Annotated in this window: 58 protein-coding genes (2 of these 58 running past the window's edge); 20 read left to right on the plus strand and 38 right to left on the minus strand. The window is 35.8% G+C overall.

Features of this window, described 5'->3' with window-relative positions; all coding sequences use genetic code 11:
* Window positions 1-1,756: the 5' portion of a mucoidy inhibitor MuiA family protein gene (locus ACSHWW_RS05555; RefSeq protein WP_435681430.1), read on the minus strand. Its footprint begins 122 nt before the window's first position; the window shows 1,756 of its 1,878 coding nt (coding positions 1-1,756); it begins with the start codon at window positions 1,754-1,756; its stop codon lies off the left edge, out of view.
* Window positions 1,757-1,816: 60 nt separating this feature from the next.
* Between ACSHWW_RS05555 and ACSHWW_RS05560 the strand changes: the two genes are divergently transcribed.
* On the plus strand, window positions 1,817-2,338 hold the full coding sequence (locus tag ACSHWW_RS05560) for an adenine phosphoribosyltransferase (protein WP_435681431.1): 522 nt from the start codon (window positions 1,817-1,819) through the stop codon (window positions 2,336-2,338).
* Window positions 2,339-2,950: 612 nt separating this feature from the next.
* On the opposite strand, the gene bshB1 is transcribed toward ACSHWW_RS05560, so the two are convergent.
* Both bshB1 and ACSHWW_RS05570 read right to left on the minus strand, forming a co-directional pair.
* Entirely contained in the window at window positions 2,951-3,676 is a 726-nt protein-coding gene (gene bshB1, locus ACSHWW_RS05565) for a bacillithiol biosynthesis deacetylase BshB1 (protein WP_435681432.1), read from the minus strand.
* Window positions 3,676-4,839, minus strand: a complete 1,164-nt coding sequence (locus tag ACSHWW_RS05570; protein WP_435681433.1) for a trans-sulfuration enzyme family protein — start codon at window positions 4,837-4,839, stop codon at window positions 3,676-3,678. The genes bshB1 and ACSHWW_RS05570 overlap by 1 nt, the downstream gene beginning before the upstream one ends.
* Before the next feature lie 114 nt (window positions 4,840-4,953).
* Here ACSHWW_RS05570 and hutI point away from each other — a divergent pair, with 114 nt between their 5' ends.
* Genes hutI through ACSHWW_RS05585 form a run of 3 tightly spaced genes read left to right on the plus strand, consistent with a single transcriptional unit; the run spans window position 4,954 to window position 7,593 of the window.
* Window positions 4,954-6,195 carry an imidazolonepropionase gene (gene hutI / locus ACSHWW_RS05575; RefSeq protein WP_435681434.1) on the plus strand — a complete coding sequence of 414 codons (1,242 nt, stop codon included), beginning with the start codon at window positions 4,954-4,956 and terminating at the stop codon, window positions 6,193-6,195.
* Window positions 6,196-6,198: 3 nt separating this feature from the next.
* Window positions 6,199-6,579 (plus strand): VOC family protein, encoded by a 381-nt coding sequence (locus ACSHWW_RS05580; RefSeq protein WP_435681435.1) that lies wholly within the window; start codon window positions 6,199-6,201, stop codon window positions 6,577-6,579.
* A 6-nt stretch (window positions 6,580-6,585) separates the two neighbouring features.
* Window positions 6,586-7,593: a formimidoylglutamase gene (locus ACSHWW_RS05585; protein WP_435681436.1), complete on the plus strand. Its 1,008-nt coding sequence runs from the start codon at window positions 6,586-6,588 to the stop codon at window positions 7,591-7,593.
* On the opposite strand, the gene ACSHWW_RS05590 is transcribed toward ACSHWW_RS05585, so the two are convergent.
* The gene (locus ACSHWW_RS05590; protein WP_435681437.1) at window positions 7,590-8,249 is read right to left on the minus strand and encodes a hypothetical protein; all 660 of its coding nucleotides are present in this window, start codon (window positions 8,247-8,249) and stop codon (window positions 7,590-7,592) included. The genes ACSHWW_RS05585 and ACSHWW_RS05590 overlap by 4 nt on opposite strands.
* Before the next feature lie 95 nt (window positions 8,250-8,344).
* On the opposite strand from ACSHWW_RS05590, the gene ACSHWW_RS05595 reads away from it, so the two are divergent.
* The gene (locus ACSHWW_RS05595; protein ID WP_435681438.1) at window positions 8,345-9,130 is read left to right on the plus strand and encodes an MBL fold metallo-hydrolase; all 786 of its coding nucleotides are present in this window, start codon (window positions 8,345-8,347) and stop codon (window positions 9,128-9,130) included.
* 74 nt (window positions 9,131-9,204) lie between these two features.
* Here the strand turns inward: ACSHWW_RS05595 and ACSHWW_RS05600 are convergent, their stop codons facing one another.
* The 10 genes from ACSHWW_RS05600 to ACSHWW_RS05645 form a co-directional block, all read right to left on the minus strand.
* Entirely contained in the window at window positions 9,205-10,719 is a 1,515-nt protein-coding gene (locus tag ACSHWW_RS05600; protein WP_435681439.1) for a hypothetical protein, read from the minus strand.
* Between the two features lies 1 nt (window position 10,720).
* The gene (locus ACSHWW_RS05605; protein ID WP_435681440.1) at window positions 10,721-11,290 is read right to left on the minus strand and encodes a hypothetical protein; all 570 of its coding nucleotides are present in this window, start codon (window positions 11,288-11,290) and stop codon (window positions 10,721-10,723) included.
* Window positions 11,291-11,401: 111 nt separating this feature from the next.
* Window positions 11,402-11,803 carry a DUF2306 domain-containing protein gene (locus ACSHWW_RS05610; RefSeq protein ID WP_435681441.1) on the minus strand — a complete coding sequence of 134 codons (402 nt, stop codon included), beginning with the start codon at window positions 11,801-11,803 and terminating at the stop codon, window positions 11,402-11,404.
* 91 nt (window positions 11,804-11,894) lie between these two features.
* Window positions 11,895-12,380 (minus strand): hypothetical protein, encoded by a 486-nt coding sequence (locus tag ACSHWW_RS05615; RefSeq protein WP_435681442.1) that lies wholly within the window; start codon window positions 12,378-12,380, stop codon window positions 11,895-11,897.
* 178 nt (window positions 12,381-12,558) lie between these two features.
* Window positions 12,559-14,778: an NADP-dependent isocitrate dehydrogenase gene (locus ACSHWW_RS05620; protein ID WP_435681443.1), complete on the minus strand. Its 2,220-nt coding sequence runs from the start codon at window positions 14,776-14,778 to the stop codon at window positions 12,559-12,561.
* Window positions 14,779-15,008: 230 nt separating this feature from the next.
* Window positions 15,009-15,362, minus strand: a complete 354-nt coding sequence (gene rplS / locus ACSHWW_RS05625; protein ID WP_435681444.1) for a 50S ribosomal protein L19 — start codon at window positions 15,360-15,362, stop codon at window positions 15,009-15,011.
* Window positions 15,363-15,498: 136 nt separating this feature from the next.
* On the minus strand, window positions 15,499-15,858 hold the full coding sequence (locus tag ACSHWW_RS05630) for a T9SS type A sorting domain-containing protein (protein WP_435681445.1): 360 nt from the start codon (window positions 15,856-15,858) through the stop codon (window positions 15,499-15,501).
* 50 nt (window positions 15,859-15,908) lie between these two features.
* Entirely contained in the window at window positions 15,909-16,589 is a 681-nt protein-coding gene (gene trmD / locus ACSHWW_RS05635) for a tRNA (guanosine(37)-N1)-methyltransferase TrmD (RefSeq protein ID WP_435681446.1), read from the minus strand.
* A 58-nt stretch (window positions 16,590-16,647) separates the two neighbouring features.
* Window positions 16,648-16,776 carry a hypothetical protein gene (locus ACSHWW_RS05640; protein WP_435681447.1) on the minus strand — a complete coding sequence of 43 codons (129 nt, stop codon included), beginning with the start codon at window positions 16,774-16,776 and terminating at the stop codon, window positions 16,648-16,650.
* Between the two features lies 1 nt (window position 16,777).
* Window positions 16,778-17,092, minus strand: coding sequence for a YbjQ family protein (locus tag ACSHWW_RS05645; protein ID WP_435681448.1), 315 nt, complete (start codon window positions 17,090-17,092; stop codon window positions 16,778-16,780).
* A 42-nt stretch (window positions 17,093-17,134) separates the two neighbouring features.
* Between ACSHWW_RS05645 and ACSHWW_RS05650 the strand changes: the two genes are divergently transcribed.
* Window positions 17,135-18,124, plus strand: coding sequence for a DUF6588 family protein (locus ACSHWW_RS05650; protein WP_435681449.1), 990 nt, complete (start codon window positions 17,135-17,137; stop codon window positions 18,122-18,124).
* 152 nt (window positions 18,125-18,276) lie between these two features.
* Window positions 18,277-18,945 carry a hypothetical protein gene (locus ACSHWW_RS05655; RefSeq protein ID WP_435681450.1) on the plus strand — a complete coding sequence of 223 codons (669 nt, stop codon included), beginning with the start codon at window positions 18,277-18,279 and terminating at the stop codon, window positions 18,943-18,945.
* A gap of 340 nt (window positions 18,946-19,285) precedes the next feature.
* Here the strand turns inward: ACSHWW_RS05655 and rplT are convergent, their stop codons facing one another.
* The 4 genes from rplT to thrS all read right to left on the minus strand — a co-directional run bounded on the left by rplT (window position 19,286) and on the right by thrS (window position 22,550).
* Window positions 19,286-19,630, minus strand: a complete 345-nt coding sequence (gene rplT, locus ACSHWW_RS05660; protein ID WP_435681451.1) for a 50S ribosomal protein L20 — start codon at window positions 19,628-19,630, stop codon at window positions 19,286-19,288.
* A gap of 103 nt (window positions 19,631-19,733) precedes the next feature.
* Window positions 19,734-19,931 carry a 50S ribosomal protein L35 gene (rpmI, locus tag ACSHWW_RS05665; RefSeq protein WP_036585360.1) on the minus strand — a complete coding sequence of 66 codons (198 nt, stop codon included), beginning with the start codon at window positions 19,929-19,931 and terminating at the stop codon, window positions 19,734-19,736.
* 101 nt (window positions 19,932-20,032) lie between these two features.
* Window positions 20,033-20,545 (minus strand): translation initiation factor IF-3, encoded by a 513-nt coding sequence (infC, locus tag ACSHWW_RS05670; protein ID WP_435681579.1) that lies wholly within the window; start codon window positions 20,543-20,545, stop codon window positions 20,033-20,035.
* A gap of 58 nt (window positions 20,546-20,603) precedes the next feature.
* Window positions 20,604-22,550, minus strand: a complete 1,947-nt coding sequence (gene thrS, locus ACSHWW_RS05675) for a threonine--tRNA ligase (RefSeq protein WP_435681452.1) — start codon at window positions 22,548-22,550, stop codon at window positions 20,604-20,606.
* Between the two features lie 163 nt (window positions 22,551-22,713).
* Between thrS and ACSHWW_RS05680 the strand changes: the two genes are divergently transcribed.
* From ACSHWW_RS05680 to ACSHWW_RS05705, 6 genes are all read left to right on the plus strand, one after another.
* The gene (locus ACSHWW_RS05680) at window positions 22,714-24,597 is read left to right on the plus strand and encodes a hypothetical protein (protein WP_435681453.1); all 1,884 of its coding nucleotides are present in this window, start codon (window positions 22,714-22,716) and stop codon (window positions 24,595-24,597) included.
* A gap of 63 nt (window positions 24,598-24,660) precedes the next feature.
* Window positions 24,661-26,340 (plus strand): hypothetical protein, encoded by a 1,680-nt coding sequence (locus tag ACSHWW_RS05685; protein WP_435681454.1) that lies wholly within the window; start codon window positions 24,661-24,663, stop codon window positions 26,338-26,340.
* A gap of 167 nt (window positions 26,341-26,507) precedes the next feature.
* Window positions 26,508-26,867, plus strand: a complete 360-nt coding sequence (locus ACSHWW_RS05690; RefSeq protein WP_435681455.1) for a BlaI/MecI/CopY family transcriptional regulator — start codon at window positions 26,508-26,510, stop codon at window positions 26,865-26,867.
* Between the two features lies 1 nt (window position 26,868).
* The gene (locus ACSHWW_RS05695) at window positions 26,869-30,264 is read left to right on the plus strand and encodes a M56 family metallopeptidase (RefSeq protein ID WP_435681456.1); all 3,396 of its coding nucleotides are present in this window, start codon (window positions 26,869-26,871) and stop codon (window positions 30,262-30,264) included.
* 102 nt (window positions 30,265-30,366) lie between these two features.
* Complete coding sequence (locus tag ACSHWW_RS05700) at window positions 30,367-30,519, plus strand: SsrA-binding protein (protein ID WP_435681457.1); 153 nt, start codon at window positions 30,367-30,369, stop codon at window positions 30,517-30,519.
* A complete protein-coding gene (locus ACSHWW_RS05705) occupies window positions 30,519-31,319 on the plus strand; it encodes an ABC transporter substrate-binding protein (protein WP_435681458.1) in 801 nt (266 codons plus the stop codon). The genes ACSHWW_RS05700 and ACSHWW_RS05705 overlap by 1 nt, the downstream gene beginning before the upstream one ends.
* Here ACSHWW_RS05705 and ACSHWW_RS05710 read toward each other — a convergent pair.
* Together ACSHWW_RS05710 and ACSHWW_RS05715 are read right to left on the minus strand one after the other, a co-directional pair.
* Window positions 31,316-31,483: a hypothetical protein gene (locus ACSHWW_RS05710; RefSeq protein ID WP_435681459.1), complete on the minus strand. Its 168-nt coding sequence runs from the start codon at window positions 31,481-31,483 to the stop codon at window positions 31,316-31,318. The two genes, ACSHWW_RS05705 and ACSHWW_RS05710, sit on opposite strands and share 4 nt — an antisense overlap.
* 231 nt (window positions 31,484-31,714) lie before the next feature.
* Window positions 31,715-32,422 (minus strand): DUF4197 domain-containing protein, encoded by a 708-nt coding sequence (locus tag ACSHWW_RS05715; RefSeq protein ID WP_435681460.1) that lies wholly within the window; start codon window positions 32,420-32,422, stop codon window positions 31,715-31,717.
* Between the two features lie 107 nt (window positions 32,423-32,529).
* On the opposite strand from ACSHWW_RS05715, the gene ACSHWW_RS05720 reads away from it, so the two are divergent.
* A complete protein-coding gene (locus ACSHWW_RS05720) occupies window positions 32,530-33,075 on the plus strand; it encodes a hypothetical protein (protein WP_435681461.1) in 546 nt (181 codons plus the stop codon).
* Window positions 33,076-33,171: 96 nt separating this feature from the next.
* Here ACSHWW_RS05720 and ACSHWW_RS05725 read toward each other — a convergent pair whose 3' ends face one another.
* From ACSHWW_RS05725 to ACSHWW_RS05760, 8 genes are all read right to left on the minus strand, one after another.
* A complete protein-coding gene (locus ACSHWW_RS05725; protein ID WP_435681462.1) occupies window positions 33,172-34,056 on the minus strand; it encodes a DUF6268 family outer membrane beta-barrel protein in 885 nt (294 codons plus the stop codon).
* Between the two features lie 163 nt (window positions 34,057-34,219).
* A complete protein-coding gene (locus tag ACSHWW_RS05730; protein ID WP_435681463.1) occupies window positions 34,220-34,468 on the minus strand; it encodes a DUF6952 family protein in 249 nt (82 codons plus the stop codon).
* Window positions 34,449-34,760 carry a thioredoxin family protein gene (locus ACSHWW_RS05735; RefSeq protein ID WP_435681464.1) on the minus strand — a complete coding sequence of 104 codons (312 nt, stop codon included), beginning with the start codon at window positions 34,758-34,760 and terminating at the stop codon, window positions 34,449-34,451. The genes ACSHWW_RS05730 and ACSHWW_RS05735 overlap by 20 nt, the downstream gene beginning before the upstream one ends.
* Before the next feature lie 80 nt (window positions 34,761-34,840).
* Window positions 34,841-35,476, minus strand: coding sequence for a peroxiredoxin (locus ACSHWW_RS05740; protein ID WP_435681465.1), 636 nt, complete (start codon window positions 35,474-35,476; stop codon window positions 34,841-34,843).
* A gap of 151 nt (window positions 35,477-35,627) precedes the next feature.
* Window positions 35,628-36,542 (minus strand): patatin-like phospholipase family protein, encoded by a 915-nt coding sequence (locus ACSHWW_RS05745; RefSeq protein ID WP_435681466.1) that lies wholly within the window; start codon window positions 36,540-36,542, stop codon window positions 35,628-35,630.
* Window positions 36,543-36,557: 15 nt separating this feature from the next.
* Window positions 36,558-37,421 carry an MBL fold metallo-hydrolase gene (locus ACSHWW_RS05750; protein ID WP_435681467.1) on the minus strand — a complete coding sequence of 288 codons (864 nt, stop codon included), beginning with the start codon at window positions 37,419-37,421 and terminating at the stop codon, window positions 36,558-36,560.
* A gap of 398 nt (window positions 37,422-37,819) precedes the next feature.
* On the minus strand, window positions 37,820-39,346 hold the full coding sequence (gene nhaC, locus ACSHWW_RS05755) for a Na+/H+ antiporter NhaC (protein ID WP_435681468.1): 1,527 nt from the start codon (window positions 39,344-39,346) through the stop codon (window positions 37,820-37,822).
* Between the two features lie 59 nt (window positions 39,347-39,405).
* Window positions 39,406-39,954, minus strand: a complete 549-nt coding sequence (locus ACSHWW_RS05760) for a cupin domain-containing protein (protein WP_435681469.1) — start codon at window positions 39,952-39,954, stop codon at window positions 39,406-39,408.
* Between the two features lie 268 nt (window positions 39,955-40,222).
* Between ACSHWW_RS05760 and trxB the strand changes: the two genes are divergently transcribed.
* The gene (gene trxB, locus ACSHWW_RS05765; protein WP_435681470.1) at window positions 40,223-41,209 is read left to right on the plus strand and encodes a thioredoxin-disulfide reductase; all 987 of its coding nucleotides are present in this window, start codon (window positions 40,223-40,225) and stop codon (window positions 41,207-41,209) included.
* Between the two features lie 159 nt (window positions 41,210-41,368).
* Here trxB and ACSHWW_RS05770 read toward each other — a convergent pair whose 3' ends face one another.
* The 4 genes from ACSHWW_RS05770 to ACSHWW_RS05785 form a co-directional block, all read right to left on the minus strand.
* The gene (locus tag ACSHWW_RS05770) at window positions 41,369-42,187 is read right to left on the minus strand and encodes a GIN domain-containing protein (RefSeq protein ID WP_435681471.1); all 819 of its coding nucleotides are present in this window, start codon (window positions 42,185-42,187) and stop codon (window positions 41,369-41,371) included.
* Between the two features lie 351 nt (window positions 42,188-42,538).
* Window positions 42,539-44,290 carry a PspC domain-containing protein gene (locus tag ACSHWW_RS05775; protein WP_435681472.1) on the minus strand — a complete coding sequence of 584 codons (1,752 nt, stop codon included), beginning with the start codon at window positions 44,288-44,290 and terminating at the stop codon, window positions 42,539-42,541.
* Window positions 44,287-44,628 carry a PadR family transcriptional regulator gene (locus tag ACSHWW_RS05780; protein ID WP_435681473.1) on the minus strand — a complete coding sequence of 114 codons (342 nt, stop codon included), beginning with the start codon at window positions 44,626-44,628 and terminating at the stop codon, window positions 44,287-44,289. The genes ACSHWW_RS05775 and ACSHWW_RS05780 overlap by 4 nt, the downstream gene beginning before the upstream one ends.
* Window positions 44,625-45,128, minus strand: coding sequence for a DUF4870 domain-containing protein (locus tag ACSHWW_RS05785; protein ID WP_435681474.1), 504 nt, complete (start codon window positions 45,126-45,128; stop codon window positions 44,625-44,627). The genes ACSHWW_RS05780 and ACSHWW_RS05785 overlap by 4 nt, the downstream gene beginning before the upstream one ends.
* Before the next feature lie 157 nt (window positions 45,129-45,285).
* Here ACSHWW_RS05785 and ACSHWW_RS05790 point away from each other — a divergent pair, with 157 nt between their 5' ends.
* Window positions 45,286-45,738, plus strand: a complete 453-nt coding sequence (locus ACSHWW_RS05790; RefSeq protein WP_435681475.1) for a DUF4442 domain-containing protein — start codon at window positions 45,286-45,288, stop codon at window positions 45,736-45,738.
* A gap of 90 nt (window positions 45,739-45,828) precedes the next feature.
* On the opposite strand, the gene ACSHWW_RS05795 is transcribed toward ACSHWW_RS05790, so the two are convergent.
* Complete coding sequence (locus ACSHWW_RS05795; RefSeq protein WP_435681476.1) at window positions 45,829-48,300, minus strand: DUF7619 domain-containing protein; 2,472 nt, start codon at window positions 48,298-48,300, stop codon at window positions 45,829-45,831.
* A gap of 20 nt (window positions 48,301-48,320) precedes the next feature.
* Window positions 48,321-50,879: a DUF7619 domain-containing protein gene (locus tag ACSHWW_RS05800; RefSeq protein ID WP_435681477.1), complete on the minus strand. Its 2,559-nt coding sequence runs from the start codon at window positions 50,877-50,879 to the stop codon at window positions 48,321-48,323.
* Window positions 50,880-51,008: 129 nt separating this feature from the next.
* Here ACSHWW_RS05800 and ACSHWW_RS05805 point away from each other — a divergent pair, with 129 nt between their 5' ends.
* From ACSHWW_RS05805 to ACSHWW_RS05815, 3 genes are read left to right on the plus strand one after another with little or no spacing between them, the layout of a single operon-like run.
* Window positions 51,009-52,052 (plus strand): o-succinylbenzoate synthase, encoded by a 1,044-nt coding sequence (locus tag ACSHWW_RS05805; protein WP_435681478.1) that lies wholly within the window; start codon window positions 51,009-51,011, stop codon window positions 52,050-52,052.
* Between the two features lie 2 nt (window positions 52,053-52,054).
* Window positions 52,055-53,002 carry a lysostaphin resistance A-like protein gene (locus tag ACSHWW_RS05810; protein WP_435681479.1) on the plus strand — a complete coding sequence of 316 codons (948 nt, stop codon included), beginning with the start codon at window positions 52,055-52,057 and terminating at the stop codon, window positions 53,000-53,002.
* Window positions 53,003-53,005: 3 nt separating this feature from the next.
* Window positions 53,006-54,055: an AMP-binding protein gene (locus ACSHWW_RS05815; RefSeq protein ID WP_435681480.1), complete on the plus strand. Its 1,050-nt coding sequence runs from the start codon at window positions 53,006-53,008 to the stop codon at window positions 54,053-54,055.
* Window positions 54,056-54,060: 5 nt separating this feature from the next.
* On the opposite strand, the gene ACSHWW_RS05820 is transcribed toward ACSHWW_RS05815, so the two are convergent.
* The 3 genes from ACSHWW_RS05820 to dnaA form a co-directional block, all read right to left on the minus strand.
* Window positions 54,061-54,678, minus strand: a complete 618-nt coding sequence (locus ACSHWW_RS05820) for a tetratricopeptide repeat protein (protein WP_435681481.1) — start codon at window positions 54,676-54,678, stop codon at window positions 54,061-54,063.
* A 109-nt stretch (window positions 54,679-54,787) separates the two neighbouring features.
* Window positions 54,788-55,255: a low molecular weight protein-tyrosine-phosphatase gene (locus ACSHWW_RS05825; protein WP_435681482.1), complete on the minus strand. Its 468-nt coding sequence runs from the start codon at window positions 55,253-55,255 to the stop codon at window positions 54,788-54,790.
* A 9-nt stretch (window positions 55,256-55,264) separates the two neighbouring features.
* Window positions 55,265-56,692 carry a chromosomal replication initiator protein DnaA gene (dnaA, locus tag ACSHWW_RS05830; RefSeq protein ID WP_435681483.1) on the minus strand — a complete coding sequence of 476 codons (1,428 nt, stop codon included), beginning with the start codon at window positions 56,690-56,692 and terminating at the stop codon, window positions 55,265-55,267.
* 205 nt (window positions 56,693-56,897) lie between these two features.
* On the opposite strand from dnaA, the gene ACSHWW_RS05835 reads away from it, so the two are divergent.
* Complete coding sequence (locus tag ACSHWW_RS05835; protein WP_435681484.1) at window positions 56,898-57,305, plus strand: acyl-CoA thioesterase; 408 nt, start codon at window positions 56,898-56,900, stop codon at window positions 57,303-57,305.
* A 41-nt stretch (window positions 57,306-57,346) separates the two neighbouring features.
* Here the strand turns inward: ACSHWW_RS05835 and ACSHWW_RS05840 are convergent, their stop codons facing one another.
* Window positions 57,347-57,671, minus strand: the 3' portion of a protein-coding gene (locus ACSHWW_RS05840) for an IMPACT family protein (RefSeq protein ID WP_435681485.1). 281 nt of this gene lie beyond the right edge of the window; the window shows 325 of its 606 coding nt (coding positions 282-606); its start codon lies beyond the right edge, outside the window — the gene reads right to left on this strand; its stop codon occupies window positions 57,347-57,349.

Consider the following 57,671-nt stretch of genomic DNA (forward strand, 5'->3'; position numbering starts at 1 on the left):
GAGCAGTGCCAGTTTCTACATCATCAACCTTGATCTCACTGTTTCCACTGATAGGTACACGGTCCTGAAGCTTGATTTTTATTGTTTTACTACGATTGTTTTTTAAAGTGATTTCATAATTTTTATAAATGATACGCGTGCCGCCTAAGAATGATTTTGCTTTAAAATCTTTGATGTCTTCTCGTTTTACGCTTATTTGTGGATCCACACCTAGACCTACGATGAGTTCTTCTTTAGTAGTATCAGTATCAAAATAAATCTTTCCTATAAAAGCATCTTCAAAATACACATTGGCTTCGCCAGGAATCAAATTCAAAGATTCCCAATTTGATAGTGAAGCGGTGAGAAATACATTCTCATTAATTACTGGTGCGGTATAATAAGAGTAAGATGCACTCACGTCATTATTTGAAATCTCAATATCTGTAGATTCACCAGTGCTCGGAATAGAGTAGAGTTGGGTCAGTTCATAAGTACGTGAAGCTATGTTTTCTTTCACATTATCAACTACCGGCGGAATGTAATCATCCACTTCTTCCTTTTCATCTGCTTCATAATCAAAACCACTGTTAACTTTACGGCTAGCATTAGCATATCCTGAGACAACTACGGCATCTAACTGATCGTAACTTTCTTCTAATTTTAAATTCATCGTAGAGGCATAAATAGGAATTTCTTTGTTTGTGTAACCCATAAAATTTACTACTACAGTATCACCATTTCCCACTACTAAACTATAGTTTCCATCAAAATCAGTTGTAGTGCCTATAGTTGTACCTTTAACCATTACTGTTGCTCCGAGAACAGGCTCGCCAGTCGCATCAGTCACTTTACCAGAAACTGTTTTCACCAGCGGATTATATCTTTTATTACTACGTCCGGTAGCCTGCGCTCTGTAATTATTACGTACAAAACCCAAGCGCTTCGCCTCCAGTTTTGGCATTTGATTATCTACTTGTGGATCGCCTGTTGAGATTTTTAATTTGACATCTTTCCAGTCCGTTCCTGTTGCCTGATATGCTTGAGCCTTAAAAGCAAGGTTAATACTATCGTCAGTTCCCTTAGCTGTGATATCATAAATAGGAACCCATCCAGCACTCAACACATTATAGCTAAAGTTGATTTTAAAACGTCGCGCACTAGGTGCAATAACCTTTAAAGTAATCGTTCCTCGACGCTCATTTGCTTCAGGATTTATTTTTTCTTTTTCTATTTGTAGTTTAGAGAGTTGTTCACTGGCTTTATTAATCAGCACCACATTTGCGTTGCGTTCATTAATAATAGCAGCAAATCTACTTCTATAATAGGAGCCAAATTCCTTTACCTGTGCCAGACTCAATCCTGTATCCTTACTATTCAGACTTCGGTTGCTTTCTAGTAGCAATCTTTCTTGATCCAGACCACTATTGGTAGCATTCAGTTCGGCAATTTGATTTTTAACCAGCTCAATTTCGGTTTCAAGTTTATTGATTCCGTCGCTGATTTCTTTTTTCTCTAGAGTTGTCGCAGCATAATTTAAACCGTTCAGTCGCAACCCATCTAAGTCGGTAATATTTATACTCGCCTCATCAATATCAGGTGATAAATCATTTAACTTAATCTCGTTCACACCTTTAGATAGTTGAACAGTCGCGGTTCTATCGATTCTGGCACCTTGAAGGTAAAGGGTAACTTCATTAATGGTGGACGGCGTTTTAGTTTCTTGACCACTTACCATAAAACAGCAAAGCAGCATCACTATAAAAAGAACTCTCATAAGAAAATGTTTGAATCAAATTTAAAGATAAAATCAAAAGGAACTTCTTACTTTTAGAAAATGAATAATGAATTTATAGCTTCGTGCATACACGATATCCCAGATTTTCCTAAAAAAGGCATTGTTTTCAAGGATATTTCTCCTTTGTTAGCTTCCGCGAAAGCGAGATCCATCACCACTGAATTACTCGTGAGAAACTTCAGAGATCAAAGTATAGACGTGGTCGTGGGCATTGAGTCTAGAGGATTCTTATTCGGCATGCTACTGGCCGATGCGTTGAACGCAAAATTTGTAATGCTACGCAAACCAGGGAAATTACCAGGCAATATCGTAACTCAAGAATACGAGTTAGAATACGGAACAGATACTTTAGAAATTCAAGAACATGCCATATCAGCTGGAGATAATGTGTTGATTCACGACGATGTATTAGCCACCGGAGGAACAGCCGCCGCTGCAGCAGACCTTATTCAAAAGATAGGAGGGAAAATCGCAGGATTTAACTTCGTTATCGAATTAGATTTTTTAAACGGTCGAGAGAATCTTTCAGGATTTCAAATTGATTCTGTGTTGCATTATTAGATGAGGTATGAGGTGTAAGGCATGTGTTTTGGGGAATGAGGTAAAAACGACATTTTGGGTTGAGTTTAGCCGATCTGTTTTCAAAATAAGGTGAATACCATAAACAATTAAAAATACCGACTTCAGTCGGTATAAGCGAAACATGACGCCGAAGGCAACTTGTTGAATTCACAGCGGCAGACTTCAGTCTGCCGGCACCAATGATTTTTTATGCGCAATTAATTTTCCCGATCAATCGGTAATTAATAATCAATTTTTCAAAAATTGAAAAAATAATCGGCAATAAAAAAAGTCCCAGATTTCTCTAGGACTTTTAAGGGTGGAAGACGGGATTTACCGCTCTGCAGCGGCATAAACTTCTCGTCCCTTGTTTTAATTTTTTGAAATTACTGCAATAAAAAAAGGCCTTAGAAAAACTAAGACCTTTTAGGGTGGAAGACGGGACTCGAACCCGCGACTTCCGGCACCACAAACCAGCGCTCTAACCAGCTGAGCTACAACCACCATATCAATGTGAGTTTTATTTAAGTGGATCTCAAGAATTCAACCACTGCGCCGTTAAGCGGTTGCAAATTTAACGCATTTCTTAATATTCAAAACACTTTTTAAAATTTATTTTAAATCAAAAATACTGTCCACTCCAGAATATCGTTCTGCCTTGAATCCTTCGGCATACTCAGTGCCTAGATAACGGCCTAAGTTTGCAGCTCTATACTTAATAGATTCAAAGAAATTCTTATTACTTATAGGAGTCTCAGGTTCACCAGATTTAGGGTCGTAAAATTGTGAGCTATAAGCTGCTACACTTTCAATTTTAGTATCCATAAAGTCTGTAATATCTACTATAAAATCTGGTTCCATGTCTTGCCATTGTATATAATGATACACATGTTTAGGTCTCCATGCTTCTTGCTTTTTACCGTCAACCTCTGTCTCAATCATGCGCAAACCAGACAGGAAACAACTCTTACTAGCTAACTCAGATCCCATTCCATGGTCTGGATGGCGATCATAAAGCGCATTACATAGCACAATCTCAGGTTTATATTTTCTAATTATTTTAATAATTTCTAGTTGATGAGCTTCATCATTCACAAAAAAACCATCGCGGAAACCTAGATTTTCTCTTACTGAAACTCCTAATATTTTTGCAGCTGCAGCCGCTTCTGTGTCACGTATCTCAGGTGTTCCTCTTGTTCCTAGTTCGCCACGAGTTAGGTCTAGAATCCCAGTAATTTTACCGTTTGCTGCTTCTTTTGCAAGAACTCCAGAACAGCTCAATTCTACATCATCTGGATGTGCGCCTATGGCAAGTATGTCAAGTTTTAAATCATTCATCATTTTGCAATTTTACGGCTTTTCTCAATGGCTTGCTCAATATCGTTAGCTAGAATTTTTACTTCTTCTATACCTACTGAGAATCGCAATAAGCGGTCTGAGATTCCTTGTTCTTTACGTTGCTCTGGCGTTAATAAGGAGTGCGACGTTTGAGTAGGAGCGAGAATAGTGCTTTCTACTCCAGCTAGACTCAATGCTACTTTAACTACTTTTAATTCTTCAAGAAAGCGATGATGATCTACAGATTTTTTAAACTCAAATGACATCATTCCACCATAGCCGCGCATTTGTGATTTAGCAATTTTGTGGTTAGGATGTGATTTAAGACCTGGATAATTTACTCGTTTAATGGCGGGATGATCCTCAAAATAGCGAGCGAGTTTTTTAGCATTTTTAGTTTGCTGTTTCACGCGCAACCCGAGAGTTTTTATACTACGTTCCAGTAACCAAACGGTTTGATCACTTAAACTTCCACCATAGTTTTTGGCGGTTTTCCATATTTGATTCATGTGCTTTTGAGAACAACTTACTGTTCCTGCACAAATATCGCTATGACCACCTAAATACTTGGTAGCACTATGAAGTATGATGTCGATACCATAGTCAGCAGGATTCTGGTTAATAGGTGATGCAAATGTATTATCGATGACGCTTGTTAAGGAGTTCGCTTTCGCGAAAGCGGATACCACAGTCATATCTACTACTTCCAGCAACGGATTGCTAGGAGTCTCTATATAGACCATCTTAGTATTTACCTTGCGATGTTTCTCAAGTGACGCTGCATTAATATGTTCAATAAACGAAAATTCTATTCCTAAGTTAGTGAACTCTGCATCTACAAAATGTGATGTGCCTCCATATATAGCGCGTTGTAAAATCACGTGGTCACCAGTCTTTAAAAAAGCCATAAAAACAGCACTTATCGCTGCCATACCGCTACCGAAAATAAGTCCAGCTTCACAATTCTCAAGTGCTGCAATCTTCTCACCGAGTGCGACCTGATTAGGTGTATTAAAATAACGTGGATATAGATTTGTGCCTTCTCCACGGTAATCATAAGCGGTGGACATGTAGAGTGGAGCAGTGGCGCCGCCATATTTCTCATCTTCTAGATTTCCAGCGTGAACGCACAACGTATTTAAAGGTCGTTTTTTTGAACTCATAATAGTTTTTTAAAGCAGTCTAAGTTACCCAATTATTGTGTTAAGAAAATCTGAACTTTTAATACTATTGTCCAAAGGTTTTACAGAGCCTTTTAAAAATATTATCTTCACCTTATGTCTATACTATTTACTCATATTAAAGAATTGGTTCAAGTGCGTGAGCATACTAATGAACCATTACGCGGTGCTGCAATGGATGAATTGCCATCTATAAAAAATGCTTATTTATTTGTGGAACATGGTCGCATAGTCGATTATGGTTCTATGGAAGATTTCCATCCACATCCAGCCGAAGAGGTCTACAACTGTGAAGATCAAATCATCGTACCAGGTTATGTGGATTCACATACACACTTAGTATTTGCAGCGACGCGCGAGAAAGAATTTGAAGATCGCATCCATGGTCTTACTTATGAAGAAATTGCTGCTCGTGGTGGAGGAATCCTCAATAGTGCTGCAAAGCTTGCTACCATGAGTGAAGATGATCTTTTTAATCAAGCTCAAAAACGATTGAAGTTGTTGATTTCTCTAGGTACGACTTCCATAGAAGTTAAAAGCGGTTACGGTCTAAGCGTAGAGAGTGAATTGAAAATTTTACGAGTTGTTAAAAGACTTAAAGAAGAAAATTACATTCCTATTAAAGCAACATTTTTAGGAGCACATGCCATTCCTGCAAACTATAAAAATGATAGAGATGGATATCTCAAGTTAATTATAGATGAGATGCTTCCCGTAATAGGAAAAGAACACTTAGCTGATTATATAGATGTGTTTTGTGAGAAAAACTATTTTACAGTAGATGAAATGTTACGAGTAATTGAAGCTGGAAGCGCTTATGGTTTAAAAGCCAAAGTTCATGTGAACCAGTTCAATGCCATAGGAGCAATAGACGCTGCCGTAAAAGCTGGAGCAGTAAGTGTGGATCACCTAGAAGTTATGACCACTGAAGATTATGACGCATTAAGTGGTGCTAAAACAGTCGCAACGGCGTTACCAAGCTGTTCGTTTTTTTTAGGACTGGATTATGCACCGGTAAATGAAATGATTGATAAAAACATAGCCGTTGCCCTAGCGACAGATTATAATCCAGGAAGTACACCATCTGGAAATATGAATTTCGTGTTTTCGCTGGCTTGTATTAAAATGAAAATGACACCACAACGAGCATTTAACGCTATGACAGTAAATGCTGCTCATGCAATGGGATTACAGGATGAAGTAGGAAGTATTACTAAAGGTAAAAGAGCCAACCTTTTATTCTTTAAAGATATAGATTCGATTGCCGCGGTTCCTTATCACTTTGGTCATTCTATAATAGATAGAGTGCTGGTAAATGGGATTGATATTAAGAAATAACAAATGAATTTAAATCAAGTTACGGTTCCGTCTTTAGATGTATCACGATCTATACTGTTCTATGAAAAACTTGGATTAGAATTAATCGTTGAAGCATTACCCAATTATGCAAGGTTTGAATGTCCTGACGGTGGTTCTTCATTTTCTATTCATCTGGTTGAAAAATTACCCCAAGGAGATGGAGTTTACGTTTATTTTGAATGTGAAGATTTAGATATTAAAGTATCAGATCTTGTTTCAAAAGGAATCCTATTTGATCAATTACCTAAGGATGAAAACTGGCTATGGCGAGAAGCAAGATTAAAGGATCTAGACGGAAACCAAATAATTCTTTTTTATGGAGGCGATAATAGGTTAAATCCGCCGTGGCGTGTTAAAAAATAAATAATTATGAATTACTTCAACTTCTTAAACCGTCATCAAATCATAGCTTATTCAGGGCAACGCTATTCTATAGAAGATGCAACTGGTGTCCAAGAAGAAGATACTGCGGTAACTTTTTCTCAAAAAGTATTGAGTTGTTCTAGTATTGAGGAACTCAACAATTGCAATGCAGACTATGTTCTCATAGGGATTCCTGAGGATATAGGTGTGCGAGCTAACTTTGGTAGAGCTGGTGCCGCTGGCGCATGGGAAGCGTTTCTAGGAGCTTTTCTCAATTTACAGCATCATGAGAATAACGATGCGAGTCGTTTTTGCGTATTAGGAAATGTAGTCGTAGAAGACTTGATGAAGGATTGTGAACACCTACAATCATCTAATCATGAAGATAGAATCAAACTTAGTGCAGCAGTAGAAGAAATTGATGATCGAGTTACACAAGTTATTCAGCAAGTTATAGGGTCAGGAAAACTGCCAGTTATCATCGGTGGTGGACATAATAATTGCTATCCGATATTAAGAGCGTTTAATGGTGTAGCAGCTATTAATATAGATGCGCATACTGATCTTAGAGTTGCAAAAGGAAGACACAGTGGTAATGGTTTTTCTCACGCACTAGAACATGGTTATTTGCGTAATTACTTCATGATAGGATTACAGGAAAACTACCTGAGTGAACCTATGATAGAATTATTACATGATGATTTAAGATTAGCTTACACGACTTATAAATTTGATTACCTCAATATCTCTGAAGAAGTTCAACTTGCAATTGATCATATAGATTCTACAAATTATGGGCTAGAAATCGATATGGATGTGGTCGCAAACTTTCCATCGAGCGCGCAATCTCCTATAGGATTCTCTATGGAACGCTTGCGTAAAACGGTTAAAGAAATTCTAGAAGTAAGTGATGAGATGCCGCGCTACATTCATATTTGTGAAGCAGCTCCAGTTTATGGTTATCCTAATCAGGTAGGGAAAGCGCTAGCAAATCTGGTAAATGATTTGCCTTAGTTAACTCCTATGAAGTAAACCTGAGAAAAAACATAGAATAAAAAGAAAACGACGCTTACTATAAAGAGTGTGAGTCCTTGTCTACGGTCTTTTGCGCTATAATTAAATATTTGTTTGCCGTCAGGTAGTGTCTTTTTTGAAGTCCACAACATATATCCTATGATCATTCCTATGAATCCGCCTAGTAGTGCAAATATATAGCCTGCATAGATAAAGGCTTTTTGAGATTTTTCAGGTTGTGAAAGTTCATCCAGTCGAGTTTTGCGTAGTGCACTGATCATTTCCTCATCAATACTTTTACCGCGTTCCTTTAGAATTCTCTTTGCGAGTAAGTAATCATATGCACTCCATTCGTCTTTTTTAATAAGGATTCCATATAACTCTTCATCGCTAAATGAAAATAAATAATGATCTGAAGCAGCAGACATGACGCTATCTTCTATGTCTTGCTCCATAATAGAAGTTGCTTTCTCAAACTGTTCAGGAGCTATTCTTAATTCTATTTGATGTTTCACCGTATCGTTTGTAAAGGTCACGTCTACTGGCGGTACATTATCATCCATAATAACTTTAATCCCATGTTTCTCTAAAAGGTTTTTAGTTTCTAGAGCCATTTCAAGATTGGAATATTTTTTAAAAATAGAAGAGTAACTCATAGGAAATGATTGTTTGCTAAAATTAGAACTTTTATATCTTTTATAACAAGATAAAAAAACGCTTTCGCGAAATTTGAAGCGAAATAAAATCAATCATGAAAAAACTTATCCTATCCTTAAGTCTTATTGCTTTATTAGTAAGCTGTAAAAACGAAAATTCTAATTCAGAAAATCAAACTGATGTTGCAAAAGCAGTTGAAAATGAGGTTTATGAGCCCCAAATTGAAATCATGCCTATTTCTCACGCCACATTTGTAATGGTATGGGATGAAAAAGTATTTTATATAGATCCTGTAGGTGGAGCAAAAGCATTTGAAGAAATGCCTCAAGAAGACGTGATTCTAGTTACTGACATTCATGGTGATCATATGAGCGCCGAAACCTTGCTAGCAATAAGAAATGAAGGAACAATTTTAATAGTTCCCGAAGCTGTAAACGAGAAAATTAAAGAAACGGTTGACGCTGCTGAGGTGATTCATAACGATCAGTCTACCAGTTTTGACGGATTTAAAGTAACAGCGATTCCTATGTATAACCTAACTGAAGAACGATTAAAATTCCACGAAAAAGGCCGAGGTAATGGTTATGTGATTGAGAAAAATGGTTACAAAGTGTATATCTCTGGTGATACTGAGGATATCCCAGAAATGAGAGATCTACAAGGAATCGACAAGGCATTTGTTTGTATGAACTTGCCATACACTATGACAGTAGATAGCGCTGCCGATGCTGTTCTAGAATTTGCGCCTAAAGAAATTTATCCATATCACTACAGAGGAACTGATGGAATGCTAGATGTTTCAAAGTTCAAGGAATTAGTGAATGATGGCAATAAAGATATTGTCGTCACTCAACTGGATTGGTATCCAGCGGAAGACTAATTTTTCTAGATGTAAATCAATAAAAAAAGGCTCAAGAATTATCTTGAGCCTTTTTTTATGAATGTAAGTGCATCTTAGAATTGCATGAAACCATACTTGTATTCTACACCACTTTTTGCACGGAGCAAGTATTTTCCATCGCTTATTTCATGAATGGATGAAGTGTCAAGATCAAAAGCTTCGTCCTTTTGAACGCCTATTCCGGCAGCCATTAAAGCCTCGTTTTTGATTAATGTTCCGCTAGGATCTATAATGTCATGAATAGGGAAACGTTTCAATAACGGAACTCTCACAGCGCCTTTGCGTAAATCACGAGTTTCATTATATAGTAAATGAAGTTTACCATCTCTCACAAATGAAAGTACAGAAAGATAAGCTCCGTTATCATTGCGAGTATTAGGCTCATTAGTATCTATGAAGTTTAAAAACTCCATGCTACCGTTGAAGGTCATTATTTTTGCAATACCAAAACCATTGTTCAAATAGGTATAGTCATATTCAAATGAACCAGCACCAGCTTGTCCAGATTTTGATTTACGATCTACTTGTGCACGATCCATCACTAACCAGTAATAATCATCTAGCACATGAATGTCTTTAATGGATAAATTAGATACTGATTTATCAAAGTCATTACGCTGGTTATACACTAGTTTTCCATCTGCATCATATTTAAGAGCAAGTATTCCAGTTGCAGTAACACCAGAGTTACGTCCCGAGAAGTCCATGCTTACAGAGAAAAATTTAGAATTATCACTCGTTAAAATTCCTGTGAACAGAAAGTTGTCTTCTTGAAAACTACCTTGGAACTGAGCGATTTGATAATTATCATCTTGCTTTAGTTCTTCTAGATTAATACTATCAGTATCTGGATTCCAGTTGTAGATATTCTTAGTAGGTTTCTGCTTTTTAAGATCTATACTTTTTACGATATATACCTGTCCAGAGTCACTTACATAAATCTCATTATGACGTGATCTTTTATCTGCAAATGGAAAAGTGAAAGACTTAGTCTTTACTACTTCTTTTTTATCATTAAGAAGATATAAATCTATGGTTTCAGACTTTTTCTTTACCCATGGCTGTTCTACGAGAACGGCATAAAATGATCCACTATCACTACGAGCTATTTCAAACTCACCAGATTTAGTCATGCTCAGTGCCTTAACCAAAGCAATCTCATTATAATCACCTAACTCACCACCATCAATATCGGTAGCTTGCCAGCTCAGAATGTTCTTCTTTGTTTTCTTGTCATAGTAAGATGAGAATAAAGTATAATCGGTTCCGTTTTCTTGGAACATCGCCTCATAATCTCTACGCTGCCCAAAAACTTTTACAGGTTCTACTTCAATAGAAATAGACCCCATTTTCTCAAGATCATTTGGGTTTAAGAAATCAACATCTAGTTGAGTATTGAATTTCTTAGAGTCATAAAACTCTGTGAGTTTATAGACTTTATCATCTACTACATAAGATAATGTAGCGTCTTGCTCGTCTGTAATTCTATAAGGATAACCCCATGTAAAACTTTGAGCTGCACTAGATAAACTAGTAAGTACGATGAGTGCAATTAGTATCTTTTTCATATTAATCCTCACATTGCTCGTTATACTCACGTACTATCGCTTCAAGAGAAAGTAAACGATATCCTTTTTCCTTATTCTTTACTTTGTTGTAAAGTTCTTTATTGTCTTTTACCATTTTAGACATGTGTTTTGCAAAACTCATCACAAAGCGCTGTGTGCTTTCTGCTTCACCATTTACTCTTAGAACGATTTCACTGCTCCAGGACTGATCATCGCTATCATATTTGCGCCATTCTAATTGTTCCATGCAACCATCTTGAGCTACCTGCAAAAATTTAGTGTCCTTAAATAGTACCGATTTAAACTGGCAAGCTCTGTATTCAGTGTCTGCTACTTTGTAACCGTAAATATCTTTAGGCTTGTACTTAGATTTCTTTCCATTTTTTTCTTTCTTGAAAAGAACTTTTTCATAACGTTGTGATTCAGATAAATACTGGATGTAACCACGTACTTTTTCTCCGTCTTTTTCGACTATGTAACCTTCGTAGTATTGACCTATACGATAGGTAGGTTCTTGAGCTTGTGCAATTCCTGTAGCCATAAATGCTACAACTAGTAATAAATATTTCATGTTTTTGTATTTGATTCAGCACAGGTATTCAATGATAGTGCCATAGATGCAAATGTATGTTTTTAATTGATATTTAATGAGATACGCTTTCGCGAAAGCGTATAAAACCAACTAACCAAAGAAAACACCATGCAAATAGCGACCTGGCATTAAAGTAAATCCACCAGCAATCATAATAGCTCCTGTGTAGAGTAAAATCATTTTAATTTTATGTTTTCTCACTTGACCTTTTTTAATAGCAATGAGTGCTGTAGGTATGGAGTACAAGGTTAAAAAGCTGAATAAATGAATCCAGCCAAAATGATTCAGAAATTGTGGACCTACTAGTGCTGGTAGGAACAGCGACGCAATTGCGGTGATCATCATTAAAATCATATAGATTTTACCTAACACTTTATGGAGCGCATTTCCTTTCCTGAAAAATAGTAAGTAAGCACCCAAAAATATGCAAGGAACCACTGTCCCTAAATGCAAATACATTAAAAAAGTGTAAGAAGTACTGTAAAGTGCCATGTTCTATATTTTCAATAAAGATAGCGTGGTTTACAGAAATCGCATTTTTCATAACACCCAATTGTATAAAATCGAAGCTGAATTGGGCTTTTTAAATACCAATCTCATATCCAAAGCCATAAGCTGAGTAAAAATCAGATGAAAACTTCGTGAAAATCATTAAAGAATGTGTGTTTCTAACTCCAAACCAAGATAATCTCAGTATGCCTTGAATACCAAATTTCGTGTAGTTAAAATCTTCGGCTGGCAAGGCTGGAGAAATATTGCTTTCTCCTGTGAAACGGTCACTATTTCCACTAATAATTGAGAGAAATGGACCTACGCCCAGTTGGATATCAACTTTTTCCTTGTTTCCTAAATTATAATTGAGTGAGCTTTGAGCGGTATATTCATTTAACCTACTATTCCTTGTGTCAGTAAATCCAGTGCGTTCAAATCCTCTAGCATAGGCTAATCCAAAGCGATAGGACCAGAAAGATTTATCATTTAATTCTTGCTCATAGTTGAATTGTAAACTCAATGATTGTGTGGTGTATTCCTGTTGTTCTATACCACCGTAGGTAAGTGCAAATCTCATGTTATCATCTGAATGATAAACACTTTTTTGAGCTGCAGCGAAAAAGCAAACTAAACTTAAGAGAAAAAACAGATAGCGCATAAGTGGATATTTACAGATATATAATGATACATATTAAATCAAAAATCTCCCAAATCAATAAACATTTGAGAGATTTTTGAATTATAAAAAAATGAAATTATCCTATAATTCCATTAAGCGTTTCGCTAGGACGCATTGCTTTTTCTGCTTTTGCAGGATCTGCCATGTAATATCCTCCTATGTCCATAGGCTTTCCTTGAACGGCAATTAGTTCTTGGGTGATTTTCTCTTCATTGTCTGCAAGTGCTTGAGCTAGTGGACTGAATTCTTTAGCTAGGTCTGCATCTTTAGATTGACCAGCCAGTTCTTGAGCCCAGTATAAAGCTAAGTAAAAGTGAGAACCACGATTATCTAATTCATTCACTTTACGAGAAGGAGATTTTCTGTTTAATAATGATTTTTCTGTGGCAGTATCAAGAGCATCTGCAATGATTTGTGCTTTTGAATTATCATATTTTACAGCAAAATGTTCTAATGAAACTGCAAGAGCAAGAAATTCTCCTAGTGAATCCCAACGCAAATGATTTTCTTGTTCAAATTGTTGCACGTGCTTAGGTGCAGATCCACCAGCTCCAGTTTCAAATAATCCACCTCCATTCATTAAAGGAACGATAGATAGCATCTTTGCACTAGTTCCTACTTCTAGAATAGGGAAGAGGTCCGTATTATAATCACGTAATACATTTCCTGTTACTGAGATGGTATCTTTTCCATCTTTCATGCGTCGCAAGGTGCGTTCAGTTGCTTCAATAGGAGATGCAATAGTGATATCTAATCCAGTCGTATCGTGATCTTTTAGATACAAGTTTACTTTTTCAATAATCTGTGCATCGTGAGCACGGTTTTTATCTAACCAGAAGATTGCTGGCATCTTACTTGCTCGTGCGCGTGTTACGGCAAGCTTCACCCAATCTTGGATAGGTGCGTCCTTAGTTTGACAAGCTCTCCATATATCTCCAGCCTCAACAGTGTGTTCTAGATATACAGTACCATCTGCATCCACAACTTGTATGGTTCCACCATATCCTATTTCAAACGTCTTATCGTGAGAACCGTATTCTTCTGCTTTTTGAGCCATAAGTCCTACATTAGGAACTGTTCCCATAGTCTTAGGATCAAAAGCTCCATTCTTTTTACAGAACTCAATAGTTGCATCATAAATTCCAGCATAAGAACTATCTGGAATGACAGCTTTAGTATCTTGAGATTCACCATCGCTATTCCACATTTGACCAGAGTTTCTAATCATCGCTGGCATAGAAGCATCGATAATAACATCACTAGGAACGTGAAGATTTGTAATTCCGTGGTCGCTATTTACCATGGCTAGTGATGGTCTGTACTCCATACACTTACGGATTTCATCTTTAATCTCTTCTCTTTCTAATTCTGGTAGGTCGTGTAGTTTACTTAACAAGTCACCAAAACCGTTATTTACATCCACACCTAATTTATTAAATGTCGAGCTGTATTTTTCAAATACCGGCTGGAAGAAAACCTCTACCGCATGACCAAAAATGATTGGGTCAGAAACCTTCATCATCGTTGCTTTCATATGTAAAGAAAACAATACGTCTTTCTCAAGAGCATCATCAATTTGCTCTTCTAGAAATTCTAGTAAAGCTGTTTTGCTCATGTAAGTGGCATCTAGTATTTCTCCTTTTAATAAAGAAAGTCCTTCTTTAAGAACATGTGTTCTATCTGCCTTATCGATAAGTTGAATAGTTACTGTGGTGTCTTTAGTAGCTGTGAAGCTTTTCTCGTTATGAGCAAAATCTCCTGCAGTCATAGTAGAAACATGAGATTTTGAATCTTTACTCCATGCACCCATACTATGCGGATTATTACGCGCATACATTTTTACTGGCTTAGGAGCTCTACGATCAGAATTTCCTTCTCTAAGTACTGGATTTACAGCACTTCCTTTTACAGAGTCATAGCGCTTTTTATAATCTTTCTCTTCATCAGTTTGAGGATCTTCTGGGTAGTTAGGTAGGTTGTAACCTTTAGCTTGTAACTCTTCTATTACATCATTCAATTGTGGAACAGAGGCACTGATGTTAGGTAATTTGATAACATTTGCTTCAGGCTTTTTTACTAAATCGCCTAATTCTTTTAATGCGTTTTCTACTTGCTGGTCTGCATTCAAACGGTCAGCAAAAACGGCTAGTACTCTAGCAGCAAGTGAGATGTCCTTAGTTTCTATGTTAATTCCTGCCGCAGCAATGAATTTTTTTACAATAGGTAAAAAAGAAGCTGTCGCTAGTGCTGGTGCCTCATCAGTTTTAGTGTAAATAATAGTAGGTGTCTTGGACATTTATATAGAGTTTGAATTATTAATTTATAGCTCAAAAATTAGATTTTGAGATCTCTCGCAAATATAATATTTACAACTCTTATTTGAAACCTAATTATCATAAGCTTAGGACTTAAAAGTTAGTATTATCATCATTTAAAAATGCAATAGCTTACTCGCGCATTTAATTTGAGGCATAAAAAAAAGCTGCCCGATGTGGACAGCTTTTCAATATAGTTAGAAGTTGTAGATTATTTTCTACGCGCTTCTTTGATACGGGCTTTCTTACCAGTAAGACCACGGAAGTAATAAATACGCTTTCTACGTACAGCTCCTGCTTTGTTCAATTCAATTTTTTGAATTGCTGGAAGATTGATAGGGAAGATACGCTCTACACCTATGTTACCACTCATTTTTCTAATTGTAAACGTTTTTGTAGCACCTGTTCCTCTCACTTGGATTACAACACCACGGAAAAACTGTGTACGGCTTTTTTCACCTTCTTTAATTTCATAGAACACAGTGATTGTATCACCAGCACTAAATTTAGGGAAATCTTTCTTTTGAATGAATTCGTCTTGAACGAACTTTACTAAATGTTCCATTATAAATAGGAATTAATATGTTTATGTAATAGTCAACGTGCACGATGATCGTCAGAGGTTAATTTTTACGAGCTGCAAAAATACAAACTTCTTTGATTGCACCAAATGTTTTACCTAAAAAATAAAAGACTTAAAACTATTGAATAATTAGCTTCTTAACGGAGCTGTGTGCATCGCTCTGGATGCGTAAGAAATATATCCCTGCAGCAATTTTTGAGATATCAAAATCGATTACAGGTTTATTAACTGATGTCTTTGCACTATAAACTTGTTCTCCTAAGGAGTTGATTATAGTAATCGAGACATTCTTAGTATCGGTTTTATTTACTCTTAATTTAAGAGTACCGTCATTAACTGGATTAGTAAGCAAGGTGAATTCTTCATCTAATTCAATGACATTAGAAATAGGGGTAACGATAGATTCATTACTAGCTGCTGCAAGAATTGCAGGGCTTGTAAAGAACATTAAAAACGCTAAAAGTAAAAGTTGTTTCATAATTTCACTATCGTTAAGTAAAGCTACAACAAAAAGGAGTAACTTAAACGTTAAATATCGCTTAAAAGATCAGGTCGTCGTTCTAGAGTGCGTTTTAATGCTTGATCCTCACGCCATTGATCTATGGCAGGTAAATTACCGCTCAATAGAATCTCAGGAACTTTGAGTCCTTTATAGTCTGCCGGTCTCGTGTAAACTGGTGGAGCAAGCAAACCATCTTGAAAACTATCTGTTAATGCACTAGTCTCATCACTAATCACGCCAGGAATTAATCTTATGATAGAATCACATAAAACAGCTGCGCCTAACTCGCCACCACTTAACACATAATCGCCTATAGAAATTTCTCTGGTAATATGTAAATCGCGCAATCGTTGATCCACACCTTTATAATGACCGCATATGATCATCAGGTTTTCTTTGAGTGAGATGTGATTTGCTATTCCTTGATTAAGAGTTTCACCATCAGGAGTCATGTAGATGATTTCATCATATTCACGCTCTGCTGTTAACTCAGTAATCATTTTATCTAGTGGTTCCACCATCATCACCATACCAGCGCCACCACCATATTGATAATCGTCTACTTGATTGTATTTATTAAGTCCGTAACGTCTTAAATCGTGCATGTGCACTTCTACTATTCCTTTTTCAATAGCTCTCTTTAATATAGATGCCTCAAAAGGACTTTTAATTAACTCAGGTAAAACGGTGATTATATCTATGCGCACAACATCAAATTTTAAGTTGCAAAAATAGGCTTATTAAATGGTAGATAATTGTAAAAACTTACCAGTTACGTTCTTCAAAACCTTCATTTCCCTTTTTTTCTACACGTTTAATGATAAGGTAAATAACGATTCCTATGCATGCAATTATTCCTATGATGTAAAGGAGCATTATTAAGACGGCTATCATATCACTTAAGTTTGACAGCTGTTCCATAAGCGAGTATTTCACTAGCACCTTGCATGACCATGGAAGACGTAAGTCTAACGTTTATTACAGCATCTGCACCTAATCTTCTGGCATCATCTACCATTCTTTGCATGGCTTGATCTCTACTGTGTGCTTGTAATTTTGTGTATTCGTCGATTTCTCCACCTACGAGATTTTTTAGTCCTGCAAATATATCGCTACCCACATTACGTGCTCGCACAGTACTGCCGCGCGCAACGCCTAGAATGGCTACAACTTCTTGTCCAGGAATAAAATCGATTGTTGAAACTATCATAATTTGTTTTTATTTATTTTCACGGCCTTATTAAATAACCTTATGAAGCTTAAAGTTACTATTCTTTGTTGTTTTTTCGCTTTCGCGAAAGCGGAATTTTCAAAATCACAAAATGATCTAGGAAATGTTTTAACAGATTTATTGCTCATCACAGATCGATACGTTGAACCAGCTGCCGAAGCTTCAGTAATGCAATCCAGTGCCGGATGGTATCATAGTGCAGCAACTCTTGATAAATATAAAGTCACTGTAGCACTGCATGCAAATGCTCTCGTGTTTCCGTCCGGTAAAAAATCTTTTGATATAAGCAACGATGAATTAATCAATTTAAGAGTTCGAGGTGCAGAGTCTGCAAATATTCCGAGCACGCTGGGTGGAGAACAACGTACGTTTTTTGACTTTACCATTGAAGGTGAGGAGTATGAGGTACAAGCATTTGAAGGAATAGATACTGGTTTTCTTGCTTATCCATTTTTACAAGTAGGAGTAGGATTATGGAAAGAAACTGAGGTTCAATTAAGGTATTCTCCTAATATCAAGATTGATAAATCTGATTATGCGATATATGGAATAGGAGTGAAGCACAATCTTTCTCAGCATTTCTTCAAAGAAGATCGACCAGTGGAACTTGCTTTTTTAACAAGTTACTCGCTGTTTGATTTAAATTTATTCTTTGATCCTTATGAGTTGAGGTCAAGCGGAAATGCACAACCACTTGCGGTTGTGAATGGAGCTCTAGTTGATGCTCATGCAGTTTTATTCCAAGTGGTTGCCAGTAAGGATTATAATAACTGGACTGTAAGTTCTGGACTGGGATATAATCGCAGCTGGATTGATTATAAACTTAGCGGAGACGATGGTTTATTTCTAAGTACTTTGAATGAATTTCTGGAAATCTTAAGTGAAACACAGGATAGTTATAAAGTGGATTTAGGTGCTACCTACCATTTTACTAACTGGGATTTGAGTACACAGTTTAGCGCTGGTAATTTTATAAATCTTAATGTTGGTGGTGTTTATCACCTTAATTAAAGGTTATATCAATTATTACGACTTAATTACAAGAGCGTTTTTTGTCTATGAATTCTAAAGGTTCATCGTTGAAAATACTCTTACAATAATTTAACGATTACAATTTTATAAATAATCAAAACTTCAATTACATTTAACTATAAAATTAAACTATGAAAAATATATTACAATTAGCCTTATTAATGATTTGCAGCTTTGCAATGGCCCAAACAGTGGACGTTAAGGATATTAAAGTTGAAATGACTAAAGGTATGCAGCCTGGAGTAGAAGTTTTTATTCAAGGTGCAAATGAGGATCAAGTACGTGATGCTATTAAGGATAACACACGCAAATTTAGAGGCGATGATGAGCGCATTAAAAGGTCCGACGAACGTTATATCGATGATGCGAGAATTAAGGAGTTGAGTGATAATGACATTGATATTCATTATTTAATTAAAGAAACTGATAAAGGAAGTACGTTGCAAATGTTTTTTAACATGGGTGTGGTATTTCTAAGTCCTGATCTTGATGCAAATAAGTATAACTTCATGAGAAAACTAGCTTCTCAAATCGCAGTGGATGCAACTCAATTAAACTATGATGAATTGATTGAGGAAGAAGAGAAGATTTTGTCGCGTTTGATACGTGATAAAAAGAACAGTGAGGATGATATCAAAAAAGCACAACGCGACATAGAAAAAGCTAAAAAAGAGATTGCCGAGAAAGAGCAAGAAATTAAAGAACTGGAGCGTAAAGTAGGTGACCAGACTGAGCTTGTTTCGAAGCAAAATGATATGGTGAAGGACTTAAAGAATCAAAAGGCCAAAGCAAAAAGATAGTAACCTTACTTATTATTTGATATTAATAAAAACACCTCATTAAGAGTTAATCACTCTTAATGAGGTGTTTTTTTATTCAGCATTTGAAATTTTAATATTGATTCAGAATTGATGATTAAGTTAACGAGATTATCTGTGAAACTATAATAGCTCTTAGTGTTTAAAAGATAAATATTCACATGACTTGTAAACGCATTACTGAAGCATGTCGTTCAGAAATTAAATAGTCTGTATAATAGATCAAAGAAGAATCTTTCGTTCTTAGTAATTATAAGACATAAAAAAATCCCCATCATTGCTGATGGGGATTTTCTATTTGCGAGAGGTTGTTACACCTTAATTATTTTACTTTGTTTACTACAGCTTCAAAAGCTTCTGGGTGATTCATTGCTAAGTCTGCAAGAACTTTACGATTTAACTCGATGTTGTTCTTCTTAACAGCTCCCATAAACTGTGAGTAGCTCATTCCATGAATACGAGCACCAGCGTTGATACGAGTAATCCATAATGCACGGAAAGTTCTTTTCTTGTTTCTTCTATCGCGGTATGAGTAAGACATTGCTTTCTCTACTGCGTTTTTTGCTACTGTCCATACGTTTTTACGACGTCCGAAGTAACCTTTTGCTTGTTTAAGCACTCTTTTTCTGCGGGCTCTTGAAGCCACACTGTTTACTGATCTAGGCATAATTTAATTTTTTAATAGAGGGCGATTCATATTTGAATTCTTGATAAGCCTTTCTACTGGGTTTGTTATTAATTAATAAACCATCAAGGTTTACAAAGTGGTCTTACTTAAGACGTAATTGTAACTTGATATTGTTTTCATCTGCTTTGTGCACGAGTCCATCGTGTGTTAAAGCTAGTTTACGCTTCTTACTTTTCTTAGTAAGGATGTGACTCTTAAAAGCGTGTTTTCTTTTAATCTTACCAGTACCAGTAAGCTTGAAACGCTTCTTAGCACTAGATTTAGTTTTCATTTTAGGCATAATTTCCTTTTTTAATTCTCGCATTATCAGCCCGAGAGCCGTATAAATAAAACAGCCCTCGATTTGAGGACTGCAAAAATAGTATTTTTATTGATATTTACCTACTTTTTCTTAGGCGCAAGAAACATATTCATGCGCTTTCCTTCTAGTTTAGGCATCTGCTCTACTTTACCTAGTTCTTCTAGGTCTTGAGCAAGTCTTAATAATAGAATTTCTCCTTGATCTTTGTAGATAATCGATCTTCCTTTAAAGAATACATAAGCTTTTAATTTAGCTCCTTCTTTAAGGAACTTTTCAGCGTGCTTTCTTTTAAATTCGTAATCGTGATCATCAGTGTTAGGTCCGAAACGGATTTCCTTGATGACTACTTTTGAGGCATTTGCCTTCATCACCTTCTCACGTTTCTTTTGCTCATAGACAAACTTTTTGTAGTCCATGATTTTTGCTACCGGCGGATCTGCGTTAGGTGAAATTTCAACCAGGTCTAGTTCCATCTCGCGTGCTTTTTCAAGCGCGTCACGAGTGTCTATTACTTGTGGTTCAACTCCTTCACCTACTAATCGTAGTTTTCTAGCGCGTATCTTTTCGTTGATTGCGTGCTTGTCTTCTTTGATAATTCGAGCCGGTCCGCGGCTTCTGCGTCTTCTTATTGCTATGGCTATATAATTTTAATTAAACTTCAAATGTTTTTATCATGGAGGCAACTTCGTCTTTTATGAGCTGGCTGAATGTTTCAACGGTCATACTTCCTAAATCTTCTCCACCATGTTTACGTACAGAAATTGTGCCGTCTTTTTCTTCTTGTTCTCCTACGATCAGCATATACGGCAATTTATTCATCTCTGCCTCACGGATTTTTTTACCCATGGTTTCAGCACGATGATCAACTGCAGTGCGAATTTCGTTAATTTCTAGCGAATTTGCTACCTGTTTAGCATAATTTTCGTATTTCTCGCTGAGAGACAGTATGGTACACTGCTCTGGCATCAACCACAACGGGAAGTTACCACCAGTATGCTCTATTAAAATAGCAATAAATCGTTCCATACTACCAAAAGGCGCACGATGAATCATTACAGGTCTATGTGACTCATTGTCAGCTCCTTTATACCATAAGTCAAATCGCTCTGGTAAATTGTAATCTACCTGGATAGTTCCTAATTGCCAGCTACGACCTAGAGCATCCTTCACCATAAAGTCGAGTTTAGGGCCATAAAAGGCAGCTTCACCTTCTTCTATGACATAATCTAGACCTTTATCTTTTGCAGCACTGATAATTGCATTTTCTGCAATTTCCCAGTTTTTAGTATCTCCTATATATTTCTCTGGTTTCTTAGGATCGCGTATACTTACTTGAGCAGTAAAATTCTCAAATCCTAAAGAACCAAATACATAAAGTACTAAATCAATTACTGCTTTAAATTCCTTATCCAGTTGCTCTGGCATACAGAATATGTGCGCATCATCTTGAGTAAAACCTCTTACACGAGTTAAACCGTGTAACTCACCACTTTGCTCATAACGATAAACAGTACCAAATTCTGCAAAACGCTTAGGTAGATCTCTATAAGACCATTGCGAGCTTTTATAAATCTCACAGTGATGTGGGCAGTTCATAGGTTTTAATAAAAACTCTTCGTCTTCGTGAGGAGTTTTTATAGGTTGGAATGAATCTGCTCCGTATTTTTCATAGTGTCCGGATGTTACATAAAGTTCCTTAGAACCTATGTGTGGACTCACCACCATTTCATAACCAGCTTTTTTCTGTGCTGCTTTTAAGAAATTTTCTAAACGTTCACGTAGTGCAGCACCTTTAGGCAACCATAGAGGTAAACCTTGTCCTACACGTTGAGAAAAAGTAAACAATTGTAATTCTTTACCTAGCTTTCTATGATCACGTTTTTTAGCCTCTTCTAGTAACTCTAGATATTCTTTTAAATCCTTTTGTTTAGGAAAAGAAGTCCCATACATACGTGTTAATTGTGGATTGTTTTCATCTCCACGCCAGTATGCACCGGCAATACTCATGATTTTTACTGCCTTAATGATTCCTGTATTAGGAATGTGTCCACCACGACATAAATCTGTAAACGTATCATGATCACAAAACGTGATGTCACCATCAGTTAAGTTCTCAATGAGTTCAACTTTGAATGGATTATTTTGATCTTTATAAAATTGTATAGCATCGGCTTTTGAAACACTACGCATTGTAAATTCATGTTTACCACGTGCAATTTCTAGCATGCGAGCTTCAATTTTAGGAATATCATTTTCAGATATAGAGTGTTCCTTAAAATCTATGTCATAATAAAATCCATTATCAATCGCAGGTCCTATTGTTAAACTTACTCCTGGGAATAATTCTTCAATAGCTTGAGCCATAATGTGTGAAGTCGAGTGCCAGAAAGCCTCTTTACCTTCAGGATTACTGAACGTGAATAGTACTAGACTACCATCTTCTTCTAGAGGAGTTTTAGTCTCTACCTTAGTTCCATTAAAACTGGCGCTTATAACATTACGAGCAAGTCCGTGTGATATGCTCATCGCGACATCCATAGGAGTGGTGCCGTTTTCCATTTCTTTTATACTGCCGTCAGGCAAAGTAATTTTAATCATAACTACAAAATATGAACCTGCAAAGTTAATCGGTTTAGTCAAATGGCAATGTAATTTTTCATGTCATTTGTCGCCTATTTTGGTTAATTCTTCTATTTTAAAACACACATAGTAGTGACAATGAATTATTTACTCTATTTTAGATGAAATAAAATATAGAACAATGACTTCATTTGTAGGGAAATGGAAGTTGTTAGTGCTCGTATTATGCTGTGGTTATCTCGCTTTCGCGAAAGCGGAATTACCACCAGTTACTGCACATACCATCTTCTCAAGCACAGAAATTGCTACGTTTAGTATCAATAAAAACACTACACGCGCAGAAATATTTGACTTGTTTAAAGAGTTATTTATGACTCATAGTGTCAAGGCAAAATTGAATGGCTACAAACGTCATGCTGGCGTTATTAAATTACTTGACCTAACGCTTACAGACGGAAATGGGAAAGTTTACCCATTAAAGTTAGAAAAAGCAGACGGAATCGATGACGTGTGCTTAACTATTAATGCCGCACAGAAAAGTATCCTAGAATTTGCTGCATGTGTTAATGCTCAAAAAGCCGTGGAACCTGTCGCTGCCGGAGCTATAAATGAGGTGAAATCTACATTAAGTGAATCACAAAAACCAGATTCCTATTCATCTTCTCAAGATATATCTTCAGTTGAAAATACAGATGTTGCAAACTCGAGAATAGTAGCACAACAAGTAAATGCTGCCCGTAAATCACAAACCGATACTGAGATAGATGCCGCAAGATTGCGCGTTAAACAACAGCAAGAGGAACGCCGTCTAGATGTTCTAAAACGTAAAGCTAAAGTAGAAGCTCAACAAGAAGAAAATCGCATTAAAAACGAACAACTCGCAAAGGATCGCGCCGCAAAAAGAGAGCAACAATTACAAGAGGTACGTGATCGACAACTTGCCAAAAGACAAGAGCTAGAAGATGCAAGAATAGCAAAACTGGAAGAAGAGAAAAGGCAAATAGCCATCGAAACCGCTCGTATAGAAGCTCAAGCACAAGCAGAACGTGACCAACTTGCTCAATTAGAAAAAGAACGTATGGCTGCTCAAGAAAGGCAAGAACAACGCCGTTTAGAAGAAGAAGAAGCAAAAAGGGCTGCACAGCAACTTAAAGAACAGGAAAAGGAGAAAGAACGTGAAATAGTGCGAGTGCGTAAACGTCTCGAGGCAGAACGTCTAGAAGCTGTTAAGGTAGAAAAAGAACGTGTGAAATCAGAAAAAGCTTCGCTAGAACGACTGCGAATGGAACAAGAAATAGAACTAGAAAAACTATCTCAGGAACGTATTGCAGCTCAAGCATCACTTGATAAACAACTCGCAAAAGAACGAGAATTAGAAGAGGAAAAACGACGTAAAGAACGTGAACTGGCTGAGCAAGAACTTATAGATGAACGAGAACGCTATAGAGGTGAAAATGCAGCTATCTATCAACGTAAAGAGCTCATGCGCAATGCAAATGAAGATGATTATGTGCCAGATGAAGAAAAAATAATAGAACAAGGTTTTCTCATTTTTAATGCAGAGCAATGTAGTTTTAAAGTATATATGGGACGCACGATTGTGTATGACGCTTTTGGTAAGAAGATCTTAATTATAGAAGATGAATTGATTGATGCGCCACAAATTGGTAAAGTTGTCGTGAATGGAGTGGAAGGAACTTATGAATTTACTTCTAACCTTTTAATTATTAAAAACTCTAGTGGTAATCTTATAGATGAAAATGGAAAAGTTGTAGGCGCTGGAGCAATTGCAAGTCCTGCAACTGAAAAACTTTTTAAGGTTACAAACACATTTAGCATCGCTCCAGATTTGTCTAAAGAACAAGTAACTGCCGTTTTTTTAAGAATTGATTCTGCAAACTACGATACTGAGATATTGGAACTCACATATAATAAGGATCAATTAATTTCAAATTTAGTTTTTAGAATAGGTGAGGAATCTTATTCTTATAGTGATATTCAAGGAATAACTCAAATTACTATACAGCTTAATGAAGAACTACAAATAGCCAGAGTTATTGACTAAAATTATATAAAGTGACTGGTACAATAATTATTATAGATTTGTAAATGATTTAACTTAATTATGATGAATTTCAAAAAAGTACTTTTCAGTTTAATTCTCTTGGGCTTGTTTGCTATGAATTCTATTACTGCAGCAGCTTTTATCGATTATAGACTAGAGACGTTTAATTTAGATCGTGATAGTGAGAAAGAAGAAATTTTTTCATTAATAAAAACTTTGCGAGAAACTTATAAAATTGAAGCAAAACTCACAGCCTATAAAACACGAGGAGAGAAAATAATTAATTTGGGTTTCACTTTTGTAGATCAAAATTCTAGAACTACAAATCTTCACATTTCCACAGATATAGGAATCCCAGAAGTATGTATCGTTATAGATGATGATCAAATGGTCGTTGCATATGCTGGTTCTTGTGAAAAACAAGAAGAGTCAAGGTTAAAACGTGATCCTGAGCAATTAGAGCAGCGTCGCATGGAATTATATGAACGCGCGGAACGACTAAAGGCAAAAAAGGAAAGAGAGCAAGAAGCACTTGAACAAAGAAAGTCAAAACTTGAAAAGACTCAAGCCGCAAGTAGACAAAGACAGGAAAAAGAGGTTGTTCGCAAACGTGAAGCTATGGAAGCTCAGAAAAGAAAATTAAAAGAAAAAGCTGATCTAAGAAGAAAAGAAGTAGAGGCAAATAGAAAGCGACTTGAAGAAGAAAAAGCACTTCATCGAGAAGCAATTGAAACTCAAAGAAAAGGACTTCAAGAAAAATCTGAATCTAAAAGTCAGGAAGCTGATTTAGCAAGTAAGCGTGAAGTGATGGAAGCTCAAAGAAAAGAACTTCAAGAAAAAGCAGCATTAAGAAGAGAAGAAGCTGCCGCTAGAAGAGTTCAAACGGCTCAACGTAGAGATTCACTCATACAGTCTAGAGAAGCGCTCATGGAACAAAAAAGAGTTGAGTATCGAGCACGCATCAATAAGCAACGTAATTATCAAGATTCTCTAAATAAAGTTAGAAACAACCAAACAGTAGAACTGACCATTCCTAAGAAAACAGTAAGTAAAGCGGTAGAATTATCTTCAAGAACTGAATCATCATTACAAGTTCCATCTACAGTAACTGTAAGTGATAATTCGATGGATATAGAAAATACTAATTCAACTATAGAGTCTGTTAGAAAAGCCCAATCTGGTGGTAACGTAGATGATTTAAAAGAATCAGGAGCTATATTTTTCTCAGGCGAGCAATGTTCTTTTAAAACTCATGGTAATAAAACCTTTATTTATGATGGGATGAAAAACACCATCTTAGTTTTAAATGCACCGCTAGGAGATGATCCAGCTCGCGGAACAACAGTGTTGAAAGGCGTGACTTATAATTTTGAATTTGATGGGTTATCCTTATCAGTAAAAAATAAAGAAGGTTTACTTATTAATAAAGAAGGTAATTTATTGAATCCGCTGGCAAGTTTTACAGACAATGGATCAGATTCAAACTTTCAACAAACTAATGAATTTGTAATCACAGCGCAATCTAATGCTACAGAGATTAGAACAGTGATTCAAGAGTTGAACAAGCGTGGTTTTGAGTTTTTAATTCAAGAAAACGTGAGTAATCCTAAAGGAAATATCAATTATTTTGCCTTTAAAATTAATGGTAAATCTTATAGTTTTAAAGAATATGAAGGCATTCCTGTAGTATTGATACAGATTGACGAATCTCACAAAAAAGCCAGAGTACAAACGGCTGAGTAGCTCAAAACTACACCACATAAAATCCCGCATGGTTGTCAACTATGCGGGATTTTTTATGCAGTAAACTATAATAATAGTTAAATAACTACGTTTGTAGTTTGATAACTATAAAAATAGTTATATGTTTGAATCGTGAATGGGAAACTATTCTTTAAAACAATTAAGCTATGGAAAAACTCACGCAAAAGGAAGAAGAAATCATGCAGGCACTCTGGCAACTAGAGAAAGCCTTTGTAAAAGAAATTGTACCGCAATTATCAGGAACTAATCATTATAACACGGTTTCTACCATAGTGCGCAAGCTAGAGGAGAAAGGTTATGTGGCGCATGAAGCATTTGGAAAAACGCATCGTTATTTTCCTATTGTGGATAAGGAAAGTTATCGCAACACCTTTGTAAACAGTGCGATGACCAGATACTTTAATGACAGTTATAAGAATATGGTTTCCTTTTTTGCGAGTGAGGAAAAGATAAGCGCGTCAGACTTGAGAGAGATTTTAGAAATGATTGAATCTAAAGAAAAATAGCATGGAACAGTTTGTAGAATATTTTTTAAAGAGCGCTGGCGTACTCAGCATCTTTGTACTCGTTTATCATTTTTTACTGCGTCGTTTGACCTTTTTTCAGGCAAATCGTTGGTTTTTAATAGGAGGAATTATTGCCTCGATGACTTTTCCGCTGGTAGAAATTACTCAGACCGTTTATGTAGAGCAACCTGTACAAGAGTTCTATTATGTACCACAACACATCACAACTCCTATGGCAATGGTACTGGAGCAACCTGCCTCGCCTGTGGAAACACCATTTGATTACTGGCAACTTTTAGGGTTTTTATATCTTACTGTTGTCGCTTTTTTTCTTGGTAAAATGGTCGTAGAGCTTACGTCATTATTCCGCTTGATTAAAAGTGGGAAAACGGTTAAGAATGAAAAATTTGTGATGGTCACGCTTTCGCGAAAGCTAACTCCATTCAGCTTCTTCAACTATATATGCACTAGTGATACTGATGAACCTGGAGCTGCACTAGACGTTATTATGGATCACGAAAAAGTTCACGCTCGACAATGGCATAGTATAGATGTGCTGTTGAGTCATTTATATAGAGCTGTTTTTTGGATGAATCCGCTGGCGTGGTGGTTGAAAAAGCAAATAGGAGAGAACCTAGAATTCATAGCCGATGCTGAAGCAAAAACACAAACCAAAACTGGTATAAGCTACGAGCGCACTTTATTGAGCAGTGCTGCCTTCCACTTACAACCTTCACTGGCCAATAATTTTTTCACTCCATTCATTAAAAAACGAATCATGATGTTACAAAAAGAAGCCAGTGCTCGCTGGAATATGTATAAATATGCACTCATTTTACCAGTAATAGTGGTGTTTTTGTACAGCTTTAATGTAGTGACTGAAGTGGAATATGTGGAAGTTGCTGTTGAAGAAGTGTTTGAGAATGATCTTCAAAATCAAAACGAAAGTCAGCAACAAGTTGGAAACACAAAAACCAACATAGGTACTAGTTTGACAGTTTTAAATAATGAAAATGAGAACTTAAAAGAGGATCTTGTTTTTGACATCACCGCACAAACAACAGATAAAGAACTAGAAAAATTTGCCGCAAAAATCAATGATTATGCAAATTATCAAGTACGATTCAGTGATCAAGAGCGTGATGAAAATAAAGGTTTAAAACGCTTGAGTGTTGCCACAAAGTTTCCAGGAAAAAAGTGGAACAAAAACATGACCATAGGAAAAGAGCCTTTTGAACTTGTTCTAGTTAAAGTAGAGAAAGATAAATTGTTTATAAATGATGATAGCTCAAAGGAAAGCATTTATGTGAATGAAAAAGGAGTTCACATTGAAATGGAAGACTGGACTTATGGAGATTTAAACATAGAACAAACAGAAGATTTCAAATGGAAACGCGCCAATTATAAAGACGTAAATATCTATATTAAAATTACTTCTGCATCTACTAAAGAATCTCTGGAAGAGCACAAAAAATGGCTTAAAGAAAACCATAATGTAGATTTTAAATACAGTAAGCTACGGTATAAAAAAGGAAAGCTGGTTGCTATTAAAATAGAACTGAATGATAATGATGGTTCTAAAATTTCGCAGACTTATAAGAATAAAACCGCTATTCCTAAAATATGCATTGAAGGAAAGATTGATGGTGATCAAAAATCTTGGAGATTGAATAATTGTGAAGGCGTAACACCTACAACTTATCAATTAGGAGATGTGCAGTATTACAATCTCAATCAAGATGAGTACGCAAAATTGACTCAAATGAATCTAGATAGTATTATTCAAAACGCTCGATTGCACATGATGGATTTAGATGGCTTACAAAATGGTATACAATTAGAGTTGAATAACATTAATATGGACTCTATTCAGAATCAATTGAACATCCAATTCAAAAACATGAACATGGATTCCATTCAAGATTTGTTGAACAATTCAATATTGAACCTGAATACAGATTCTTTGGTCAATTACTATCAGGTTCTACCAGATATGAGTCAGTTTGAGGATATGGACTTTTCACGATTTGAAATACCTAATAATCTAGTTAGTTCAAATAAGTATATCATCATGGGAAATCCAGATGGCTCTAGTCCATTAATTATTATTGATGATAAAGAAAGTGATGAGTCTGTTATGAATGGCAACATGGATATGAGTAACATAGAATCCATGAACGTATTGAAAGGAAAAGATGCTACAGATTTATATGGAGAAAAAGGTAATGATGGAGTTATCATAATTACAACTAAAGATGGAAAAGGTCTAAAAAAGCTTGATAGGCTAGAAGGTAGAACTGCATTATTGAACGAAAGAAGAGAGGAAATGGATTCTATACGCTCGGATAGAAGAGAACAAATGAGTGAGCGTAGAGAAGAGCTCATCAAAATTAGTGAGGAACGTAAAAGTGAATTCGAAAAAAGAAAAGAAGAAAGAGTAAAATTGATTCATGATTCTAATGTTCCTTATGAAATAGCTGCAAAAAATTTCATAGAAGATTTAGATCATGAGGATGCCGTTTATTTATTAAATGATGTAATTATTAGCAGAAAAGAATTTAATGAATTAGGAAAAGAAGATAGAAGGAAATCTATAAAAATGGGTCCTAAGATTTCTAATACCTTACTAAATGATTTTTATCCATTAAATGAGAATCAGTATTTAGTCTGTATAGAATTAAAGAAAGCAGGTTCTGATAGATTTGCAAAAAAAATAAATAAGGAAATTCTATATAGATTGAACGAAGCACAACAAACACGAATTATAAATTATCTAGATAATCTTAAAAAGATACCAAGAAAGCTAAGGAATCCAAAAATTATGAATACGGACCATGCCGACTCTGGAACTAATTATTATCAAGAATATGTTGATCGGCTAAACTATATTAGAGACCCTAAAACTAACAAAGCACCTATTTACATTATCGATGGAGCTGTTTATCCGTTAACAACTACAAAAGATCAACTTGATGCATCAAGTGTGAAAAATATTAAATATTATTCCAAAGAAGAAGCGGCTCAAGAGTTTGAAGGTGTAAATGATGCCGTTGTAGAGATTATGACACATAAAGGAATCGGTCCTTCATTCTTATCTGAGAATAAGAGTTATTTGTTTCCAAAAAGTCAGGAGATCACTTCTATGTCTATTGAAGAATCTGACACCTTGAAGAATTTTAATCAGGCAGTTTTAGAAAACTACGGCGAGAAAGTAAGAGAAAAAGGATACTCTTTTAAAATCAAAACTTTTAAGGAACGCAACGGTAAAGTGGTGAAATTGAAAATTGAGTTTGCAGGCACTGACTATGCTATTGCGACTAATAAAGGAATAGCTCAACTCACTTTTAACTATTTTAAAGATGGCTCTAACCCTAAAATGATATCAGTGAGTAATTAGATTTGAGAATTAATTAGCCTTAAATAGCCTGTCTTTATAAAAGATGGGCTTTTTTTATGGATTGAAAAATTGTGGTTATATTTAAAAAGATACCTTTGCTATATGAGAAAAAAGCTCTTTAAAATACTAGCCAGAGTTAATAAAGCGGTTTTACCCAGCTTTACAAAACGTAGATTAGATTTAAGCAAATCCAGTAAATGGCAAATGATGATTTTCGGTTATAGATTATGGGTAACTAAAAACGCACTCGATTAATGTATTGTTCCATCACAGACCAGTGTTACCGCACCGTAGAAATAGCAGAGCGCCCATTGCGCATCGTTTCACTTGTTCCTTCACAAACAGAATTACTTGTAGATCTAGGACTAGAGGAACATCTGGTAGGAATCACTCGTTTCTGTGAATATCCAGAAGGACTGCTGGATCGTATTAAGGTTGTGGGCGGCACAAAAAAAGTGGTCGCTTCTCGCATCTGGGAAGTGAAACCTGATCTTATCATTTGTAACAAGGAAGAAAACACAGAGGAAATCGTGCTGGCTTGTCAGGAAATAGCGCCTACTTACGTATCAGATATTAGTAATCTTGAAGATGCTATTGAGATGATTAAAGATGTAGGCAAGATGACTGGATCGTCCTTCAAGGCAAAGTCTTTAGCGAGTGCTATTAATATCAATTTCAATCATCTAGAAAAGTTGACTACTGAGCATCAAGAGGCTTTATATCTTATATGGAAAAATCCATATATGTCTATAGGTAGTGATACTTTTATTCATGACATGGTAAAACGCGCTGGTTATAATAATATCATGGATGGTGCGAGTCGCTATCCAGAATTGACCTTGGAAAACATTGTAAACCTCAATCCAGATGTGATCATGTTCTCGTCAGAGCCTTATGCTTTTACAGAGGCAGATAAGAAGGAAATTGAAGACGCTTTCGCGAAAGCGGAATTAAAACAGCCTCACTATCTCAACGTAGATGGTACTTACTTTTCATGGTACGGTAGCAGGCTCAAAAATGCACCAGATTACTTTAAGGGCTTGCTAAGGAATTAGTTGGATTGAGATTTCAATAACATGATTTCTTCTTTAAGCTGTGCTGCTTTTTCAAGAATAGCATTACTCTTTTCTCTGTTTTTGCGAGCTATCTCAAAAGATTTGCGCATCAAGGAACGGTAGAGGTTCTCTTTTCTACTTATGGCGATTGTTGCGTTATTCATAACCATTAATTTGATTACAAAATTAGAAACGATGTCAATTAAATTGTCTTCACATTAAGTTAATATGGGTTAAGGAGTTATTAATTGTGAGTGGAGACTTTTTAAGAATAGATGAAACAAAAAAAAGCTGTTTGATTAACAAACAGCTTTTAACATTTCCCCATATGAATATCAACATCCATATATACTAGACGCAAAATTCACAAAAGGTTGCGTGAGGTTTTTTATTATTTAGTCTTGGAGAGCAAACACACGTTGTAATAGGTCTGTTCCTCTAGAAGAAACTTTACTACGGATCTCGATTTCTTCCTGTGCAATCATTTTAAAAACACCTTCTAGCGCTTTTTGAGTCACATAATCTGTAAGATCTGGATTTACATTTCTAGTTAGTGGTATAGAATTATATTTATTGATAGCTCCAGACCATAACTCAGTAGCGCCTACTTCACCAAGCTTGTTATTAATAATAGGACTGAATTTTGCGTAAAGCGCTTGCTGCGTAGAGTTTTCAAGATAAGATGTTGCTGCACGTTGATCTCCCAAAAGAATTTGCTTTGCATCGTTAAAGGAGATTCCTTTTACAGCATCTACAAAGATAGGAAGTGCTTCTTTAGTAGCATCCTCGGCAGCTCGGTTGAGGAGTTTCAAACCTTCGTCTGCAACGCTGGATAATCCTATTTTACGTAAACCATCATCTACTTTTTGTAATTCTTCAGGTAATAATATTTTAACGAGTTCATTTCTATAGAAACCATCAGTCGCCATTAGTTTTGAAACTTCTTTATCTATTCCTTGATCTAGCGCTTGTCTTAATCCCATACCTATGTCTGCTTGAGATAGAACGCCGCCACCTTGAGGAATACTGTTTACTATTTCACCTAGACTACCACAACCTATAAACGCGATTGCTGTAAAGAGAATTAAAAATTGCTTTTTCATGATATTATTTTTTTCAAAGATATGAGAAAAGTAGGGTATAGATAAGTCTTATATTTATTATGTTATTGGTATAAAAATTGATAAACCATAATCCTAATTATTACTCTATGAAACGCATTCTTACTCTCATTTTAGGATCATTATTATTTACGAGTTGTTATACTACTACCAGTCTTGCTAACCGTATAGATAGTAACCCTATGAAACTCACGCCAGACGTGTTAACCGGTCTTTATGAAAATAGAATTGAAGGTGATGATGTAAATAGTTTATGGAATGACTTATGTCTCCATAAAAAGGATAAAAAACAAAACATAGCCGAAGGTAATCAAGTGTTTCTTTCCTATACCAATGAAAACGAAATCACTGCTGAACTCTATGAAGATGATGTTTTACTAGATACAATGACGCTTCCAGGTAAACCCAGCAGCGACTATTTTACAATAAGAAAAGGAAGTCATTTTTTCACCATAATTTTAATTACTTCTATTAAAAGCAAGAAAACTATCATAGGTAATGATTCCAATGCGAATTTACTCATCGCACAAGGTTATTCTCATAATGCCATGTTTCTAGAAAATAATGCTGACGATGACTCAGAAGTAATTACTGGCGTTTATATGAGGAGAAGCGATGATAGACCAGCGCAGTAGATATAAGTTGCAATGAGATATTTGTAATTTCTAAATAATTAAAAAAGGCCTCAAACTTTTAAAGTTTGAGGCCTTTTAAATATTAAATGAATAGGACTAAAGATCCAGTCTGTAAATCATGTCAAATCCAAAGAATAAACTACTGTCAAATTCATTATTCAAACGAGCTCTATCATCTCCATTCACTTGAATAGTTAGGATTTGAGCACCTATCTTATCACCAGAGTTATAAAGACCATAATCTGTAGTATCTAAACCAGCTTTGGCTCTTACTATAAACTTGTCCATAGTATAAGAAAGGTATAAACCACCACGTATAGATTCTTCTTGTACGTAGCGATCAGTCAATCCTAAGTTATAAGATTTAACAGAAGTACGTAAATCTGCTCCTAGGCTGATTTTTTTAGTCAGGCTGTAGTTTGCTTCCATACGAATAGGGAACGCAGCGTCTATATAAAATTTATTGTTAGGAGTTCTATAATACACACCTAGTAATGGAGTGATAATTGTTCCAAATTCTTCAGAGGAACTGTAAAGTCCATATTTAGTTCTGAATCTATTTTTATGACGGTATTCTAATAAGGCGATAGCACCCATTTGAAAGTCTTGATTAGCCACTTCGGCACCTAGGTTAGAACCTATTTTTGGTAATAAAAGATAAGTACCAGTCCACTTTTTTGAATGGTACACTTTTGCTCCTAAGTTAATACGAGTCATGATAAGGTTCTCTCTGGAAAGGCCACTTCCTAGCACGAGGCTAGAGTTTTCAACCGTCATACCAGTGATTAAAATCGTTTTATCATTAATAGGAGTAGGAAGCAAGAATTCAAGATTCACATTAGTAATGTTAGTCTCATGAGTTTGTTCTAAGTCTTCAAGAGTAGTGTTAGCGACATTAAGTCTAACTAAATCTAAATAGTTTTGTGCGGTGGTGATGTTTAAACCACCAAGGATAATAACAAGGAGTAGTATCTTTTTCATGTAAGGAATATATTGGGTTTTGTCAAAAATATCAAACAAGACTTAAATATTCACGAATTTTCAATCTTTTTATCTACATTTTTAGTAATCCTGTATTTATACAAATAAAAACGCCTTAAATCTAAAATTGATTTAAGGCGTTATTAAAAAAAGTTTATAAATCTTATTGATCTATAGAACCCATTACTTTTTGTGCAAAAGCGTTTGCGGCTTCAACGCCGCTCATTCCTTGAGCAACATTTGCGTGTACTTCAAGAGCTCCACATATATTTGTTATTAATTCTCCTATCACATCCATCTCTTCCTCAGTTACAGCTCTGTGTTCTGAGAAATGTTCAAGAACTTCAAGAGTGGTTTCAAGTTGCTCTGGAGTAGTTCCTTTTTGAAGATGTCTAATTATCGGTAACTTCATGGACTAGTTCTTTTAGGTTTTCAAATTTATTAGTCTGTACTTGGTTTACAAATGCACCATCTTTAAAGGTTGCAAACGTAGGTAAATTATCCACCGTTGCCATTTTGCGAGATTCAGGGAACTTCTCTGCATCTACAAGTAGAAACGTCATGTTCTCATTTTCAGCTGCTAATTTCTTGAACTTAGGCTTCATTAAGCGGCAATTACCGCACCAGCTTGCCATGTATTGTACTACTACAGTACCGTTGTTTGCAACTATTTCCTGTAGGTTATCTTGTTCTAATGTTTGCATAGGATACTATTTTTAAAAGAAACACAACCCAAGAGTTCTCAAATAGAACACTTGAGTTGCGTTAGAATTATAACTGTAAATTAGTTTTGAGAAAGGTATGCTGCTGTCCCTTTACGGTCAGCGCTCATAGCGTCTTTTCCTTCTTCCCAGTTTGCTGGACATACTTCACCGTTCTTTTGAACGTGAGCATAAGCATCAATTAATCTTAGGAATTCATTTACGTTACGACCTACTGGCATGTGGTTTACACCTTCATGAAATACTGTTCCTTCTTCATCGATAAGGTATGTAGCACGGTAAGTTACATTATCACCTTTAAGAACATATGCCTCTAAGTTATCATCATACTCTTGCTCGATGTCTAAGATATCTAACATGTTTGCAAGATTGCGATTTGTGTCTGCAAGGATTGGGTAAGTTACACCTTCGATTCCACCATCATCTTTAGGAGTATTTAACCATGCAAAGTGAACCTCTGGAGTATCACATGATGCACCTATAACAACGGTATTTCTTTTTTCAAATTCACCTAAGGCTGCTTGAAAAGCGTGTAACTCAGTTGGACATACAAATGTGAAATCTTTAGGGTACCAAAAAAGAAGTACTTTCTTGTTATTGTTCTTTGCTTCTTCAAGAACATTTAACTTAAAAGTATCTCCCATTTCATTCATTGCATCTACATCGATACTTGGAAATTGTCTTCCTACTATTGCCATAATACTATAATTTAATAAGGTTTGTTTTTCAGTGTGCAAAAGTACTTCACAACAGCTGTTTTGAAGCACTATTTACAATCTTATAACATAATAATGTTATAGAGGTATGTTATAGTATAGGTTGTTGATTATAAGAATTGATTATTTATAATTACTCCACTTCTGGCTTTATTTCGCTCGTTTTTTCTGTGGTACTTGCCGCATATTTGAAACCACTGTTCCACCATTGAGTCATTTTAGACTTATTAAAAATGAGCGAATTTGTAGTCAGTACCGTAGGTGTATAATAAAAATTAAGAATCGCGTTATTGTGATTTGCTGTAAACTTTCCGATAGCGATGTTTTGCTTTTCAATCCGATCCATCATAAAACCGTGAAGACTGGTTAGTAAAGAAAAGACATTTGTAGAAGGCAAGCTGTTATAATAAGTAGCTTCTGTTTCTAGGACAATCACATCAACCGTCGTTGCTCCACGTTCTATGGCTTCCTTAATAGGCACCATACTACCATAACCACCATCTGCATACTCGCAGTTGTTCTTTTTTACCAGGCTCATGAAAGGTATGTAATTGCATGAAATCCAGATCCAGTCACAAAAATCCTCGTAACCTATATCTTTTACAGATTTATACTCAGTTTCATTGAGTGATAAATTAGATACGGTAACAATCACATCCTTGTGTGTAGCTCGCAGTTCATTAAATTCTTCAATAGTAAAAATTTTAGAAATTAGTTTTCTTAGGTTTTTGCTTTCACCAAAGGTTTTATTACCATTAAGAAAATTGCGCAGTACGTTATAGTGGTTGATTTTGATTTCTTCAACTCCATATTTACTTTTCTTAACTATAAATGGGCAGTTACTAAAAATGGATTTCTGATTTACATTTGTATAAGCCTCTTTAATTTTTTCAATTTTTTGAAGTGCGAGATGCGAAATCAATAAGCTTCCCGTAGAAGTACCAATGTAAATATCGTAATCTAGTTTTTTTTCTTCAATGAGATATTGAGCAACGCCACCGGCAAATGCTCCTTTACTACCACCACCAGAAATAACTAATGCTCTCATTGATATTTAATTTACTTATTTCCCAGTCAAGCTCTCATAAACCGAAGTTCTAAATCGCTCTGCATTGATAAAACCATCTCCATAGCCTTGATCGTCATAAGAAGCAGTAATCGAATCATCTTTAATAATTTCTTCTTTTGAAACTCCATTATGGATGAGCCTTTCAATTTTGGACTTAATATCAGTTAACATTTCTATATTTTTAACTAGGTCATCATAAGAGGCAAGAGTTCCGTGGCCTGGAATGATTTTAGTTCCTCCATTAATCGTTGCTAGTACTCTTAACTGAGCTTCTATATATCCAGTTATTGATCCGCCAGATTTTAAGTCTATATAAGGGTACTTTGCATGAAAAAACACGTCACCCATGTGAACCACATTTTCCTCTACAAAGTAGATAAAGGTATCACCATCTGTATGTGCATTATGAACATGTATCAATAGACAGGTCTGAGTAGGTAATTGTAATTCTAGTTCTTCCTCTAGGGTTAATTCAGGGATAAAACTTTCTTCTTTATCTGCGGCAATTAAACGTTGTTTTACATTTTCGTGAGCTACTAAAGTTGTTTCCTTAGAATTAAAATTTCCATTTCCTCCAGTATGATCACCGTGATGATGTGTGTTTATTAAATAGGTGATAGGGAATTCAGTAATTTCCCCTATGGCATCTTTAATCTTATCACTTAATGGTGCAAATTGATCATCTATCATCACTACTTTATCCTTATCAAGAGCAATCATAATATTACCACCAGAACCTGTGAGCATGTATGTGTTCTCACTTACCTCAGTAGTTTTAATTTGAACTTTATCAAATCGATCTTGTGCACCACTTATCATTGAAATCATTAAAGTCGATACGAGTAATACGTTCTTCATTTTTAATTTGTTTAATTGAAATTCCGCACCTGATGCAGAATCTGTTTGTATTATTTGTCATGCTGAACGACGATTCAGCATCTGCTCATGATGGAAAACAATAATTATTCCATCTCGTGATACTTAAAATTTTATCGTTTTGCTGGCGGAATGAATTCCGCCGCTATGCATATAATCCGTCGCCTACGGCGTTCTTTCTTTTTGCGCCGACTGAAGTCGGCTTTTCAGATGGTGCATGAACACAACTTCTGTTTTGCTGACAACCTTTCAAAATTACAATCTATTCCCCATAGATCTCAAAATGATATTTTGAAAATTAATCTCAAATCTCAAATCTCAAATCTCAAATAAATTATCACTATTGACTATTGACTGAGGACTTAATGACTAAGAATTTTCTAAAACTGTTCCTCACCAATCATATCAAGCGTAGGTTCTTTTTTAACCAGTTGCCTGATCTTAATACTAAACGCTGCAAAAATTAAGGTCACGATAGGAGATAACCAACTGAAAATCGCATAAATAAAATAATCTGCGACACTCACACTTAACGTGCTGCTATGATAAGCTCCACAGGTATTCCACGGAATAAGTACTGATGTTACCGTTCCAGAATCTTCCAGTGTTCTCGAGAGATTTTCTGGAGCGAGTCCTTTTTCACGATACGCTTTCTCATACATTTTACCTGGTACAACCAGTGCCAGATATTGATCACTTGCTGTAACATTAATAGCAAGACAACTCGCTACCGTACTGAAGAATAAACCAAACGTACTGCTGAACATATTCAATAAACTTCTTGAAATTCTACTCAGTGCACCAATCGCGTCCATCACACCACCAAAGACCATCGCACAGATAATCAGCCAGATGGTTCCTAGCATGGATTCCATTCCTTTTCCTTCAAATAGTCCTGCCAGTTCTTCAACTATTTTAGGATTGTCAGAAATAGGAGCGACCTCGGTTTTTACAGTAATCGCGTTCATGATTCCTTTATAGCCAGCTTCAAAACTCCATTCTTCCATACCAGAAACTGAGAGAACTAGATCTGGTTGAAAAATCAACGCAAACACAGCTGCAAGTAATGTTCCTATGAGTAAGGCAATTAAAGGCGAGATCTTTTTTACAATCATTGCAATTACGGCAACTGGAACTAGAAATAACCATGGAGACGTATTAAAAGTTGCATCAATTGCTGCCTGATATTGAGAAACATCGGCAGCTCCAGTGGTGTCTATGGTAAAACCTAGAATGATAAAAACTATGAGCGTAATTATTATCGTAGGCACTGTCGTGTAAGTCATGTATTTAATGTGGGTGAATAAATCTGTTCCAGCCATGGCAGGAGCAAGGTTAGTCGTGTCACTTAATGGACTTAGTTTATCACCAAAATACGCTCCACTCAACACCGCACCAGCCGTCATTCCAGCACTTATTCCCAGAGCTCCAGCGATTCCTATAAGCGCAATACCTACGGTAGCACTCGTTGTCCAGCTGCTTCCTGTAGCGACAGAAATCACAGCACATATCAATACACAAGCGGCTAGAAAAATAGTAGGATTCAGTATATCAAGACCATAATAAATCATTGTGGGAATGATTCCACTAACCAGCCATGTTCCTGCCAGCGCACCTACCATAAGCAAAATGAGTATGGCACCAGTTGTGGATTTTAGGTTTTGGGCAACTTCCTCAACCATCGATTTGTAAGAAACTTTGTTTCTAAAACCTACAATCGCCGCAACGGCACCACCTAGAATAAGTATGAACTGGTTTGTTCCACCTAATGCACTATCGCCAAAGATGAAGACATTATAAGCCAGCATTCCTATCAACGCAATCACGGGAATGAGCGCTTCCCATATACTGAGTTCCTTGTTAATAATGATTTTTTCGTCCTCTTGATTGATATTTTGACTTTCCATGAATCGGGATTAGTTGAGTGTAATGTTACGATTTTGAAGACGCGTTTGCAAGTGCTCGTTTAATCTATAACATATTTGTGGAGCAATTTTTTCTCGTATCCCAGCTTTCGCGAAAGCGTATATAAAACACTTATTACTGGCTTGAATACATTGAAGAAGAAACTATCTACCTGAGTGTCGCCCCATTTCAATAAAATAATGGCATAAAATGGATTGAAAGGAATCTGATTACTGCCGAAAGTTTTACCATCACGCACGAGTCCAAATAAAGCCGCCATAAAATTTTCAAATCCAGGCTGTCCAGGTTCTAATTTTGCTCTGAAAATGATGGGATGATCGCTAGGATTATAAAATCGATGGTTGTCCATCACGGGAACTTTAAAAATGTCGCCAGGTTTTAAATACAGTTCTTTGCCTAAATAATGAACACCTAGCATTCCTACAACTGGTTCAAACTGTTCTGTGAAATACTTATGGTAATGCACAGGATTGCCGCCACCAGGTTGTAACTCTACTTCTATATAAGTAAATGCGCCATGAGTTTGCGCACTAGTCTCTAGAATAGTAGCGCGTTCTTTTGTAATAGGATTGACGTACGATCTTGCCATATTGTAAAAGTAAGATTTAAGTAGTCAGTCGCAGTACCAGTTCCCAGTTAACCAATCTTAAACACCTAAAAACTTAAACCTACATCTAAACTTAAACTCAACAACTCTCGTACTCACGTACTCACAAACTCAAAGATTCAAGAAATCAAGAATTTACCGCTCAAAAACCTCGCGATTCGCAACCTTAATAAAGTGATAATAAATAGTGATAACTCATCTTGAAAGAAAGTGAATAGAATCGTTATTTTTACCATCCAAAGTTTACATAATGTCAGAACAAATAGAAAGAGTAAAGTGCTTGATCATAGGATCAGGACCAGCAGGATATACAGCAGCCATTTATGCCGCACGTGCAGATATGAAACCATTACTTTATACCGGTATGGAACCAGGCGGACAGTTAACAACCACAACTGAGGTTGATAATTTCCCAGGTTATCCTGAAGGTATCGATGGACCTACTATGATGGTAGATTTGCAGAAACAGGCAGAACGTTTCGGTACTGAAGTACGCATAGGAATGGTTACTGAGGTTCAATTCAACACTGAAAAAGGAGGAATTCACACAGCGATAGTTGATGGGAAAACTAAAATTGAAGCACATACCGTAATTATATCTACTGGAGCAACGGCTAAGTATTTAGGCTTGCCTAGTGAGCAAAGATTGCGTGGTGGTGGAGTAAGTGCTTGTGCAGTTTGTGATGGATTCTTCTATAAAGGTCAAGAAGTAGCTATAGTAGGAGCTGGAGATACCGCTGCAGAGGAAGCTACTTATCTTTCTAAAATATGTTCTAAGGTTACCATGTTAGTACGTAAAAGTGAAATGCGTGCTTCCAAAGCAATGCAACATCGAGTGGTTAATACAGAAAACATAGAAGTATTATTTAACTCTGAGGTTGATGAGGTTCTAGGTGAGCAAGTAGTTGAAGGTTTACGTATCGTGAACAATCAAACTCAAGAGAAACACGATATAGAAATCACTGGATTATTTATCGCGATAGGGCACAAACCTAATACAGATATATTTAAAGGTCAACTCGACATGGACGATGCTGGTTATTTAAAAACTCAAGCTGGTACTACATTTACCAACTTGCCAGGAGTTTTTGCTAGTGGTGATGTTCAAGATAAAATTTACAGACAAGCGATAACTGCTGCAGGAACAGGTTGTATGGCTGCACTCGATGCAGAACGCTACCTTGCCGAAGTAGGAATAGTAGAACAAGTAATTGCAGGAGATTATTCTATTGAGTAATTAAGAGTATTTACTAGATAAAAAAAATAGCCTCGCATCGCGAGGCTATTTTTTTGTTTTGAATTCTTCATTGCAAGGAGCAATAGCGACGTGGTAATCTGTTTATCGTATTCAAATCAGCATACTGCCAACTGCCTACTGAATAACTGCCTACTGAATTTACTTCTTAATCAACTGCGTCTTTCCGGTAAATTTCTCTAATACCACTTTAGGAGTATTATACAATTCAATTTTTGCATCATCAGTTGCAGCAAGAGTTAATTCATCTTTTACGTTCACTTCAGAGCTTGTATTATGAGAAGCTTTCATGTTGAGCTTATCATAAACGAGGTTATTTCCATTATAATCTGCTCTATCCTCGAGCAATAAGGTTGCGGTATTTACATCACCTTCCAGTCGAGCATCTGTGCGGCCTTTCATAGTAAGGTTAATATCATCAAATTTAAGAAGTGCTTTTGCGCTCGCTTTATCAGAGAAATTGATGATGGCGTCGTTTCCTCTCAAATTTAATTCAGATTTAGAATTTCCTTTTAAGTTTAGAGAAAGTTCACCTATGTCTGCTGTGATAAAAAGTTTAGCTTCATCTTGAACCTCTAGTTCTAGTTGATCCATTTTAAGCTCAGTGATAGCGCTTATTTCTGCTTTATCTTTTGCGATGATTTTAGTTAATCCTGGAGGATAAATCAATCGTATGGTCATTTCTTTTTTAGAACGTATTCTAGCGGTTGAGGTAATACTTAAACTTCCTTCTACTACGGCAACTTCTAGAAACTGGTGCAAGTTAGAATCTGTAGTGATCTCTACTTGCGCTTCAATTCCTTCCACAATGGCTACCTCATAATCTCCACCTATTTCTATAACTGTAAATGGATCTACGTTTGTAATAACGGTACTAGGTTCTCTATTTCCTTTTACTTTTTCTTGCGCCTGTGAAACGGCAGCAGTAAGAATCAATACTACGAGTAATAATTTTTTCATCTGATAATAATTTGTTTATCAAAGGTAAAACAAAAACCGCTCCAAATGAATGAAGCGGTTTTAAGTATGATAAAGACGTGGTGATTTAAAAGCCGAAACTTTTGCCCCAACCCTAAAGGGTGAAGTTTCTTTCTTATAGAAAACAAAAGTTGTCGTTTCCGCACCCTTTAGGGTTGGGGAACGGAAACAAAAACCTCAATTCTATAATACAAATTGAATATCTTGGACTTGATACTAAAAGACTCACAACTAAAAAAGAAAATTATTTAAAAACCGCTCCAAATGAATGAAGCGGTTTTCTAGTCAACAAGAATCTCTTAAAATTTGGTTGACAATTACATTATATTAGAATCAATAACTTACCTCAGATTCAATTTCCACACCACCTATATTTACTTTTTTAGTAACAGTTCTTTGAGTGGTAGAGTCATCATCATCTTCATATTTCCAGTCGCTGTCATCATTTGAGTTCGGTGGACTAGGAGCATTTTCTGCCTCTGGAACTTCATCTTCTTCAGTTTCTTCTATTACAGGACAATCTAGACATACCGCTTTACCATCTTTAACTTGATAGGTGTAAGAATTATTGCTGCCCAGCGAGAATGCATCATTACTTATGTATTCTTTGTAATGGTCTGCAAACTCTTCATTCATATGAGCCTTTGTGCCATCAGGTAAGTTGACTATAATTTCAACTTTATGGTTATTCAAACTACCACCACTTAAGTGGAAATAATCGTTCACAGTTAGTGAAGAGTCTGTAATAACATAGTTGTATTCTATTTGTGAGGCGTGATCTTTTGCTTCTTGAATAGAAGAACCTTTTGCTTTAAAACGCACACTTATAGAAGCAACACTGTCTGTGGTTGCGGCAATAGCAGTTTTAATTCCCATTAAACGTACTTGTCTCTCACCGTCATACTCACCTATACTAAAATGTGTACCGTTTACGTAAACATTATCGTAACCTTCATAAGTACTATCTTCCATATTCAACTGGAACACTTTCTCTTTATTCACAGGAAACTTTTCTAATCGATTCACATTACCGTCAAACGCTTGTGAAGTTCCTACAGTAGCAATAATAACACAAAGTCCTACGACAGATGCTACCCAAAGTAAACCTATAACGACCTTGGCAGTGCGACCTATAGATCCCATATTAGAAACTAATAATCGCAATCCTAAAACGGCAATTATAAAAAACGGAATTCCTACTAGAAAGAATACCGTCAAGTAAATCCACCATGGTGAGATGTTAGACGGTATGCTCATATTCATGAGTAACATGATGTCATCACTTTGCAACTGTGCAGTTCCTATTCCTATAAGGCTAAAGAATAAAGCAATCAATCCAGTCGCTCCAAGTAAGAACATAAACAGTCCTATGATTTTTGCAATGGCTTTAAAAATCCCTTTGATTAGTCTTCCTAAAAAGCCGAAGAAACGCACTGTTCCGCGCTTTCCTCGTTGACCTACAATTCGGTAGTCGGCGTCGGTCTGCCCATCGACTACATCATCAAAACCCGACTTGAAATTCTCGCCTATATTTGAAATATTTACTTCTTTTCCCATCATTTCTAATCGCTGATTAGTAGTGACAGCATCTTTTGCAACGATCCAGAAGATAATGTAAGCTAATACATTAAACGGAAATGTTATAAATGATACTACGACAAAAAAGATTCGCACCCATATCGCATCTATACCTAGAAAGTGACCTAGTCCAGCACAAACTCCACCTATATAACCATTTAAGGTATCTCTATATAACGGCTTACTGAAGCGGCTCTTCATTTCCTGTGCAGTAGATCTACGTTCACCTTCAAATATTTCTTCATCAACCTCATAATCTTCAGGTTGTCCCATGATGGAAATTACTTCTTCCACATGATTGATAGAAATGACTTGTTGCTCGTTTGCTCTTTTTTCAAGAAAAAGCTCAGCTACACGAGATTCTATATCGGCCATGACCTCTTCAGATCCTTGCATACCGCTAAATGAGCGACGTACAGCACCTAGATATTTTTGTAATTTATTATAGGCATCTTCATCGATGTGAAAGAACAGCCCTGCGAGGTTTATGTTTATGGTCTTGTTCATGATTTCTTGGTTTTAGTGGTGGTTACCAGGTTAACGGCGTTTTTAAGGTCATCCCATGTACTGGATAATTCTTTAAGGAAAATCTTTCCAGTTTCAGTCAGTCCATAATACTTACGTGGTGGACCACTGGTACTTTCTTCCCATCTATAATTGAGTAAACCTGCATTTTTTAATCGAGTAAGTAACGGGTAAATAGTTCCTTCTACTACCAGTAACTTTGCATCCTTAAGAGTCGCTAGAATCTCTGCCACATAAGCATCTTCTTCCTTGAGAATGGATAGAATGCAGTACTCGAGTACTCCTTTGCGCATTTGCGCTTTTGTGTTTTCTATCTTCATGTTGTTGGGTTATTAGATTCAGTTTTAGTGCTTAAAAACGGAATCGTTAACGGGTATTTAAAAAGCATCCCATCATTTGCTTGCATCGCACCTTTAATAGTATAGACTAGATCTATAACACCTAGAAGAAGTATCGCTCCACCTAAAAGGATTCCTACACCTAGCATGGTTGCAAATATTCCCATATTCTGACCGTGCATCCATTCATCACCATCCATTCTATCTAGAGCCTCTATAAACTCAATGCCGCCAGACGCAAACGCAAATACTATAATAACAGCTCCTATTATAAAAAGAGCGATCGAGTAGAGCGTCATGCTCAATTGAAAGTTAATGACTTGTTTACCGTGATGATCCACAAAGTCAGATTTCTTAGAATTCATCATCCATAATAAAATGGGTAAAATGAAATTCCCTAAAGGAAATAACCATTTCCCAAAGCTCAACAAGTGGATACAAGTCGCTAAGTTTCTGTGGTTATTTTGTAAGTTGTTCTCCATAGCCTATTATTTTCTTATGCAAATATATATCTAAAAGATAGTATTATGCAATACAAAGTACTAAATATTTTAAAATAATTTTTATTTGTTGGTATTCGCTTTCGCGAAAGCGTAGCCATAACAAGCCTTTTCACTACATTTACACAAAATGTTAAAAATGATATCTCCAAAGAAAATAAATGCCTTTACCTTCTTAAAACTACCTAGTGCATGGTGGGCAGGTGTGCGATGTAAATCAATAACGGAGGAATCGTGTCAGGTAAGCGTGAGGCATAAGTGGTTCAATCAAAACCCATTTAAGAGCATGTATTTTGCCACTCAAGCCATGGCTGCCGAACTTTCTACAGGAGCACTTGTCATGTCATTTATTAAGAAAACCGATGCAAGAGTATCCATGCTCGTGGCCAGAAATGAAGCCGTTTTTACTAAAAAAGCCACAGGCAGAATCACCTTTAATTGCCACGATGGAAAAGCAATTCAAGCTGCAATAGAGAAAACTGTAGCCACTGGAGAAGGACAAACTGTATGGATGGAATCGCGTGGTATCAATGAAGATGGAGTAGAAGTAAGCCAGTTCCGTTTTGAATGGACAGTGAAGAGAAAAGGATAGTTTTTAATCCTCAAATCACAAAATTGTCTATTTTCTTTTCACTTCGTGAAAAATTAATTGTCTATTGCCGATTGAGTCACTAAAAGGGTTTTATTTCTTTAAAAACTTCAACACCTGAGTCTGATTTCCAGAACTAACTCGTACAAAATATACACCTGTAGTTAAACTACTCACATCAATATCTTTTATAGAAGAGACTATCAACTCTTGACCTTGTACGTTGAGAATGATAACAGAATCAACTTCAAGCTCTGTCTTTAAATGCATGATACTACTGGCAGGATTAGGATAGAGTCCTATTTCTAATGGTTCGATAGATGTATTTGAAAGTGTTTGTACTACCGTCGTAGTTGTAGTATTTGTGATTATTGCTTCATTAAAGTCAAAGAAGATATGTGCTGTGTTTTCCATATAATCACCTACGATTAAGTTTTGCTTGGGTTTAATGCGGTAATAAATATATCCATGACTCAAGGCTTCGTTTGTGCCGCTGTTTGGAAGGTAGATATTAGGGAAATCAAAATCCACGTATTTCTTGTTTTCAATATGTATTTCACCTACATCATGACTCATATCTATAGGTTCAAAAGTATCCCAATCTAGATTGTCAGATAGCGTATCTTTTACTTTTACATTAATGGCGCTAGCGGTTCCTGTATTTTGAAAACGGATTCTGTAATGTAAATATTCATCTAATTCACTTGGAAGAATCTCAGCTCCTTCAAAGACTTTTTTGTCATTAGGATCATAAGAATTTACAATATCGTTGTGGTACGTAAATGTATTGTCCTCAATATTTGCATCACCTGATATAGGGTTTATAGTTACCGTCCAAGGTTCTGTTTCTCCACCTACCAAAACAGGTGGTTGTGCTACTAAAAATTCCACATCGATGCGCAATCTCTCAAAAGGTCCTAAATTATAAGTCCAATTTAACATTCCAGATCCTACTGTCGTAGCCACTGGATTGCTAGTTTGATAGGTAAATAAATTGCTATTATATGGTAAGTCTATCGTTCCACTTACAGGAACTGAGCCTTTGTTAACTGCGATGATTTTATATCCTGCAGTAAATCCTGGTCTGGTAGCAATAGTAGCTATGTAATCAACGGAGACATCTTGAACTGTAGTTGTGGTTTGAGCTTCAAAATCACCTGTTCCTAAATTCCCATAACCAGAAAAACTATTATTAAATCCATTTGCTGGTGTAAATGAGAACATTGGTAAATCTTCAACATCAGTATTAACGTTTCCGGTTCCTACATAATTAGAATAACTACCATAAGCTTTAGAAAACGTAGTGCTGGTTCCATTACTGTGCGTGCTGAATACTTTATAGAAAGGAATTGTAGCATCGGTTGCTGGTGAGTAATCACCACTACCGTTTGTATCAAAATAGATAGTTCCTGACACAACGTTTAGATCACATTCATTTGCTATTTCCTGTTCTGTGGCACAACCAGTAGCATTTCCACTTATAGATGCCGTAGAACTAGCGCTATTGATATAGCTACATACTACAGGTATATCGCAAATGGCAAGTAAAGGATTTCCTATAATGCGCATTCCAGTTAAAAAAGTGGCATCGCTTCCTCCTATAGCGTTAATACTAGTAAGTAAAGGATTGTTTTCTATGCTTAAGTAAGTGAGTTGCAAGGTGTTTTGCAAGCCATTCAAGCTGGTTAAATTGTTGATTCTTGTCACGCGCAGTACTCTTAATGAAGTAAGTGCGTTAAAAACCGATAAATCTTGTGAACCAGTCATTTGATCCAGTTGTATGGTGTCGACAGATTGAAGCACATTGAAACCACTGATGTCTGTGAGGTTCGTATTTCCTTTAATGATAATATTGTTTTGCACATTCCTTAAAGATTGAAAAGATTGCGCCATAGTAGTCAATTGATTATTTCTCAGGATGGTGAGATTATCCATAGCGGTTAAGGTGTCAAAACCATCAATAGAAGTTAAGAAGTCATTATCCTGTATGGTAATCCATTCTGCCTGACCAACTAGATTAAAAGAATTGATACTTGTAATATGTGTGTTATCTAATTCCAGAAAATTGAGAATCTGCAGTTGATTCAAACCCGATAAATCTGTAATAGCGGTGTCATCTACAATCCAAAGTTTATGTACATCATCTATGTTTGATAAGGCGCTAAAGTCAGTAACATTTGATTGCTCTAACTTGATATCGTTAATACTTGTAATTCCTTGTAAACCATTGAAACTCGTTATTTGCGGATTGTTAAACAAGTAAATGTCTTCTAATTGTGTAAGAGTTGAGAAAGCCGTTAAGTCAGTTAATAAAGGATTATTAAGAATGTTCAAACCACCATCTAGTTGAATGAGGCCTTGGAGATTGATAAGGTTTGAAATGTCTGAACTTCCAGCATTAGGTCCTATTTGAAGTCCATTTAGAATTTGGTTGCAATTAGGATAAGTAGCTGTAAAACTATCCACTTCAGCTTGAGTTTCTAAAACGATAATTCCTGTAGGGCACTGAGCAAAACTGCTCAATGAAACTACTATGGTTAAAAGTAACGAATAAAAATATTTCATGATTGAGATGGTTTCTGGAATTAGTTTTTAATGAACTGGAGTGTTTGGTAATTAGAATCATTTAAGATCTTAATTAAATAAATTCCTGTATTCAAACTGCTTACATCAATTTCTTTTGATGTAGTCTTTATAAGTTGTTGGCCTTGTAAGTTATAAATAATAGCGGCATCTATAGTATTCTCTGTTTGTATATATAATTTGTCACTAGCAGGATTAGGAAACAAAGTTACATTTAGTAGTTTTTCCTCTTTTTCTGATAGCGTTTGAACAACAGTTGTTGTAGTGGTATTTGTGACAATAGCTTCATTAAAATCAAAGAATATATGCGCTGTATTATCTATAAAGTCGTTTATAACAAGATTCTGTTTAGGCTTGATACGATAATAAATATAACCATGACTCAACGGCTCATTTGCAGTGCTGTCTGGTAAGTTAATATTTGGAAACTCAAAATCTATAAATCGTTTATTCTTAATATGAATCTCGGCCACGTCGTGACTCATGTCTAGTGGTTCAAACGTGTCCCAATCTAGATTCATAGAAAGTGTGTCTGTTACTTTTATATTAATCGCGCTCGCAGTTCCCGTATTCTGAAAACGGATGAGATAATGTAAATATTTATTCAACTGACTAGGTAGGATTTCTTCACCTTCAAAAACAGTCTTATCATTAGGGTCAAAGGAATTAACGACTTGTTGAGCAAGTACCGCATTATTATTTGAAGTGTCCACATCCATGAGTGATGGATTGATTTGTGTGCTAAAGTTTAAAATTTCTCCACCTATTAAAACAGGTGGTAATGCGACGTTTAAACTCACTTGAATTACACGAGTTTCAAATAAATTCAAATTATTATAGTTAAATGTCATGGCACCAGCACTTTGACTTGCTGGAGCAACACTACTTGCGTTAAATGTCAAGAAGTTAGCATCATAAGTAAAATCAATAGATCCTGATGAGGTTTGTGTTCCTAAATTCTTTATAATAATTTTATAGCGAGCTTGAAAACCTGGTCGGGCAGCATTAGTAGGTATCACATTTATGGATACATCATCTACTATTGTAGAAACGGAACCTGCAAAATCTTTATTGGCATCTTGATTTCCTACACCACTAAAAACCGAATTATGACTCGCCGGAGCAAATGAAAAATTAGGGATTGCATCTATGGTAGTCGTTATCGTTCCATCATCAGTGAAATTATCATAAGAGCCATTTCCTCTGGTGTAAGTGGTAAAAATATCTGAGCCATTATTGCTAGTGATTTTCACATTTTGTACAGGAACATCATTACTGTCATATGTGCTGTTGTTGTTAATGTCATAATAAGCTTGACCACTTATTACATTTAAATTACAACCTGTGGCCACTTCTAGAGGAGAATCACAGCCAGGAGCATTATCTCTTATTTCTGCATCTGCGGTTCCAGAATTAAGATATTGACAAACGCTTGTAACATTACAGGTTGATAGTAAATCATTGTCTGCAATTCTTAAAGTATTGAGTAAGGTAAAATCAGCATTTGCTATTGTATTAATATCTGCGAGTAAAGGATGATTAGAAATATTGAGATATTGATAAGGCCTTATATTTTGAAAAGCGTTGAATTGAGTTAATGCTAGATTACTTAAAATGTTTAAAGAACTTAAACTCACAAGATTATTAAAACCGCTGAAACTCTGTAAGCCATTGTTATATAATATAGTAATGCCTTGTACGCTCGTTAATGCATTAAAGTCATTAAAAGTGGTTAAATTGTTGTTTTGACCTATGGTGAGTAAACTATTAATAGTCGTAAGACTTGCAAAAGAATTATTCAAACTCGTGATTCCATTTTCATAAATTCTCAAACGATTTAACGTTTGAACGTTGCTAAAATCGTCTAGAGAAGTAAGGACAATATTTCCTGTAATTTCCAGGTTAGAAATTAACGTGATATTTTGAAAAGCGTTCAAAGTTGATAAGACATTATTATCTTCAACTTTTATAAACGAGCCTGTTCCAGGAAAAACACCTGTTAAATTTTGAAAGGCATTTATAGATGTTAACGCTCTATTATCATTAATTTCAAGAAATGTAATATTAGTAAAATGATCAAAACCGCTCAAATCAACCAATGAATTATCAAACGAAATTTTTAATTGATTTAAACTGGTTAAATGATTTAGCGCACTGTAATCAGTCATATTGTTATTAAATAGCCTGATGTTATTAAGAGTAGTTAGGTTTTGTAGACCATTTAAACTTTGTAAACTCGATTGTGTTAACCATATAGAATCAACACTCAATAAATTAGATAAACCGCTAAAATCCGTAAGTTGAGTTAATTGATCGGTTTGTAATCTACCTGCTATAGAGGTGATTCCGGCTAGACTGTTCAAATTTGTAATATCAGAATTATTAGAATTTGAATAACTACCTAAATATAAATCACCTAGTAATTGTGTACAGTTAGGGTAATTTGTAGTAAAAGCATCTACGTCTGCCTGCGTTTCTAATGTGATATTTCCAGTGGGACATTGAGCAATCGCAATACTGGCGATGCATCCTATAATTAAAGTGAGTAGATTTTTAATCATGGCTTTTAGAGTTGGTTATCAGGTAGATGCAATTGTCCTTGATAGGTTGCGTCATTTTTATTAAAAATACCATTAAGTTTTTAAGAAGTGATTAAGTATTCCCTATAGAATCCTCATTATATTGCAATCATGCAAGCGTACTTTAAGAAATATACACTAGAATTTAGAAGACCAGCAGGAACCTCTCGCGGTGTTTTGCGCACTAAAGAAACCTATTTTTTATACATTTCAAATGGTGAAAAAATGGGAATAGGCGAGTGCAATCTTTTCAAAGGTCTTTCCATAGATGATCGACCAGATTATGAGGAAAAACTCCAGTGGCTCTGTGATAACATTCAATTAAATCCTGCCGATTTACACGTAGAATTAAAAGAATGGCCGTCTATGTTATTCGGTTATGAAATGGCGTTAAAATCCTTACAATCTCAAGATGTTTTCACGCTTTTCCCATCATTATTTACAGAAGGTGTGGACACTATAAATATCAATGGTTTAGTATGGATGGGCGATCAGGAATTCATGCTGCAACAATTGGAAGAGAAACTTGAAAGTGGCTTCAACTGCATTAAATTAAAGATAGGAGCTATTGATTTTGATAAGGAATTAGAATTACTGGCAGCTGTTCGTTCACGCTTTCGCGAAAGCGAGATCACATTAAGAGTAGATGCAAACGGTGCATTTACACCTCAAAATGCTATGAGTAAGCTGGACGCGTTATCAAATTATCAAGTTCACAGTATTGAGCAACCTATCATGCAAGGACAATGGGAAGAAATGGCTGGACTATGTGAAAAATCTCCCATAGACATTGCGCTCGATGAAGAGTTGATAGGACTTTATGATATTGAAGATAAACAGCGCTGTATAGAAACTATAAAACCACAATTCATTATATTGAAACCAGCACTGGTAGGTGGTTTCCAAAGTTGTCGAGAATGGATTAATATTGCTGGATCAAATAATGCTGGCTGGTGGATGACCAGCGCACTGGAGTCTAATGTAGGACTTAATGCGATTGCACAATTTACCTACACACTAGGAAATGAAATGCCGCAAGGATTAGGCACTGGCGGATTGTATACTAATAATATAGATGCGCCGCTGGAGATTAAAAATGGCACGTTGCGCTGTAACAACATCTTACAATGGGATACTAAGAATTTAAATATTTAAGAATGTATATAGAACAAGGATATAAAGGGAATTTGGGAGTTTGGAACTTCTTTCTCATACCAGTAGGTTTCATGCTGTTTATGGTGTTTAATTATTTTTCCACCTTAATGCTTGTGGAGGACCAAGGACAATCTGTAGAAGAAATTATGGCTCAAATGATAGAGTTGATGGGAAAGATGCCGTTCCTCATTGTGAATTTACTATTCTTTGTAGTAGGTCTTGCAGCTATATTTGTTTGGGTGAAATACATTCATTTACAGTCGATTACATCATTAACGACGAGTAGAAAAAAAATAGATTGGAAACGTATAGGTTTCATGTTTGTTTTTTGGGCAGCAGTGTCTGTAACTATGATTATGATAGGAGTTTACACAGCTCCAGATAGTTTTCAATATAATCTTAATTGGTCTCAATTCATTCCACTAGTGATTGTTTCCATTTTACTATTTCCTTTTCAGACCAGTTTTGAAGAGTATTTGTTCCGTGGGCAGTTGCTTCAAGGTTTAGGAATCTTAACTAAAACGAGATGGGTTCCTTTTATTCTTACATCGGTACTTTTTGGAGTGATGCACGCTGCAAATCCCGAGGTTGAAAAATTAGGAATGGAAGTCATGGTGTTTTACATAGGAACTGGATTATTGCTAGGAGCGATGACATTAATGGATGAAGGACTAGAACTAGCTCTAGGTTTTCATGCGGCAAATAATATTACAGCAGCGCTTATGGTAACATCTACATGGACGGCAATTCAAACAGATTCGGTTTTTATAGATGTTTCAGAGCCTAGTTTTGGACTTGTAGATATGTTACCGATTGTTATAGGTTATCCAATAATTTTATTAATCTTAGGTAAGATTTATAAGTGGTCTAATTGGAAAGAAAAACTCTTTGGAAGAGTGCTTTCAAAAGAAGAATTTACCAAAAAAGAATTTGAAAAACTAAACGCATAATTAATGATTCCAAAAATTCATCCAAGCTTTAAACTCAATGGTCGCAAACTAGATCATAATGGAGTTATGACCGTTGCTTATTCTTATGTGAAAGAAGGCGAAGAATGGGAAAAGGAAGTAGGTGACTTTTTATTAAACTGGCTGGACGACTTTGAAGTACTCACTGTTTTTACTAGTGGTTCTACAGGATCACCTAGACAGTATAAATTGAATAAACAGCACATGATTAATAGCGCTGTAATGACTGGAGCTCATTTTGAATTAGGTCCAGGAACTCTTGCATTATGTTGTTTGCCGCTCAGTTACATTGCAGGTAAAATGATGATGGTGCGAGCGCTTGCCTTAGGATGGGAAATAGATCTTGTTCAACCTAGTTCTAAGCCTTTAAAGAAAGTCGAAATAAGATACGACTTCACAGCAATGACTCCATTGCAAGTGACTAAATCTTTAAAGTATATTCATAAAACGCGCACTGTGCTTATAGGTGGAGCAGCCATACGCGCGCAACTCATAGAAGATTTACAATACAAACACACGAGAGCTTATCATTCTTATGGAATGACTGAAACTGCTTCTCATGTGGCCATTAAACAATTATATCCAACTCTTGAGAATCAATACACAGCTGTAGGAGATGTGATTTTTAGTAAAGATGACAGAGATTGTCTTGTTATTAATGCACCATCATTAGGAGCAGAACATTTAGTGACTAACGATATTGTTGAGTTAATAGATGAACATCAATTTAAAATTCTAGGAAGAATTGATGAGGTCATCAACAGTGGCGGAATTAAAATTCATCCAGACCAAGTAGAGCAGAAGCTTGCTCATCAAATCAAAAATCGTTTTTTCATCACAGGAATGAATGATGAAGATCTAGGTGAAAAGGTTGTGCTTATCGTAGAAGGAAATAAATCTGATTATAAAAAAGCCTTTAGTCTTCTAGAAAAGTATGAAGTTCCTAGAGAAATCTATTTTGTTGAAAAATTTGAAGAAACGCACACTAAGAAAGTAGATAAGCGTTCCACGTTGGAAAAGTTGTTTAGGAAGTAATGAGGTTATTTGTTTATTTTTTTAAGCATTTCTATAGATTCTAAATCTCCATGTTTACTAGCTTCTTCTAAGTATAATCTTGCGTTGATAGTGTCGTTTAAGTGATAATACGCTTCTCCAATCCAACAAATAGACGATATTGAATTGTGATTGTACTTTAATGATTCTTTAAGGTCTTTTATCGCAAGATTATATTGCTTTGCTTTTACATAAACTACTCCGCGCTCAAATTCAATTTCATATTTGCGTAAATTAAATGGAGAACTTCCGATTGTAAATGGAGTGTCAAGAAATTCTATATATAGGCTATCCGATTTAATAGCACCACTCGTTTCAAGCGCCTTGCTAAAATATTCTATAGATTTACTATAATTTTTGAGACGTTTATGGTTGTCTCCGAGGTTGAAAAGTGCTAGCGTATTTTCAGGATCATGTTCTACAACTTTGAGATAATCATCAAGTCCACCATTATAGTCCTTAAGCATTGTTTTATTAACTCCTCGATTAATAAGAGCCGAAAAATGTTTTGGGTTTTGTTCGATTATTTTATCTAATGATTCAATAGCTTTCTCATATTCACCTCTTTTAAAATATACTTCAGAATCATTCCATTCTGCGTCCAAGTTAAACTGAGAGCAGGAAGAAATTAAAGTCAAAAGAATACAAAGGAAGATTTTAATCAGTTTATTGATAAACAAGTAGTAATTGTTTGGCGCAAAGTTGTTGTGATTCTTATAATTTCTCATCTAACTTTTTAGCAACCACATCACTCACATGATCCAGCATGCGATACACATGTTCGAAACCACTGTCGCCGCCATAATATGGGTCTGGTACATCAAGGTCTTCATCTGGGAAAGCCCAATCTAGGATTTTATGAACCTTAGCACGTTGCTCATCATTTTGAGCGAGTTTGATAACATCTCTATAGTTAGAGCCATCCATTACAAAAATGTAGTCAAATTTCTCAAGATCTGCTGCAACTAACTTTCTGCTGGCTTGATTTGAAATGTCTAAGCCGTACTTTTTTGCAACAGCAATGGATCTCTTATCTGGAGCTTGTCCACGATGACTTCCACTGGTGCCGGCGCTATCAATATCAAACTTAGTGAAGTTGAGTTTAGAACGCATGATGCCTTCTGCAAGTGGAGACCTGCAAATGTTACCTAAGCATACCATTAAAATGGACGTCTTACTCATCACTAGTTCTTAATTAGTCAGCCTTTTACTTAAGTCTTCAACATATTTGTTGAATTGCTTATCTGTAGAAGCTAGATTGTCAACTGTTTTACAAGCATGTAATACAGTAGCGTGATCACGTTTCCCTATTTGAGAACCTATACTTGCTAGTGAAGCTTTGGTCATTTTCTTAGAGAAGTACATTGCTAGTTGTCTAGCTTGTACGATGTGACGTTTACGAGTCTTAGACTGCAACGTTTCTACATCCATTTGGAAATAATCACTAACAACCTGTTGTATTTGATCAATAGAAATCTCACGTTTTGTATTCTTAACGTAGTTCTCTACAATCTTACGGGCAAGTTCTATAGTAATATCCTTGCGATTGAAAGAAGAGTGCGCAATTAAAGAAATAATAGCACCTTCCAGCTCGCGGATGTTTGTTTTAATATTGTCTGCCAGGTAGTGAATAATATCATCATCCATTTCTACACCATCGCGATATAGTTTGTTTTTGATAATAGAAACACGAGTTTCATAATCTGGATGATTCAACTCTGCACTAAGTCCCCATTTGAAACGAGAAAGTAAGCGTTGTTCAATATCCTGCATATCTACAGGCTTCTTATCACTTGTAAGAATCACTTGCTTACCATTCTGGTGTAAGTGATTAAATATGTGGAAGAATACATCTTGTGTACTTGCTTTACCAGCAAAGAACTGGATATCATCAACGATAAGTACGTCTACAATCTGATAGAAGTGAATAAAATCATTTCTATTATTCTTACGTACAGATTCTATGTATTGTTGTGTAAACTTTTCGGCACTTATATAAAGTACGGTCTTGTCTGGGTAGTTTTCTTTAATACCTACACCTATCGCGTGTGCTAGGTGTGTTTTACCTAATCCTACACCACCAAAAATCAACAAAGGATTAAATGAAGTTCCTCCAGGCTTGTTAGAAACTGCCATACCAGCGCTACGAGCTAGTCTGTTAGAATCTCCTTCAAGGAAACTATCAAAATTATAAGATGGATTTAATTGAGATTCGATTTTTACATTTCTTATTCCAGGAATAATAAATGGATTCTTTAACTCAGGACTTTTACTTCTTACCGGTGCATCTACAGATTGGGAAGACTGTATAGAACGGTTACTACTAGGAATCTTTTCAGTGAATGGTTCCATACCTTTTAAGGTATTTTCCATTTTAATGGCATAAATTAATTTTGCACCTTCACCTAGCTCACGAGTAAGAGCTGTTTTTAATAATTTTATATAATGTTCCTCCAGCCATTCATAAAAAAAACGGCTTGGCACTTGAATACTAAGAGCAGTCTCTGTTAATTTTACCGGTTTGATAGGTTCAAACCATGTTTTGTAAGCTTGAGGATTAATGTTATCTTTTATAAATAGCAGGCAATTTTCCCATACCGATGTAGCCGTCGATGCCATAAAATAAATTACTTTTAAAGATTAGTTTAGGTTGGTTAAAAATGTGGAAAATGAGGACAAAATACTTCTTCCTAACCGAGTACAAATATGTGCATAAAAAACCTTAAAAAAAACTACAAAAGGGTTTGATTTATATGAAATTTTGTTGCAAGGGTTTTTGGTTTTTTTTAACACGGATAATATACAAAAAAATAACACAAGGAAAATGAGGAGTACACTTACAAAAATCAAAACTAGATATGTTGAAACTGATCAAATGGGAATAATTCATCATTCTAACTATTTGATTTACATGGAGCAAGCGCGACTCGACTGGTTAGATGCTTTAGGCTTTTCCTACGGTAGAATGGAAGAAAATAACGTACTATTGCCTGTCTATCAAATCGATATTAAGTATAAAAATCCGATAAAGTTTGGTGAGGAAATTACCGTCAAAACGACGCTCAAGAATGTTCCTACGACACGAGTAGAATTTGAGTATGAAATTGTAAATCAACAAGGTAAAATTTGTGCTACTGCAGATTTGACTTTGGTGTTCACAAACGGATCCAATTTTAGACCTACAAAACCACTTCCTGACTTTCTTCTAGCGTGTGAAAAATTATTTGATTAGTCTAATCAGCTTCACTTTGGTTAATTAAATAACATGATCGTCTATTCTACAGCAATTGCAATGATAGGATACATCTTATTAATCTGAGCAGTTACTTTTTCTTGTTGTGAAGCAGGAACAGCAATAGTAATTTCACAACTTGCTGTTAGTTCTTGAGAAATAATTTTATAATTATTTTCATCGATGAAACGCATCACTTGACTCATTTGAGGATATTCAAAGCTTATTTTCACATCGGCAGTAATGGTACGCAGCCTTATTGATGCAGTATCTAGTGCGATTTTTGCAGCTTCTCGATAGGCACTTATCAATCCACCTACACCTAACTTAGTACCTCCAAAGATCCTTGAAACAACCACGAGAATA

Origin of the sequence: Nonlabens sp., assembly GCF_051251825.1 — a bacterium.
In the GTDB taxonomy this organism is placed as follows: Bacteria; Bacteroidota; Bacteroidia; order Flavobacteriales; family Flavobacteriaceae; genus Nonlabens.

Excerpts from the sequence above, each read along its gene's own strand:
- ACSHWW_RS05570 (WP_435681433.1), bottom strand. The coding sequence starts at position 4,839 with ATGAGTTCAAAAAAACGACCTTTAAATACGTTGTGCGTTCACGCTGGA.
- ACSHWW_RS05710 (WP_435681459.1), bottom strand. The coding sequence starts at position 31,483 with ATGAATAACGCAACAATCGCCATAAGTAGAAAAGAGAACCTCTACCGT.
- ACSHWW_RS05825 (WP_435681482.1), bottom strand. The coding sequence starts at position 55,255 with ATGAGTAAGACGTCCATTTTAATGGTATGCTTAGGTAACATTTGCAGG.
- ACSHWW_RS05690 (WP_435681455.1), top strand. The coding sequence starts at position 26,508 with ATGGAAAAACTCACGCAAAAGGAAGAAGAAATCATGCAGGCACTCTGG.
- ACSHWW_RS05800 (WP_435681477.1), bottom strand. The coding sequence starts at position 50,879 with ATGATTAAAAATCTACTCACTTTAATTATAGGATGCATCGCCAGTATT.
- ACSHWW_RS05600 (WP_435681439.1), bottom strand. The coding sequence starts at position 10,719 with ATGAAAAAGATACTAATTGCACTCATCGTACTTACTAGTTTATCTAGT.
- thrS (WP_435681452.1), bottom strand. The coding sequence starts at position 22,550 with ATGATTAAAATTACTTTGCCTGACGGCAGTATAAAAGAAATGGAAAAC.
- ACSHWW_RS05705 (WP_435681458.1), top strand. The coding sequence starts at position 30,519 with ATGTATTGTTCCATCACAGACCAGTGTTACCGCACCGTAGAAATAGCA.
- ACSHWW_RS05720 (WP_435681461.1), top strand. The coding sequence starts at position 32,530 with ATGAAACGCATTCTTACTCTCATTTTAGGATCATTATTATTTACGAGT.
- ACSHWW_RS05740 (WP_435681465.1), bottom strand. The coding sequence starts at position 35,476 with ATGGCAATAGTAGGAAGACAATTTCCAAGTATCGATGTAGATGCAATG.
- ACSHWW_RS05815 (WP_435681480.1), top strand. The coding sequence starts at position 53,006 with ATGATTCCAAAAATTCATCCAAGCTTTAAACTCAATGGTCGCAAACTA.
- ACSHWW_RS05580 (WP_435681435.1), top strand. The coding sequence starts at position 6,199 with ATGAATTTAAATCAAGTTACGGTTCCGTCTTTAGATGTATCACGATCT.
- ACSHWW_RS05735 (WP_435681464.1), bottom strand. The coding sequence starts at position 34,760 with ATGCAAACATTAGAACAAGATAACCTACAGGAAATAGTTGCAAACAAC.
- ACSHWW_RS05700 (WP_435681457.1), top strand. The coding sequence starts at position 30,367 with ATGAGAAAAAAGCTCTTTAAAATACTAGCCAGAGTTAATAAAGCGGTT.
- ACSHWW_RS05680 (WP_435681453.1), top strand. The coding sequence starts at position 22,714 with ATGACTTCATTTGTAGGGAAATGGAAGTTGTTAGTGCTCGTATTATGC.
- ACSHWW_RS05805 (WP_435681478.1), top strand. The coding sequence starts at position 51,009 with ATGCAAGCGTACTTTAAGAAATATACACTAGAATTTAGAAGACCAGCA.
- hutI (WP_435681434.1), top strand. The coding sequence starts at position 4,954 with ATGTCTATACTATTTACTCATATTAAAGAATTGGTTCAAGTGCGTGAG.
- bshB1 (WP_435681432.1), bottom strand. The coding sequence starts at position 3,676 with ATGAATGATTTAAAACTTGACATACTTGCCATAGGCGCACATCCAGAT.
- trxB (WP_435681470.1), top strand. The coding sequence starts at position 40,223 with ATGTCAGAACAAATAGAAAGAGTAAAGTGCTTGATCATAGGATCAGGA.
- ACSHWW_RS05790 (WP_435681475.1), top strand. The coding sequence starts at position 45,286 with ATGATATCTCCAAAGAAAATAAATGCCTTTACCTTCTTAAAACTACCT.
- ACSHWW_RS05560 (WP_435681431.1), top strand. The coding sequence starts at position 1,817 with ATGAATAATGAATTTATAGCTTCGTGCATACACGATATCCCAGATTTT.
- nhaC (WP_435681468.1), bottom strand. The coding sequence starts at position 39,346 with ATGGAAAGTCAAAATATCAATCAAGAGGACGAAAAAATCATTATTAAC.
- ACSHWW_RS05730 (WP_435681463.1), bottom strand. The coding sequence starts at position 34,468 with ATGAAGTTACCGATAATTAGACATCTTCAAAAAGGAACTACTCCAGAG.
- ACSHWW_RS05685 (WP_435681454.1), top strand. The coding sequence starts at position 24,661 with ATGAATTTCAAAAAAGTACTTTTCAGTTTAATTCTCTTGGGCTTGTTT.
- ACSHWW_RS05615 (WP_435681442.1), bottom strand. The coding sequence starts at position 12,380 with ATGAGATTTGCACTTACCTACGGTGGTATAGAACAACAGGAATACACC.
- ACSHWW_RS05605 (WP_435681440.1), bottom strand. The coding sequence starts at position 11,290 with ATGAAATATTTATTACTAGTTGTAGCATTTATGGCTACAGGAATTGCA.
- ACSHWW_RS05775 (WP_435681472.1), bottom strand. The coding sequence starts at position 44,290 with ATGAACAAGACCATAAACATAAACCTCGCAGGGCTGTTCTTTCACATC.
- ACSHWW_RS05585 (WP_435681436.1), top strand. The coding sequence starts at position 6,586 with ATGAATTACTTCAACTTCTTAAACCGTCATCAAATCATAGCTTATTCA.
- ACSHWW_RS05770 (WP_435681471.1), bottom strand. The coding sequence starts at position 42,187 with ATGAAAAAATTATTACTCGTAGTATTGATTCTTACTGCTGCCGTTTCA.
- ACSHWW_RS05715 (WP_435681460.1), bottom strand. The coding sequence starts at position 32,422 with ATGAAAAAGCAATTTTTAATTCTCTTTACAGCAATCGCGTTTATAGGT.
- rpmI (WP_036585360.1), bottom strand. The coding sequence starts at position 19,931 with ATGCCTAAAATGAAAACTAAATCTAGTGCTAAGAAGCGTTTCAAGCTT.
- dnaA (WP_435681483.1), bottom strand. The coding sequence starts at position 56,692 with ATGGCATCGACGGCTACATCGGTATGGGAAAATTGCCTGCTATTTATA.
- ACSHWW_RS05595 (WP_435681438.1), top strand. The coding sequence starts at position 8,345 with ATGAAAAAACTTATCCTATCCTTAAGTCTTATTGCTTTATTAGTAAGC.
- ACSHWW_RS05620 (WP_435681443.1), bottom strand. The coding sequence starts at position 14,778 with ATGTCCAAGACACCTACTATTATTTACACTAAAACTGATGAGGCACCA.
- ACSHWW_RS05640 (WP_435681447.1), bottom strand. The coding sequence starts at position 16,776 with ATGATAGCCGTCTTAATAATGCTCCTTTACATCATAGGAATAATTGCA.
- ACSHWW_RS05780 (WP_435681473.1), bottom strand. The coding sequence starts at position 44,628 with ATGAAGATAGAAAACACAAAAGCGCAAATGCGCAAAGGAGTACTCGAG.
- ACSHWW_RS05655 (WP_435681450.1), top strand. The coding sequence starts at position 18,277 with ATGAAAAATATATTACAATTAGCCTTATTAATGATTTGCAGCTTTGCA.
- ACSHWW_RS05810 (WP_435681479.1), top strand. The coding sequence starts at position 52,055 with ATGTATATAGAACAAGGATATAAAGGGAATTTGGGAGTTTGGAACTTC.
- ACSHWW_RS05645 (WP_435681448.1), bottom strand. The coding sequence starts at position 17,092 with ATGATAGTTTCAACAATCGATTTTATTCCTGGACAAGAAGTTGTAGCC.
- ACSHWW_RS05745 (WP_435681466.1), bottom strand. The coding sequence starts at position 36,542 with ATGAGAGCATTAGTTATTTCTGGTGGTGGTAGTAAAGGAGCATTTGCC.
- ACSHWW_RS05760 (WP_435681469.1), bottom strand. The coding sequence starts at position 39,954 with ATGGCAAGATCGTACGTCAATCCTATTACAAAAGAACGCGCTACTATT.
- ACSHWW_RS05750 (WP_435681467.1), bottom strand. The coding sequence starts at position 37,421 with ATGAAGAACGTATTACTCGTATCGACTTTAATGATTTCAATGATAAGT.
- ACSHWW_RS05785 (WP_435681474.1), bottom strand. The coding sequence starts at position 45,128 with ATGGAGAACAACTTACAAAATAACCACAGAAACTTAGCGACTTGTATC.
- ACSHWW_RS05835 (WP_435681484.1), top strand. The coding sequence starts at position 56,898 with ATGAGGAGTACACTTACAAAAATCAAAACTAGATATGTTGAAACTGAT.
- rplS (WP_435681444.1), bottom strand. The coding sequence starts at position 15,362 with ATGGAACATTTAGTAAAGTTCGTTCAAGACGAATTCATTCAAAAGAAA.
- ACSHWW_RS05650 (WP_435681449.1), top strand. The coding sequence starts at position 17,135 with ATGAAGCTTAAAGTTACTATTCTTTGTTGTTTTTTCGCTTTCGCGAAA.
- ACSHWW_RS05630 (WP_435681445.1), bottom strand. The coding sequence starts at position 15,858 with ATGAAACAACTTTTACTTTTAGCGTTTTTAATGTTCTTTACAAGCCCT.
- rplT (WP_435681451.1), bottom strand. The coding sequence starts at position 19,630 with ATGCCTAGATCAGTAAACAGTGTGGCTTCAAGAGCCCGCAGAAAAAGA.
- ACSHWW_RS05695 (WP_435681456.1), top strand. The coding sequence starts at position 26,869 with ATGGAACAGTTTGTAGAATATTTTTTAAAGAGCGCTGGCGTACTCAGC.
- ACSHWW_RS05590 (WP_435681437.1), bottom strand. The coding sequence starts at position 8,249 with ATGAGTTACTCTTCTATTTTTAAAAAATATTCCAATCTTGAAATGGCT.
- ACSHWW_RS05795 (WP_435681476.1), bottom strand. The coding sequence starts at position 48,300 with ATGAAATATTTTTATTCGTTACTTTTAACCATAGTAGTTTCATTGAGC.
- ACSHWW_RS05725 (WP_435681462.1), bottom strand. The coding sequence starts at position 34,056 with ATGAAAAAGATACTACTCCTTGTTATTATCCTTGGTGGTTTAAACATC.
- ACSHWW_RS05610 (WP_435681441.1), bottom strand. The coding sequence starts at position 11,803 with ATGGCACTTTACAGTACTTCTTACACTTTTTTAATGTATTTGCATTTA.